This is a genomic window from Victivallis vadensis (assembly GCF_003096415.1).
In the GTDB taxonomy this organism is placed as follows: domain Bacteria; phylum Verrucomicrobiota; class Lentisphaeria; order Victivallales; family Victivallaceae; genus Victivallis; species Victivallis vadensis.
The window spans coordinates 57,672-115,342 of the sequence record NZ_QEKH01000017.1 but is presented as its reverse complement, the minus strand read 5'-3'; the positions used below and the strand labels follow the sequence as shown (position 1 = coordinate 115,342).

The 57,671-nt window shown below is 60.9% G+C and carries 42 protein-coding genes (2 of these 42 cut by a window edge); 25 read left to right on the top strand and 17 right to left on the bottom strand.

Features of this window, described 5'->3' with window-relative positions:
• From C8D82_RS11420 to C8D82_RS22145, 10 genes are all read left to right on the top strand, one after another.
• Window positions 1-867, top strand: partial view of a serine/threonine protein kinase gene (locus C8D82_RS11420; protein WP_116884412.1) — the 3' portion only. The gene continues 159 nt to the left of window position 1, outside the view; the window shows 867 of its 1,026 coding nt (coding positions 160-1,026); its start codon lies beyond the left edge, outside the window; its stop codon occupies window positions 865-867.
• Between the two features lie 7 nt (window positions 868-874).
• The gene (gene pyrF, locus C8D82_RS11415; protein WP_116884411.1) at window positions 875-1,687 is read left to right on the top strand and encodes an orotidine-5'-phosphate decarboxylase; all 813 of its coding nucleotides are present in this window, start codon (window positions 875-877) and stop codon (window positions 1,685-1,687) included.
• Window positions 1,688-1,718: 31 nt separating this feature from the next.
• The gene (gene der / locus C8D82_RS11410; protein ID WP_116884410.1) at window positions 1,719-3,260 is read left to right on the top strand and encodes a ribosome biogenesis GTPase Der; all 1,542 of its coding nucleotides are present in this window, start codon (window positions 1,719-1,721) and stop codon (window positions 3,258-3,260) included.
• A 7-nt stretch (window positions 3,261-3,267) separates the two neighbouring features.
• Window positions 3,268-3,753: a hypothetical protein gene (locus C8D82_RS11405; RefSeq protein ID WP_116884409.1), complete on the top strand. Its 486-nt coding sequence runs from the start codon at window positions 3,268-3,270 to the stop codon at window positions 3,751-3,753.
• Window positions 3,754-3,786: 33 nt separating this feature from the next.
• The gene (locus C8D82_RS11400) at window positions 3,787-7,524 is read left to right on the top strand and encodes an AsmA family protein (protein WP_116884408.1); all 3,738 of its coding nucleotides are present in this window, start codon (window positions 3,787-3,789) and stop codon (window positions 7,522-7,524) included.
• Between the two features lie 5 nt (window positions 7,525-7,529).
• Window positions 7,530-8,348: a TatD family hydrolase gene (locus C8D82_RS11395; RefSeq protein ID WP_116884407.1), complete on the top strand. Its 819-nt coding sequence runs from the start codon at window positions 7,530-7,532 to the stop codon at window positions 8,346-8,348.
• 2 nt (window positions 8,349-8,350) lie between these two features.
• Window positions 8,351-9,193 (top strand): NAD(+) diphosphatase, encoded by an 843-nt coding sequence (nudC, locus tag C8D82_RS11390; protein WP_116884406.1) that lies wholly within the window; start codon window positions 8,351-8,353, stop codon window positions 9,191-9,193.
• Window positions 9,190-9,735: a hypothetical protein gene (locus C8D82_RS11385; RefSeq protein ID WP_116884405.1), complete on the top strand. Its 546-nt coding sequence runs from the start codon at window positions 9,190-9,192 to the stop codon at window positions 9,733-9,735. Before nudC ends, C8D82_RS11385 begins: the two co-directional genes overlap by 4 nt.
• A 2-nt stretch (window positions 9,736-9,737) precedes the next feature.
• Window positions 9,738-10,403 carry a 16S rRNA (guanine(527)-N(7))-methyltransferase RsmG gene (rsmG, locus tag C8D82_RS11380; protein WP_165833032.1) on the top strand — a complete coding sequence of 222 codons (666 nt, stop codon included), beginning with the start codon at window positions 9,738-9,740 and terminating at the stop codon, window positions 10,401-10,403.
• 137 nt (window positions 10,404-10,540) lie between these two features.
• Entirely contained in the window at window positions 10,541-10,672 is a 132-nt protein-coding gene (locus C8D82_RS22145; protein ID WP_261798345.1) for a hypothetical protein, read from the top strand.
• A 475-nt stretch (window positions 10,673-11,147) separates the two neighbouring features.
• Here C8D82_RS22145 and C8D82_RS11375 read toward each other — a convergent pair whose 3' ends face one another.
• Together C8D82_RS11375 and C8D82_RS11370 are read right to left on the bottom strand one after the other, a co-directional pair.
• On the bottom strand, window positions 11,148-13,766 hold the full coding sequence (locus C8D82_RS11375; protein WP_116884403.1) for an FAD-dependent oxidoreductase: 2,619 nt from the start codon (window positions 13,764-13,766) through the stop codon (window positions 11,148-11,150).
• Between the two features lie 89 nt (window positions 13,767-13,855).
• A complete protein-coding gene (locus C8D82_RS11370; RefSeq protein ID WP_165833031.1) occupies window positions 13,856-14,689 on the bottom strand; it encodes an AraC family transcriptional regulator in 834 nt (277 codons plus the stop codon).
• A gap of 103 nt (window positions 14,690-14,792) precedes the next feature.
• Here C8D82_RS11370 and C8D82_RS11365 point away from each other — a divergent pair, with 103 nt between their 5' ends.
• Genes C8D82_RS11365 through C8D82_RS11350 form a run of 4 tightly spaced genes read left to right on the top strand, consistent with a single transcriptional unit; the run spans window position 14,793 to window position 20,740 of the window.
• On the top strand, window positions 14,793-16,931 hold the full coding sequence (locus C8D82_RS11365; RefSeq protein WP_165833030.1) for a pyruvate formate lyase family protein: 2,139 nt from the start codon (window positions 14,793-14,795) through the stop codon (window positions 16,929-16,931).
• A complete protein-coding gene (locus C8D82_RS11360) occupies window positions 16,925-17,830 on the top strand; it encodes a glycyl-radical enzyme activating protein (protein WP_116884400.1) in 906 nt (301 codons plus the stop codon). Before C8D82_RS11365 ends, C8D82_RS11360 begins: the two co-directional genes overlap by 7 nt.
• Window positions 17,831-17,864: 34 nt before the next feature.
• Entirely contained in the window at window positions 17,865-18,650 is a 786-nt protein-coding gene (locus C8D82_RS22140) for a prepilin-type N-terminal cleavage/methylation domain-containing protein (RefSeq protein WP_116884399.1), read from the top strand.
• 14 nt (window positions 18,651-18,664) lie between these two features.
• Window positions 18,665-20,740 carry a beta-galactosidase gene (locus C8D82_RS11350; protein WP_116884398.1) on the top strand — a complete coding sequence of 692 codons (2,076 nt, stop codon included), beginning with the start codon at window positions 18,665-18,667 and terminating at the stop codon, window positions 20,738-20,740.
• Between the two features lie 364 nt (window positions 20,741-21,104).
• On the opposite strand, the gene C8D82_RS11345 is transcribed toward C8D82_RS11350, so the two are convergent.
• The 8 genes from C8D82_RS11345 to C8D82_RS11315 form a co-directional block, all read right to left on the bottom strand.
• Entirely contained in the window at window positions 21,105-21,710 is a 606-nt protein-coding gene (locus tag C8D82_RS11345; RefSeq protein ID WP_116884397.1) for a hypothetical protein, read from the bottom strand.
• A 22-nt stretch (window positions 21,711-21,732) separates the two neighbouring features.
• Complete coding sequence (locus tag C8D82_RS20670; RefSeq protein WP_133245162.1) at window positions 21,733-22,218, bottom strand: hypothetical protein; 486 nt, start codon at window positions 22,216-22,218, stop codon at window positions 21,733-21,735.
• Window positions 22,219-23,098: 880 nt separating this feature from the next.
• Window positions 23,099-24,643 carry a xylulokinase gene (locus C8D82_RS11340; protein WP_116884396.1) on the bottom strand — a complete coding sequence of 515 codons (1,545 nt, stop codon included), beginning with the start codon at window positions 24,641-24,643 and terminating at the stop codon, window positions 23,099-23,101.
• Window positions 24,640-25,764, bottom strand: coding sequence for a TIM barrel protein (locus C8D82_RS11335; RefSeq protein ID WP_116884395.1), 1,125 nt, complete (start codon window positions 25,762-25,764; stop codon window positions 24,640-24,642). The genes C8D82_RS11340 and C8D82_RS11335 overlap by 4 nt, the downstream gene beginning before the upstream one ends.
• A gap of 866 nt (window positions 25,765-26,630) precedes the next feature.
• Entirely contained in the window at window positions 26,631-28,697 is a 2,067-nt protein-coding gene (locus tag C8D82_RS11330; protein WP_116884394.1) for a hypothetical protein, read from the bottom strand.
• A 204-nt stretch (window positions 28,698-28,901) separates the two neighbouring features.
• Window positions 28,902-33,662 carry a glycoside hydrolase family 2 protein gene (locus tag C8D82_RS11325; RefSeq protein WP_133245161.1) on the bottom strand — a complete coding sequence of 1,587 codons (4,761 nt, stop codon included), beginning with the start codon at window positions 33,660-33,662 and terminating at the stop codon, window positions 28,902-28,904.
• Between the two features lie 20 nt (window positions 33,663-33,682).
• Entirely contained in the window at window positions 33,683-34,396 is a 714-nt protein-coding gene (locus C8D82_RS22135; RefSeq protein ID WP_165833029.1) for a prepilin-type N-terminal cleavage/methylation domain-containing protein, read from the bottom strand.
• Window positions 34,397-34,411: 15 nt separating this feature from the next.
• Window positions 34,412-35,650, bottom strand: a complete 1,239-nt coding sequence (locus C8D82_RS11315) for a substrate-binding domain-containing protein (protein WP_116884392.1) — start codon at window positions 35,648-35,650, stop codon at window positions 34,412-34,414.
• Window positions 35,651-36,049: 399 nt separating this feature from the next.
• On the opposite strand from C8D82_RS11315, the gene C8D82_RS11310 reads away from it, so the two are divergent.
• From C8D82_RS11310 to C8D82_RS11280, 7 genes are all read left to right on the top strand, one after another.
• On the top strand, window positions 36,050-37,108 hold the full coding sequence (locus C8D82_RS11310; protein WP_165833028.1) for a GntR family transcriptional regulator: 1,059 nt from the start codon (window positions 36,050-36,052) through the stop codon (window positions 37,106-37,108).
• Window positions 37,109-37,202: 94 nt separating this feature from the next.
• A complete protein-coding gene (locus tag C8D82_RS11305) occupies window positions 37,203-38,462 on the top strand; it encodes a DUF1559 family PulG-like putative transporter (protein WP_116884390.1) in 1,260 nt (419 codons plus the stop codon).
• A gap of 18 nt (window positions 38,463-38,480) precedes the next feature.
• Complete coding sequence (locus C8D82_RS11300; protein ID WP_116884389.1) at window positions 38,481-41,405, top strand: heparinase II/III domain-containing protein; 2,925 nt, start codon at window positions 38,481-38,483, stop codon at window positions 41,403-41,405.
• A 2-nt stretch (window positions 41,406-41,407) separates the two neighbouring features.
• Entirely contained in the window at window positions 41,408-42,772 is a 1,365-nt protein-coding gene (locus tag C8D82_RS11295) for an MFS transporter (RefSeq protein ID WP_116884388.1), read from the top strand.
• A 12-nt stretch (window positions 42,773-42,784) separates the two neighbouring features.
• Window positions 42,785-43,738, top strand: a complete 954-nt coding sequence (locus C8D82_RS11290; protein ID WP_116884387.1) for a Gfo/Idh/MocA family oxidoreductase — start codon at window positions 42,785-42,787, stop codon at window positions 43,736-43,738.
• On the top strand, window positions 43,732-45,012 hold the full coding sequence (locus C8D82_RS11285; RefSeq protein WP_116884386.1) for a Gfo/Idh/MocA family protein: 1,281 nt from the start codon (window positions 43,732-43,734) through the stop codon (window positions 45,010-45,012). Before C8D82_RS11290 ends, C8D82_RS11285 begins: the two co-directional genes overlap by 7 nt.
• A gap of 122 nt (window positions 45,013-45,134) precedes the next feature.
• On the top strand, window positions 45,135-46,028 hold the full coding sequence (locus C8D82_RS11280) for a helix-turn-helix domain-containing protein (RefSeq protein ID WP_116884385.1): 894 nt from the start codon (window positions 45,135-45,137) through the stop codon (window positions 46,026-46,028).
• Window positions 46,029-46,034: 6 nt separating this feature from the next.
• Here C8D82_RS11280 and C8D82_RS11275 read toward each other — a convergent pair whose 3' ends face one another.
• Genes C8D82_RS11275 through C8D82_RS11265 form a run of 3 tightly spaced genes read right to left on the bottom strand, consistent with a single transcriptional unit; the run spans window position 46,035 to window position 49,714 of the window.
• The gene (locus tag C8D82_RS11275; protein WP_116884384.1) at window positions 46,035-47,873 is read right to left on the bottom strand and encodes a glycoside hydrolase family protein; all 1,839 of its coding nucleotides are present in this window, start codon (window positions 47,871-47,873) and stop codon (window positions 46,035-46,037) included.
• A gap of 21 nt (window positions 47,874-47,894) precedes the next feature.
• Window positions 47,895-48,650: a type II secretion system protein gene (locus C8D82_RS21210; protein ID WP_165833027.1), complete on the bottom strand. Its 756-nt coding sequence runs from the start codon at window positions 48,648-48,650 to the stop codon at window positions 47,895-47,897.
• Window positions 48,651-48,664: 14 nt separating this feature from the next.
• On the bottom strand, window positions 48,665-49,714 hold the full coding sequence (locus C8D82_RS11265) for a substrate-binding domain-containing protein (RefSeq protein WP_116884383.1): 1,050 nt from the start codon (window positions 49,712-49,714) through the stop codon (window positions 48,665-48,667).
• 179 nt (window positions 49,715-49,893) lie between these two features.
• Between C8D82_RS11265 and C8D82_RS11260 the strand changes: the two genes are divergently transcribed.
• Together C8D82_RS11260 and C8D82_RS11255 are read left to right on the top strand one after the other, a co-directional pair.
• A complete protein-coding gene (locus tag C8D82_RS11260) occupies window positions 49,894-50,460 on the top strand; it encodes an HD domain-containing protein (protein WP_116884382.1) in 567 nt (188 codons plus the stop codon).
• Between the two features lie 26 nt (window positions 50,461-50,486).
• On the top strand, window positions 50,487-50,756 hold the full coding sequence (locus tag C8D82_RS11255; protein ID WP_116884381.1) for a hypothetical protein: 270 nt from the start codon (window positions 50,487-50,489) through the stop codon (window positions 50,754-50,756).
• A 622-nt stretch (window positions 50,757-51,378) separates the two neighbouring features.
• On the opposite strand, the gene C8D82_RS11250 is transcribed toward C8D82_RS11255, so the two are convergent.
• The 4 genes from C8D82_RS11250 to C8D82_RS11235 all read right to left on the bottom strand — a co-directional run bounded on the left by C8D82_RS11250 (window position 51,379) and on the right by C8D82_RS11235 (window position 55,554).
• Window positions 51,379-52,740, bottom strand: coding sequence for an L-serine ammonia-lyase (locus tag C8D82_RS11250; RefSeq protein WP_116884380.1), 1,362 nt, complete (start codon window positions 52,738-52,740; stop codon window positions 51,379-51,381).
• On the bottom strand, window positions 52,737-53,330 hold the full coding sequence (locus C8D82_RS11245; protein WP_116884379.1) for a TetR/AcrR family transcriptional regulator: 594 nt from the start codon (window positions 53,328-53,330) through the stop codon (window positions 52,737-52,739). Before C8D82_RS11245 ends, C8D82_RS11250 begins: the two co-directional genes overlap by 4 nt.
• Window positions 53,331-53,424: 94 nt before the next feature.
• Entirely contained in the window at window positions 53,425-54,504 is a 1,080-nt protein-coding gene (locus C8D82_RS11240; protein ID WP_116884378.1) for a dihydrodipicolinate synthase family protein, read from the bottom strand.
• 9 nt (window positions 54,505-54,513) lie between these two features.
• On the bottom strand, window positions 54,514-55,554 hold the full coding sequence (locus C8D82_RS11235) for an NAD-dependent epimerase/dehydratase family protein (protein WP_207776122.1): 1,041 nt from the start codon (window positions 55,552-55,554) through the stop codon (window positions 54,514-54,516).
• Window positions 55,555-55,763: 209 nt separating this feature from the next.
• Between C8D82_RS11235 and C8D82_RS11230 the strand changes: the two genes are divergently transcribed.
• Together C8D82_RS11230 and C8D82_RS11225 are read left to right on the top strand one after the other, a co-directional pair.
• Window positions 55,764-56,798 (top strand): GntR family transcriptional regulator, encoded by a 1,035-nt coding sequence (locus C8D82_RS11230; protein WP_165833026.1) that lies wholly within the window; start codon window positions 55,764-55,766, stop codon window positions 56,796-56,798.
• Window positions 56,798-57,671, top strand: partial view of a sodium:solute symporter family transporter gene (locus tag C8D82_RS11225; RefSeq protein WP_116884376.1) — the 5' end (the start) only. It continues 911 nt past the right edge of the window; the window shows 874 of its 1,785 coding nt (coding positions 1-874); its start codon is at window positions 56,798-56,800; its stop codon lies beyond the right edge, outside the window. The genes C8D82_RS11230 and C8D82_RS11225 overlap by 1 nt, the downstream gene beginning before the upstream one ends.

Sequence of the window (57,671 nt, the reverse complement as noted above, 5' to 3'; positions counted from 1 at the left end):
CGGAACGTCGACGACTTTGTCGGCGAGGCCAAGCTGGTGGCGAACCTGATCCACGAGAACATCGTCCAGATCTATGATCTTGCGCAGTGCCCGGAGGGGTACTACTTCGTGCTGGAGTTCGTGGACGGCATTTCGCTTTATGACTTCATCGATTTTCATTTGAAGATCAGGCGGCAGCTGCCGCTGAATCTGGCGGTGTTCATCGCGGCGCGGGTGGCGCGCGGGCTGGCCTATGCGCACAGCCGCCGGGATGCCGCCGGCCGGCCGCTCGGCATCGTCCACTGCGATGTCTGTCCGCATAACGTGCTGATCAACACCGAGGGGGTGCCCAAGATCACCGATTTCGGAATCGCGCGGATCACCACGCAGGCGTTCGCCGGGCGGGTGTCGGGCAAGCTTGCTTTCATGGCGCCGGAGCAGGCGCGCCGGGAGGAGGTGGATTTCCGCAGCGATATCTATTCGCTTGGAATCGTGCTGTTTTTCATGATTTCCGGGAAAATGGCGCGCGACCTGTCGCCGTCGCTGACTGAGATCCTGCACAATGTGCGGCAGAACAAGCTCGATTGGACGCAGCTTCCCGCCGACCTGCCCGGAGAGCTGGTCGGAATGCTGAAGAAGATGCTCGCGGACGATCCCGCCGACCGCTATTCGGACACCTCGCTTCTGGCGAAGGACCTGGAGTATTTCATCTACAAGGACGGTTACGGCCCGACGATTGTGACGCTGGCCAATTACATGCGCGAGCTGCTGCCCGGCAGATTCGGGAGCGCCGCGCCGGAGGAGACCGCCCCGATTGACGATCTGGACCGTACGATGGTGCTGGACCGCACCATCGTTTTGAATGACCGAGAACTGAATCAAGGATAATGTCATCATGAGTTTCATGGAAAAGTTGAAGTCGGCCTCTCAGCACAACCGCAGTCTGGTCTGCGTGGGGCTGGACCCCGATCTCAAAAAACTGCCGGAGTGCCTGAAGGGCGCCGAACACCCGATTTTCGAATTCAACAAGGCGATCGTCGACGCGACCCGCGACTGGGTCTCGTGCTACAAGCCGCAGGCCGCCTACTACGCCGGGCAGGGGGCGGACGACGAGCTCAAGATGACGATCGACTACATCCACGAGCACGCGCCGATGGTGCCGGTGATTCTCGATGTGAAGCGCGGCGACATCGGCTCCACCGCCGAAATGTATGCGCGCGAAGCGTTCGAGCGTTATCAGGCCGACGCGGTGACGGTGAATCCGTACATGGGCTTCGACACGCTCAAGCCGTTCCTGGACCACGCGGACAAGGGCGTGATCATCCTGTGCCGCACCTCGAATCCGAATTCGGGCGACCTGCAGAACCTGATGTGCGACGGCAGAATGGTCTACGAGCACGTCGCGCTGCTGGCCCGCGACAAGTGGAACTACAACAACAACGTGGCGCTGGTGATCGGCGCGACCTACCCGGAGGAGCTCAAACACGTGCGCGGGCTTTGCCCGGAGATGCCTTTCCTGGTGCCGGGAGTCGGCGCGCAGGGCGGCGACGTGGAGAAGGTGGTCCGGTTCGGCTGCGACGCGAACGGCGGCGGACTGGCGATCAACTCCTCGCGCGGGATCATCTACGCCGACAGGAGCGAAAACTTCGGCGCGGCGGCCGGCGCGGCGGCGCGGCAGCTCCGCGACCTGATCAACTCCTTCCGCTGAGCGGAACCATTTTACAATCGGGAATCATTTTATGTCTGAACAGAACAACAGCGAAACGAAACCGGTGCACATTCCGACCGTCGCTATCGTAGGCCGTCCGAATGTCGGCAAATCCTCGCTTTTCAACGCGATCGTGGGCCGTCGGCTGTCGATCGTGCACGAAATGCCGGGGGTGACCCGCGACCGGGTGGTCGCGCCGCTGGTCCGGGGCAAGTGCCGTTTTCAATTGATCGATACCGGCGGCCTCGGGATGCTTTCCGGTGAAACGCGCAAAGTGGATATGTGGGACAGCCGCATCGCGTCGCAGGTCGATATCGCAATCGGCGGCGCGGATGTGCTGATCCTGGTCGCGAACGTGCAGGACGGGGTGGTGAACCTCGACGAGGAGGTCGCGGCCCGGCTGCGGGAGTCCGGCAAGCCGGTGCTCTTCGCCGCGAACAAATGCGACAACCCGACGCTGGAGCACGAGTCGGTGGAGTTCATGAAGCTCGGCTTCAGGAAGATTTTTCCGGTTTCCTGTTTGCATAAGCGCGGCGTCAACGCGCTGGTGGAGGCCGCGATCAAACTGCTGCCGCAGAATGTGTCGGAGGACGGCGAAAGCGAAGCTCCGGCGGTGAAGCCGCTGAATATCGCGGTCGTGGGCCGCCCGAATGTCGGCAAGTCCTCGCTGGTCAACGCGCTGCTCGGCGAAGAGCGCGTGATGGTCAGCGACGTCGCCGGGACCACCCGCGACGCGATCGACGTGGATTTCACGCTGCGCTATCAGGGGGGCGACCGCGCCGCCGTGCTGGTGGACACCGCCGGGTTGCGCAAGAAGGCCAAGGTCGATACCGTGGTCGAATTTTTCAGCGTGATGCGCGCGCAGGCCGCGATCGACCGGGCGGATTTGGTGCTTTTCGTGGTGGAGGCCAGCCCCGACGGGATGACCGCGCAGGACCGCCGTATTGCGAGCATGATTCAGAAAGCGGGCAAGGCGTGCGTGGTGGTCGCGAATAAATTCGACCTTTACAAGAGCGGGCACAAGGTGCGCGCATTGGAGGAGGAGCTGCGCTATTCGCTGCCCGGCATGAACTTCTCGCCGGTGGTGTTCATCAGCGCGAAGGACCGCTCCAACCTCGACGGGCTGCTGGACAGCATCGCGCAGGTGATGGACCAGCTCGAACTGAGCATCCCGACCGGCGTGCTGAACCGGGTGCTGGCGGATGCGTTTGAAAGCAGCACGCCGCCGGTGGTCGGGGCCGCCCCGCTGAAGCTCTATTACGCTTCGATGGTCGGCATGACGCCGCCGAAGGTGCTGCTCTTTGTGAACAATCCGAAATACTGCGCCGACAACTATCTGGCGTTTTTGAAGAATACCCTGCGGCAGGCGTTCGACCTGACCGGGGTGCCGCTTGAGCTGGAGCTGCGCGCCCGGCCGAAAAAAGTCGAGAGCATCCGGCGCGAACCGTCGCCGGCGGCGCGGCGCAGGATGAAAGCCGGGAAACCGGCTCCGAAACGGGATGCGGAAAAACCGAAGCGGCGGGTGAAGCCGAATTCCAAACGACGCAACAATTCATCCGGAAGGAAGGGGTAAGATTGTTATGGATAAGCAAAAAGAACTTGAAGTCAAGCGGTTTATGGCCGCGAAGATCGCCGAGGGCGTGAATCTCTCCGACGTGCAGAAACTGGTCAATCAGGAGTTCGGTCTCAAGCTGACCTACATGGATGTGCGCATTCTCGCCTCCGAGCTGGACAACATCGACTGGGATGCGAACGACCCGAAGGCGCAGGAGCTGGCGAAGGAGAAGGCCAGGGCCGAAGCCGAAAAGAAACGGCAGGAGGAGGAGGGCATCGAACCGGAGGTGGAAGCGACTCCCGGCGACGGCAGGACCGTGGTCGAGGTGAGCAAGCTGGTCCGGCCGGGAACCGCGCTCTCCGGCACGGTGAAGTTCGCGAGCGGTTCGACCGCCGACTGGTATGTGGATTCCTACGGCCGTCTCGGCATCGAGAATCTGCAGGGGGACAAGCCCACCGAGTCGGATATCATGGCTTTCCAGGACGAGCTTAAAAAGGCGTTGGGACAGTAACCCTGACCTGCGTTCACCGACCGGATTGCCCCCATGAAGAAGCCGTTGAAATTCACGCTGCTGGGGATGATTCCGGCGATTCTGTTGATTGTTTTCGCTGTTTTTTTCATCCGCGGCTCCTATTTTCTGACCCGGGTCGTGCTGCCGCTGGCGAGCAGCCGCACCGGGGTGGAGATTTCGGCGCAGCGCGCCGAATGGTCGTGGCTTGAATCGCGCGTGACGGTGGAAAAATTGCGGATCGGCTCCGAGGCCGATCCGATCTTTTCCGCGGGCAGGGGGACGTTCCGTTACCATTGGCGCGAGTTGTGGGACGGTGTGCTCAAGTTTTCCGATATCCGGGTATGGCGCGGGGATTTCACGCTGTACCGGCAGGAAGACGGCTCCTGGAGCTGTTTCCGCGATTCGGCGGCTCCGCTGAGCCGGGGGGAAACGGCCGCCGAAAGAAAAAGCGCGGGCGGCAAAGATGCGGCCCAAGGGGGGAAAACGCCGGAGTTTGACCTCTCCGGCATCCGGTTGGAGGATTCCCGGTTCACGCTGGTTTACGGCGCAAAGGACGCCGGAGGGGCGTTGGAGGTGGTGAACCTTTCCGGGAAGTCGAAGCAGTTTCGCAACGGCAGCAGCTTCGACGCGGAGCTGTCGGGTGGATTGCGGTTTTCGTCCAGCCGGGCCAATCACATCGACTCGGGGCGGATCGACCTGAAGCTGAATTCCCGGCTGAACGAGGCGCTGCTGCCGCGCTCGCTGGAGCTGAAGTGCGATCTGCGCGACCTGTACGGCTCCGTGAACGATTTCCCGCTGCAGGGCGGGGCGCTGTCGCTGGACCTCGACGCTTCCGGCGACGACGACGAGATCGACGTAACGAAGCTGACGCTGCGGCAGTCGCTGGACGGCAAACCGCGCAGCGTGGTCGACGTCTCCGGCCGGATCGGCTGGAAGCCGCTGTCGATCGACGCGGACTTCAACACCGGGCAGCTCTCCAGCGAGGTGACCGCGATTCTGACCGATCTCTTTTTCGGTTTCAATCCCGGGCAGGCGACGCTGGGGTATCAGGGGAAACTCTCTTATAACGGCCGGCGGCTGGCGGCGGACGGACAGGTGCGGCTGACCCGGAAGGGAGACGCGATTTTCGGGCTGGAGCGGATCGCGCTGCCGGATTTCCGGCTGGAAATCGACCATGATTGTTCGGTCGATCTGGAATCCAGTTCGCTGGATCTGGCGAAATTCCGGCTGGCCCTGATCACCGGAGACAGCGAGAGTCTGCTGCTGAAGCTGCGTGAGCCGGTCAAGTATTCGTGGCTGACCGCGGACCGGCAGCCGGGACGGAGCGCAAACTTCGATCTGGAATTCAGGAAATTCAATCTGGCGCTGCTGCGCTTCCTGTCGCCGCCGAAAGCCCGGTTCCGCCTGGACGGCGGCGAGATGACCGGCAAAATCCAGTTGGCATTCAAGCATAACCTTTCTGCGGTTTCGGTGCTGGGCAGCACCCGGCTTTCCCGGGCCAGATGGCGTCTGGACGCAGAGAAGCGGCGATTGGACGGAGTGACGCTGGGGATTGACGGAGAACTCCGGCGCGATTTCGCGTTTCTGGTCCGCGACCTGTCGCTGAGTCTGCAGGACAGGGGCGTCGAGCTGGGAACATTGACCTTCTCCGGGGACGGGGACGCGCTCGAGCGGAGCGGCAGAGTCAAGCTGCGGCTCGACCGGGGCAGGCCGGAACTGCTGAGCTGGCTGTTTCCGGAATGGGAACGGCTTCTGCCGGAGTGGAACAAACTGGGATTGTCCACGTTTTCCGTGGCCGTCAACGCCGAGGCCGGCGCGGACGGCGTCTGGACGGTGCGCGGCACGGAGGCGGCGCTGCGCCGGGGAACAGCGGAGTTTTCACGGCTGAACGTGGATTCGTTCCGGTATATGTCCGGGGAAAAGGAGCTGCGCGACACCGTGCGGTTCCGGCTGTCGGGCGGCACGGAGGCGATGAATCTGAAGCCGTTCCTGGTGTCTGCCGGTGTCGTGCCGGAACAGGGGAGGCTGGAGTGGAAATTTACCGGCTCTCTGTCACGTACCCTGGCTTCGCTGCTGGTCGACGGTGAATTGACAGCGGAAGCGATGGCGGTCGGGTACGGGCGGAAGAGCTACCGGGATTTTTCGCTGCAGAACAGTTTCTCGGTCTATATGAATGACTTCAACGCGCTGGACGTGAAGATGTTCAACTTCTATATGCGCCGCCTCGGGAAGCCGGCGTTGCGGCTGGAGTGTCCGGGGGTCTGGAATTTTTCCGAAGGAAGCTACCGCGGGGATTGGGCGATCCGCTATCTGAATGAGCAGTTTGTGCAGTTGCTGGACCCGGCGCTCGCGGCGGCGGTGCAGTTGACCGGTTCGATGCAGGTGATCGTCAGGGATCATTTCGAGACGGTGCGGCTGGCCGGAGCGGTGGAGTGTCCGCGCTGGCTGCTGCCGGAGCCGGGAGTGCCGCTTGAAGGGCGTCTGGGATTTGTGCTGAGTAAAAATCCGTCGGAATTGAGTTTGAGCCAGTTTCAGGCGGCGTTGCGGCGCGGCGGGCCGCTGGTTGATCTGTCGGGCGGTTTCCGGGTGGATCTGGTAAAGCCGGACGGCGGGGTGAATCTGCAGCTGCATTCCAGCCTGATCGATCTGGATAAGCTGATTGAGCTTTTCCAACCCATTGCCGCCGCCGCGCAGGCGAGGCACGAGGCGGAGAACAAAAAAAACGAGGCCGCAGCGACGGCGGAGGCAGAGAGTGTAAAGAAAGAAAAAACGGCGGTTCCGGTTGTGGAAAAGGCGCCGCCGCCGGTTCTGGATTTCGGCCCCCGCCCGGTGGATGTGGAGGTGTTGGCAGACGAAATCCGCCTGTCGTCCGGCGTCTCCGGCTCGCTGAACAGCCGGATTTTGTTTGATCGGAACCGGATGAATACGAACTACTTCCGAATCGTGCTCAACCAGGCGCAATATGATGCCGAGCTGGCGGCGGCCAGCGGCGCGGAGGGAGTCCGCTGCATGGCCCGGGTCCGCGGCTCGGAGCCGCTGGCGCTGCGGCCGGTGATCGGCCTGCTGCTGAAAGCCGACCAGACGGGGCTGGAAGGGCGGCTGGATGATCTGGATTTGCGCATGGAGTGGCTGGATGACGGTGCTCCCGACTATTTTTTCCGGACGCTTTCGGGGAATCTGAAGCTGCGGATCAACGATCTGGTGGTTCCGAATACGGTGACCAGCGGGCCGGTCGGGCAGCTGTTTCTGTTTCCGGTCGATCTGGTCTCGCAGCTCAGGCAGATGATGCCGGAGCAGCTGGGGCAGCTGAATACTTCTTTGCTGGCGCGGGAGGGGCTCGGAACCCGCCTGCGGACGGTCCGCTTCTCGAATGGAGACGTCCGGCTGAGGGCGGACGACGGCCGGGTCACCGTGGAGGAGTGCCGTTTTGACGGCGACTGGGTGAACCGGATGACGTTTTCCGGTTCGGTGGAGCTGACCGGGGAGCGGAAACTGGACCTGATTTCGCGGCTGTCGGTCAGTGGAGTGCAGATGGTGCTGCCGATCCACGGGACGGTGTCCGAACCGGCGGTGGAGCTGAACGCGACCGCTTCCAGCTCCGCGAAGGAGCTGCTGCGCAAGATCGGCGAGTTGAAGCTGATCGGGCTGGAGGTGGAGCCGGGAACCGAGGCCGGCGCGGAGCCGGTGATCGTGCTGAAGGATCTGCCCACCGGCGGAACGATCCGGGAGATCCATCAGATATTCAGTGAGTTTTTCAAGAAAAAGAAGTAAGAGAAATGAAGATTTTCGATTCCCATTTTCACTATTACGGCGAAACCACGCCGCAGGAATTTTACCACACCGTCCTTGCGGAGCTGGAGGTGCCGCCCCAGAGCGACGCGGGCCGGGTGGAGCGTATTTTCGTGAACGCGGTCGGCGGCGACTATCTGGAAAGCTGCCGGGCCCGCGAATTCGCGCAGGTGGTCAAAGAAGCTTTCTTTTCAGTCGGTGTGCATCCGCACCAGGCGGACGAATTTCTGGTCGAGCCACAGGAGTTCGGCGAGTTCCGGGGGCATGAAAAACTCGTCGCGATCGGAGAACTGGGGTTGGATTATTATTATGAGCAGTCCGACCGCGAGGTGCAAAAGCAGGTGTTCCGGAGGTTTCTCGACCTTGCGCTGGAGTGGGGATTGCCCGCGATCGTGCATATCCGCGACAAGGAGGAGGCCGATGCGGCCTACTCGGACGCGTATGAATTATTGGCGCCGTTCGCGCAGGCCGGAGGGAAGTTTGTGGTCCACTGCTTCGCCGGGAGCGTCGCGTGGGCGGAGAAGTTTCTGGCGCTCGGCGCTTATCTCGGCGTGACCGGCATCGTCACGTTCCGCCGCGCCGACAACGTGCGCGAGTGCCTGAAGGCGATTCCGGATGACCGGCTGCTGATCGAGACCGATTCCCCCTATCTCGCTCCGGTGCCGCACCGCGGTTCGGACAACCATCCCGGTTACCTGATTCTGGTCGCCGCCCGGATCGCCGCCGAGCGCGGCCGCCCGGTCGGGGAGATCGCCGAACTCACCACGCGCAACGCATTCGCGTTCTTCAACCGGAAAGAGTGCTGAATATGAGCATCGAATTTGTCCCTACCGTCAATATCACACTGGAGGAAGCCCCGGACGAGGGCGAAGTGCTGATCGCGCTCCGCGGCGACACGTTGCTTCTGGCCGGGGGCGAAAGCGGCGCGAAGCGGTTGCCGACCGGCGCAGACTGGCCTCTGCCCGAACCGCTGCGCAAGCGGCTGGTGGTCGGGCAACTCGATTCCCGGCGCTGTTCGCTGGTCAGCGTGCCGCCGGATTTCCAGTTGCCGGAGACACTTGAAGCAATGGAGCTGCGTCCGGCCCGGCTGCTGCTCGAAGCCGCCGACGAAACCGCCGTGTGCCGCGCCAAGGAGCTGGCGTTCTGGCGGCGCAGCCACCGGTTCTGCGGCGGTTGCGGCAAGCCGCTGGAGGATCACGAAACCGAATGCGCCCGGAGGTGTCCGGCGTGCGGGGCGGTGTTCTACCCGGTGATCTCCCCGGCGGTGATCGTCGCGGTCACCGACGGCTGCGGACGGCTGTTGCTGGCGCACAACGCCAAATTCCGCACGCGGATGTTCGCGCTGCTGGCCGGTTTCGTCGAAGCGGGCGAAACCATGGAGGGGGCGGTCCGTCGCGAAATCCGCGAGGAGGTCGGCATCGAGGTGAAGAACATCCGTTACTTCGGCAGCCAGAGCTGGCCGTACCCGAATTCGCTGATGGCCGGATTCACGGCGGAATACGCCGGAGGAGAACTGGCGCCCGACGGAGTGGAGATCACCGCCGCCGGATTCTACACACCCGACGAACTGCCGGAAATTCCGCCGCCCGGTTCGATCGCGCGCCGCCTGATCGATCACTGGAAATCTCAATATAAGGTAAAAGAACGATGAGTGAACTGCTGTTGTGCCGGATCGCCGGCGTCCTTTCCGCGCTGGTGCTGGCGGCTGCGGCCGTCTGGTGTCTCCGGCTGAATCCGGCCAACCTGTCGAAGTACGAGCCGTGGCCGCGCAACCGGTTGGCCGGGTTGCTGATCGGCTGGGCGGTGCTGGCGGTCTGCGTGCCTCACGCGGCGGTGGTGTCGCCGGGGTTCCTGCAGCCGCTGCTGTGGCCGCTGGCGGTGGTTGCGCCGGTGCTCTGTTACTTCTATGTGGACTACCTGACCGCACGGGCGGTCGGCGGGGCGATGATTTTCTGGAGCTACTATCTGGTCCACAAGGGGTTTGAGCTGCACACGCCGATGCTGGCGGTGCCGGCGGTGCTGGGCTGGGGCTTCGGCGTCGCCGGAATCTGGATCTCCGGCAAGCCGTGCGCGCTGCGCGACTGGATCCGCCTCTGTGCGAAGTCCGGCCTCTGGCGCGGCGTCAGTGCCGCGTATCTGCTGGTGCTGGCGGCGGTCACGCTGCTGGCGGTTGTCCTGACGAAAGGAGTATGAATATGGCTTTTAACTTAAAAGAGTTTGCAATCGGCTGCGGCCTGCACGACCCGGAGGGGTTCGTCGCGGGAGTGGACAAATTGTACGAACTGGTGATCGAAACCAACAAGACGATGAACCTGACCCGGATCGTCGAACCGGAGGAGTTCCGGATCAAACACGTCGCCGACTCTCTGGCGATCGCGCGGGAGTTTCCGGAATTCGCGAGCGAATACCTGAAAGTGGCCGATATCGGCTGCGGCGCGGGGTTCCCGTCGCTGGTGCTGGCGATGGCGTTTCCGAACCTGAAGGTCACGCCGATCGATTCGACCGGCAAGAAAGCGGCTTTCGTGGATCATACCGCGCAGGCGCTTGGGTTGCGCAACGTCAACGTGGTGAACGGGCGCAGCTGTGAATTGAACCGCCGGAGCCGGTTCAAGCACCAGTTCGACGTGGTGACGGCGCGGGCGGTGGCTCCGGCGCCGGTGATCTACGGGGATGCAGATAACTTCCCGAAGCGCAAAACGGGGCGCTTCATCCTGTACAAAACGCCGGAACAGGCCGCCGAGGACCTGCCCGCGCTGGAGATCATGTGCGCCAAGCTGCCGATCAAGTGGCATGTCACCGAAACCTTCTCCCTGCCTGAAAACGCCGGAAAGCGCCTTTTCCTCTATTCCGGTGAAGCGTGACTCTGGCAATCGGGGGATTTCGCTCCTTCGGAACGAGCAGGGCGCTTCGCCCCTGCACCCCGACCGGCAAGGTGCCGGTGCCGGGTACTAGATCCGGGAAAACCGTTCCGGTTTCCCCTCCGGGTGGGGAAGCCCTGATGGAGACAGGCATGGTTGTACAGGAGCGGCACACCGCTCCGGTCGGCGACCGCGTCGGCTTTTTTGCCGACGCCGGGCACTCCCTGCGCCTGCTGCCGCCGGAGGTCACGCGCGGAACCTCCAGATGCTGACCATCTGATGTGAAGTTACTCTGATGGAGGCTGAACTCTCCCTGTCTTTATAATGCAGGCAAGGTTCAGTAAGGCCCGTATTCAAAGATATGCTTGCCTGTGATATGACAATTGTACTGTTGCCTGACCTCGCTTTGCGTATATCGGCAGATAAACTCTTATCAGCCTCCATCAGGGTATCTTTCTATATATCTGGTCAGCATCTGGCCGTTCCGCGCGTGACCTCCGGCGGCAGCAGGCGCAGGGAGTGCCTGGAGCCGATAAAAAAATCGGCTCTGCGCCGACCGGAGCGGTGTGCCGCTCCTGTACAACCATGCCTGTCTCTACCGGAGCCTCCCCCTTCCGGAGGGAAAGGCGAAACGCCTTTCCCGGATCTAAGTATCCGGCGCCGGCACCTTGCCGGTCGGGGTGCAGGGGCGAAGCGCCCTGCTCGCTCCAAAGGAGCGAAATCCCAAGTACTCCGGAGGCGAAAGAGTCAGTCGGCTGCGAAAAGGGCGTAGCAGCTTTGCATGCCTTCGCGGTACTGGCGCAGGGTTTCGGCTGCGGTTCTGGAGCCGGGATCGCAGGCTTTCAGCGCCTTGGCCGTGTAAAGCTCTTTGAGCTGGGCGTTGCGGACGGTGGTATCGACGACGGAGCCGCGCACTCCGTCGAGCACGTCGGAGTGGGTGCGGAACGCATGGCCGCGGAATCCCTCCGATTGGAGCAGCCGTTCCAGCTCCGGGATCGCCTCCGGGCAGGGCCGGGCGGAGAAGTAGAGCGAGACGGCGCGGAAGTGGGAAAATTCCGCCGCCGGGGTCAGGGCTTTCAGCTTTTCGAGCACCGGCGCGGCGTCGCCCCCGGTGTGCCGGTAAGCCATGATCGCGACATCCTGCGGGCTTGCGCTGCGGCCGAACTGGCCCATGCCGCGATAAGCCCAGCCGGAATCCCAGGCGGTTTCGCGGATGGTTTGTTCGAGCAGTTCCGTTCCGGCGGGGTTGCCGAGGAAGGCGAGCAGTTCGGCGGTTTCGAGGTCCGGGGAGGCGGCGAATTTCGCGAGCAGTCTGGCTTCCGCCTCCTGCGGTGCGAGAAAGAGGTCGGCCAGCTCCTTGTGGGTGTCCTCATCCTCGAAGCCGCCGCAGGAGTCCACTTCGGTCAGGATGGTTTCCGGCAGGATTTTGACGGAGACCAGTTTGCGCTGCAATTCTCGGATCGCGATTTCGCGGAATCCCTTGCCTTCCAGTGCGGCGGTCGCGGCGGCAAGTCCGGCGGCGTACCCCTGATTCTGCACGTCCGGCTGCATCCGGATCAGCGGCATGCAGTCGCGGTGGGCGCTGACGCCCAGCCCGGTGGCCAGCACCCCCTCCCACGCTTTCGGCAGCAGCGCCCGGAAAGGGACGTTCGCGTAATAGGGCTGGTGTTCGGCCGGTTTCAGCAGGAACATCGGGTGGAGCACGAAACCGTGCGTGTCGAAGTTGCTGCGGGCGATCACCACCGTGTCGCCGTAGCGGCGGTGGGCGAAGAAATCCTGCGGCTGAAGTTCAAGCTCCCCGACGATGCGGCGGCGTTCGCGGGTGTCGAGAATCTGGGCGACGTCGAAGTGGTTCGCGAATTTGTCGTGGGCCATCGTGAAAGAGGCGGTCGCGTCGACCGTATCGCTGTCGCAGCTGAACAGGTAATCGGTGTTGAAGCAGGGCTTGTCGAGTTCATAGGGCGGCAGGCCCGCGCCCTGCACGGCGGGTTCCGCTTCGACCAGCGGACGGGTGGGGCCGCCGGCGGCGGCGACCAGGTCGGCATTGCCGCTGGCGTCCACCGCGGCTTTGGCTGCGGCCAGCGTGACGCCCCACGGCCCGGCGAGGATTGCGCCGCATACTTTCCGGCCCTGCACGGCGGCGCCGACGCAGAGGGTGTTGAAACGCACTTCGCTGCCGGAGCGGAAAAGCTCGCGGGTCAGCCACGCTCCCTTGCGCTCCATCGGGGAGTGGCCTTTGAGCGGTACGTAGCCGTCGGCCGGAGCCATCGCGCCGACGCCGAGATCCATCTCTTCGGTGAAGCCGCAGCAGTTGCCGAACCAGTAGCTGGCGATGCGTCCGGCGGTGCAGATGCCGCCGGGGATGCTCAGTTTTTCGACGCAGAGCGTTTTGGCGCCCGCGCGGGCGGCGGAGATCGCGGCGGGCGCGCCGCCGGTGCCGCCGCCGCAGACCAGCACGTCGTATTCGGCGTCGGGCGGCAGGGAGTTGAGTTCAAAGGGGATGGTTTCGCACTCTTTCCAGCGGAACAGCGTGTCGAAGGAAACCGCGTCGAACGGGTATTTTCGGCCTTTTTCCGCGAAATTCCAGCCCGTGCCGAATCCGTTGGCTTCGGCCGCCGCGGCGACTTCATCCGCATCGGCGGTGTCGGGATAGACCGGGAACTCCGGCGAAGCGGCGGGCAGTGCGCTGCGGAAGCCGAAATCGCATTCGTCGGCGATGCGCAGCGTCTCCGGCGCCCAGGCCAGCGTGCGCATTTCGAGGTCGATCCGGCTCAGTTCCGCGATGGAACCGTCGGCGAGATCGTACTCTTTTTCCAGATGCACGAGCGGCAGGGATTTGCCGCTGCAATCGCACCGGCCGACGGTTTCGGCGCGGTCGAAGTTTTCTGCGGCGGCTCCGCCGATCACGTTCAGCGTCACGGTGTGCCTGCCGCTCCGGGCCGGAGCCGGGGCGAACACGCTGTTGGCGGAGGCGTCGACGACCGCATGGGCGGCGACCGCGAAGAAGCCGCTGCGCCCGGCGAAGAGACAGCCCCGGACGCAGCCGGCCGCGTCGAACAGCGGCGCGACCGGGTTGTTCTGGTAGAGGTACTCCACGCCCGCCGAAATCAGCACGGAGTCGAGCAGCTGCTTGATGCCGGCCGGGTTGCGGTTCCAGACGGTGATGCCGAACCGGTTCAGGCGTTCGAGCTTTTCCGGCGCGAAGTCGAGCCGGGCGCAGAGTTCTTCGCCGAAGTAGGTGTAAGGCGTGACGCAGAAGACGCTGCGGTTCTTCCGGCGCAGCGCCGAAGCCAGATGGCAGGCGGCGGCGGTGCCGCCGATGACGAGCACGTCGGTTTTACGAATGACCGGGACTTGAATCTTCATATTGTTTCCTCAAATGGAGTGGTTTTTCCATAAAATATACCTCCGGAAAGCATGAATGGAAAGCCCGTTTAAAAATTTCTGCCGGGAAATCATACCGGCCCGTTCAGGCGGCAGTCGGCGCGGAACGCGGAGGGGGAGCGCCCGGTCAGGCGCGTGAAAAGGCGCGAGAAGTGAAAGGGATCGTTCCAGCCGGTACGCCGCGCGACCTCCGCCACGGGCAGTTCGGTGGTCAGCAGCAGCTTTTGCGCCTCCTGCAGCCGTTTCCGGCACTGGAACTCCTGCGCGGTCACGCCCAGCTCCTGCCGGAAGAGTCGGAAGAAGTGGGGCCGCGAAACCGCGCACAGCCCGGCGAGGCGGCCGATGTCGAGCGGTTCGGCGAAGTGGGCGTTCAGATAGCGGACCGCCGGGGTGCAGCGCGGTGCGCCGCCGGGCAACTGCACGTCGCTGCGGAACTCGGCCAGGCCGAGCAGCCGCCCCGCAATCGCGAACATCCGGCGCTGCCGTTCAAAACGTTCGCGCGGGGTGTCGCCGGTTTTGATCCGGTTGATTTCGCGGATTTCGCGGCTGACGGCAAGGCGGTCCGCATCGGGGAATACGGCGGGCAGCGTGTAGTAGTCGAAGAAGTTCGGCCCGTTCTCGAATTCGATGTCGAACGCGAACGCGATCAGGTGGAGCGGTTCCGGCCCCGGCACCTCCACGTAGCGCACCAGCCGGGCGTGCAGATAGTAGAGGTCCGCGCTTTCCGGGTCGACGCGGCAGCGGCGGGCGGGTTCGCGGATGTGCAGCACGCCCCGGCCGGAGAGGGTCAGCATCAATATCTGGTAGGGCTGGGTCATCCAGAGGGGCGGGTGTCCGACCGGATGGTCGAATTCGTAACAGCCGATCAGGTGCGGGATGATGTTCCATTGCAAATCGGAAACCATTGAAATTCTCCTTTTTGATACTATACGACATGAAATGCTATTTTCAACCATTCTCACGGACGATTCCTTGTGGTATAATAAAAACAACGAAAGGACCGTAATCATGGAAATGAATCTGTGGAATACGTTCGGCGCCGTCCGGCCGAAGCTGGAGCGGCAATATCTGGAGCCTGAGTTCGCTCCCGACACCGGCGAACCGCCGGAAGAACTGAAACGCATGGCGGAAGCATTGGTGCGGGAACACAGCGGCGAACCCCGCATCCGGCTCCGGGCCATGCTGCTGGAGCTGCTGCTGACCCGGGGACGGATCGGCGTCGATCCCGCCGACTGGTTCGCCGACCACTTAGATGCGGATGGCGTGATGGTGCCGATCCGGGAACACTGGCGCGATGAGGCGCGGCGGGCGATGCCGGAGGTCGCGGCCCGCTGTGCGGCGAACTCCGAGCGGGGGCTTTCGCTTTCCCAACTGGATTTGAGCCACACTTCACCCGACTGGCGCAATGTGCTGAAACTCGGTCCGGCGGGAATCCGCGACCGGGCGGAGAAGGCGCTGGAAACGGCGGAGGACGGCGAAGCGCGGGAATTTTTTGCGGCGGTCGCGCGGGTGTACGGTGCGATGTGCCGTTATATCGTGCGGCTCGCCGACGAGGCGGACCGGCGCGGCGCGGTCCGGGTGACCGGTGCGCTGCGGGTGATCGCGGAGCGCCCGCCGGAGACGCTGCAGCAGGCGCTCCAGCTCGCTTTGCTGTACCATCATACGCAGGAGCTGGAGGGCGAGCTGGTGCGTTCGATGGGATGCTTCGACCGGCTGTTTATCGGCTTCTACCGGCGCGACCTTGCCGCCGGGCGGCTGAACCGGGAGCAGGCGAAGGAGCTGCTGAAGTTCTACTGGACCAAGTTTTTCGCGCAGACGCAGGGGAAGCTGTGGGGCAAGAACTTCTGTTTCGGCGGGATGGACGGCGACGGCTCCGACGCGTGCAATGAGCTGACCGAACTCGGTTTCGAGGTCTACCGGGAATTGCGGACGGTCGATCCGAAGTTGTCGCTGCGGGTGCATGGGGGATTGCCGGAAAAAGTCCTGCTTCAGGCGGCGGAATGCGTCTGTCGGGGGCGGACCGCGGTGGTTTTCGCGAATGACGAAATCGCGAAAGAGATGTTCGTGCGGCGCGGCAAGCTGCCGGAGGAGATCGCCGACTTCATCCCGGTCGGCTGCTACGAACCCTGTGTGATGGGCAAAGAACTCTGCTGCAGCATGAGCACGCTGTTCAACCTGGCGAAGGCGGTCGAACTCCTGATGGAGAATCCGGCGCCGCCCCGGGATTTCGGCGAATTGCTGGAGCGCTATCTCGGATTGGTCCGCGAAAAGCTGGACGACGCGCTGGAGCTGACCCGCCGCTGGGAGTTGCGCTGGCCCGAAATCAATCCGTCGCCGCTCCTCTCCGGGACGATGGACTCCTGTTTTGAAAAGGGGCGCGACGTCTCCGCCGCCGGGACGAAGTACAGCTCTTCCGGCGTGATGTGCGCCGGGCTCGGCAGCGCCGCAGACTCGCTGACGGCGCTGCGTATTTTGCTGTTTGAAGAGCGCCGCTGCACGTGGGAGGAGCTGCGCGCGACACTGAAGGCCGACTGGGAGGGCCGCGAACCGCTGCGGCTCTACGTCTCCGGCCGCCTGCCGAAATGGGGGAACAACCTGCCTGAACCCGATGCGCTCGCCCGGAAAATCGCCGACGCGGTTGCGGAGCGGATCAACCGTGCGCCGAATGCGCGCGACGGCTTTTTCCAGACCGGGATGTGGTCGATCGACTGGGCGCAGCGGTATGGCAGGATGACCGGGGCGACGCCGGACGGCCGCCGGGCGGGCGAACCGCTCTCCAAGAATCTCGGCGCCGCGATTGCGAAGGACCGGCGCGGCGTGGCGGCGCTGCTGCACAGCGCGGCGAAGCTGGATCAGGCGGAGTTTCCGGATGGAGCGGTGCTGGATGTGATGCTCCACCCGTCGATGGTGAAGGGGAAGGAGGGGCCGAAGGTGGTCGCGGACCTTGTCCGTACCTATTTCGAGGCGGGCGGATTGTTCATCCAGTTCAATATTCTGGATGTGGACACCCTGCGCCGGGCGCGCCGGGAGCCGGAGAAATACAGCTCAGTGCAGATCCGCGTCTGCGGCTGGAACGTGCGCTTCATCGACCTCGATCCGGCGGCGCAGGAGCTGTTCATTCAGGAGGCGGAGAGTAAATCATGCTGAACATCGAGGCGCTGCTGGCCGACGTCAAGCCGCTGGCCGTCCATGACGGGCCGGGACTGCGCACCACCTTTTTCCTGAAAGGGTGCCCGCTGCGCTGCCGCTGGTGCCACAATCCGGAGTGCATTTCCCCCCGGCCGCAGTTGCTGTACCGGGAAAAATTCTGCGCGGACTGCAGAAACTGCGTGCCGGCCTGTCCGGCCGGAGCGCACCGCATCGGGGCGGGCGGACACCGCTTTGAGCGGGAACGCTGCATTGGCTGCGGCAGTTGCGAGACGGCCTGCCTCCACGGTGCGCTCCAGCTCTGCGGCAGGAGAATCACGGTGGAAAAGGCGCTGGAACTCGCGCTGGAGGACCGCGACTTTCAGCGGCGGAGCGGCGGCGGCGTGACCGTTTCGGGCGGCGAACCGCTGCTGCAGACCGGTTTCTGCCGGGCCTTCTTCATGGAGCTGGGCAAACTCGGCGTCCACCGGGCGCTGGACACCTCGGGCGAAGCGCCGTGGGAGACGCTGGAACTGCTGCTGGCCGAAACCGATCTGGTGCTTTACGATTTCAAGCAGGCCGACGACGCAAAGCACCGGGCGGGGACCGGGGTTTCCAACCGCCGGATTCTGGAGAACCTGCGGCGGTTGACCGCGACCGGGATTCCGGTTGAGATTCGCATCCCGCTGATTCCGGGGTATAATATGGAACAGGAGGATCTGGAGAAAGCCGGAAGGTTTCTGGCCGGAGTGCCGCAGCCGCCGCCGGTGCGGCTGCTGGCCTACCATCCGTTCGCACATGAAAAGTACCGGTTCGCCGGGAGGAGCGACACCCTGCCGGATGCCGATCCTCCGGAAGATGCGGAAATGGAAAGCGCCGCCGGAATCCTGCGTTCCTTCGGCTTGAAAGTTCTATGGTAGACGGGAAATGTGAAAAAAAAAGAAAGGGTTGATAATGAAAGCTGTTGAACGCAAAATATTTACGCTTGTTGAGCTGCTCGTGGTGATAGCGATTATCGCGATATTGGCTGCAATGCTGCTGCCGGCCCTGAATCAGGCCCGGGAAAAGGCGCGCGCTACCCGGTGCATCGGAAATCTCCGCCAGTGTGCACAGGCGGCAAGGGTCTATATGGATGATTTCGGCGGGATGTTCTATACCACCTATCCGCGCGGCGGGGATGCCTATAGTTGGATGTGGGGACTTTGGACGCTGACCGGATCGAGCTATCTGCCCGGGTACGCGGAGATTCCGGTTTCGACCGCGCCCGGGGTGGTCGGGGCTACTTCGAGGATTGCGGTCTGTCCCTCCGTCGAGATTGATCCGTCGAATTACAGAACCATTTTCAACGAGTGCGTCTACGGGATGTGGAACCTGCTCTATGAGGCCGCCACCAATACGGAACTGCCGGAGGCGATCGGGCCGTGTGCGCTGTCGCCGCAGGAAAATGCGGGCGTACTGGTTTCCCAGCGGTGCAAAACGCCGAGCGGCATGGTGTTGTTCGCGGATACCGCGAACAGCTCCAACGCGATGAAGCCGAGTCACCTCTTCTATCGGAACGGCCTTTCGTGGAGCGGCAGCGTTTCGGCGGGGGCCGGGCTGGTACTGCGTCACTCCAACCGGGCCAACGTCGCCTGGCTCGACGGACATGTCTCCAGTCAGGGCGGACTGGAGATGGCGCAATCCCCTTCGCATCTGCGCAGCGTTCTCACATCGGCGGGAACTCCGATCTCTTACTATTGACAAGGATTTTCACTATGAGACTGTTTTTGATTGTCTGGATTGCCGTTTGTGCTGGAGTGGTGCGGGGAGGCGACTTTCCCGGTGTTCCGTGGCTGGTGCGCGGGGCGTCGCTCCGGTTGCGCCACAGCGCCGAACCGCAGGCGCCCGGAGCCAGCGCCGACGCACGGGTGACGGTGCCGGAAGCCGGGCGGCTCGCGTTTCTGGCTGAATTGAAGCATGGGCAGAAAGCGTTCATCGGCGCGGCGGTGCTTCCGAAGCAGGGATATTTCGACTTCACCGGGCATACGGTGCTCGCCTGCGAAGTGGAGAACCATTCCGCCTGGCCGGTGGACGTGCTGCTGCGGATTCACTCCGGTCCCGAACCGGAGAAGCCGACCGGACGGCCTGAAATCGGCGTCTATCTGATGCCGGGGGAGAAACGGACGCTTCGGATTCCGCTTTACGCATTCCGCAAGGAGTGCCAAGTGAAGCTCGCGCCCGATGAAATCATGCACGGTAAGCCCTTCGGCATGCCGGGGCAGACCGGGATTGACGCGGAGCATGTGAATGCGCTGATTTTCTGGTCGATGACTCCGTATCTGCGGCAGGATGGGGAAAAGAGCGTATTCGCGGTGTCCGGTTTCCGCTTTTCCGATGAGCTTGCTCCCGATGCGGCTCCGCTCGGCGACCCGGAGAAATATTTCCCGTTCGTCGACCGTTATGGTCAATACCATCACGCCGACTGGCCGGGCAAGATTCACAGTGACGAGGAATTAAGGGCGTGCGCCCGTGCCGAGGCGGCCTCATGGAAGCCGCGTCCCCCCGACTGGAACCAATACGGCGGTTACCGGCCGGGGCCGACGCTGGAAGCGACCGGATTTTTCCGCACCGAAAAGTATGGCGGAAAGTGGTACCTGGTCGATCCGGAGGGAAAGCTTTTCTTTTCCCTCGGCGTGAACGCGATCGCGTGGTGGTCGCCGGAGTTCTCCGACGGCAGGGAGCACTATTTCGACCGGCAGGGGGAATATGTGCCGAGCGTGGACCGGAAAGTCCTCCGCTTCCAGAAGGAGGGGAACATCATCCAGTGGGGAACGGCGTTTCCGTGGGAGGTTCTGACCCGGCGTCTCGACTCGTGGGGAATCAACACACTCGGCGCCTGGACGGAGGACCCGCAGTTGAAACGGCGGCAGCGTCCCTACACTGTGATCCTGATGCACGAGGAGAAGGAGGGGCGGTTCGGATTCAACGGCCGGGACGGTTTCGATTCCCGTTTCGGGGAAAAATTGCGCGAAGTCCTGTCGGAGCGGTACGGCTGGACGTTGAACGATCCGATGTGCATCGGCTACTTCGTGACCAATGAGATGTACTACGGCGGCCCGGCGGGATGGGCGGAGATGATGATCAAAAGTCCCGCCGGTCAGCCGGGCAAACAGGAATTCCGAAGGTTTCTGGAGCGGCGTTACCGCACAGTCGCGGCGCTCAACCGCGCGTGGGGGAAGTCTTATTCCGGCTTCGACGCGTTTCTCAATGACGATCAGCCGCCGGAGACCGCCGCCGGAAAGCGGGACCTTGAGGAGTTCAGCCGGATTCTGATCCGCAAGTTCTTCGCGGTGAGCCGCGACGTGCTCAAAGCGGTCGCTCCGAACCATCTTTTTCTCGGCAGCCGGTTCCAGATGAGCGCGGGAGCGGCCTACGATTTCCTGGCCGAACTTTTTCCGGAATACTGCGACGTCGCCAGTTACAACTGCTACTGGCTGGGGCTGGACCACTTCGCGCCGCAGATCCCGGATATGCCGGTGATGATCACGGAATTCAGTGTCGGCGGCGCATTCACCCGGGGGCTTTTCTATTCGGGCCTTTCGGTCAGCGGTTTTACGCCGGAGGAACGGAAAGAGGCGTTGAAGCGCTACTATGAAAGCGCGCTGCGCAATCCGCGTATCGTCGGTATGCATTATTTCTGTCTGCTCGACCAGCCGCTCTGCGGCCGCCCCGGCGACGGCGAAAACATGAATCTCGGCATACTCGACTCGACCTCCCGCCCGATTCCCGAGGTGACGGAAGCCATCCGCGAGATCGCGGAAAAAGCGGTTCCCTACCGGATGAACCGGTAGCGTCGAGCTGAAAAAGCTCCGGCTTTCGGGAGAGAAAGCCGGGGTAGGGAGGTATGTCCTCCGCGATGGGAAGCCGCCTCGAATTGCCGGAATACAACGCACCATCCGGCAGCGGAACCGAAGCCGGGTTGCGCTGGATGCCGCTGTGCCGGGAAGGGGATAAAGTCCGACGGCAGTTCCGGCGTCGGCAACACGATCGCGAGCCGGCGTTCATTGCCTTCCCGGTAAGGGGCTACCGCCAGTTTGACGCAGGCGCCGGGAAAATTGTCCGGCCAGCTAGAGACCGCCACCGTGGTGCTTTTCCGGATATGCCGTTTCTTCCGGGCGCCGTTGTTGTCGAAAGAGGCGTATAAGATATCTTTTCCTATTCTCCGGTAATTTTACGGAAAAGCCAATGGGAAAACCGTTCCGTCGGCCGTTCAACGAGCGATTCGAAAACCAGTGCGGCAAGCCACACCACCGGAACCGAGAGAACCACTGTCGCCGTCAATGCCCAACCATAGGATATTCCGATGGCGCATAACTTCAAAAACATCCAGGCGGACAAGGACATCAATATCGTAAAATGAACCAGGATCAATGCAAAAGACAGAACTCCCGCTCGCACCAGCCAACGCTTTTCCAGCCATGATTGTATGCTTCGCGATTCGGAACAACCGAGCAGCAGCAGAAACGCCCCGATACCATAAGCGGAAAAAACAGTTATTCCGGACGGCAGCCATACTTCCGGAAAATTGCCGACCACCATTCCGGCTGACAGCAATAACCAGCCGCGCGATTCCGCCGCCGGTCGGCCCGAATGAATCACGACCAGATCAGCCGCAACGATGCCGCCGAGGAACGCCGTATACATCGGGACTGCGAAACTTAACAGAAACAGTCCGCCGTACAGCCAGAAGCGCCGCTGAAACGAACCGAAAAAGAGCAGAATACCATAGGAAAGATAGGAACCGAAAATGATCACATTCATACACCAAAGGACACTGCAATAATCACAATTCCCATTCCACAGAGCATAGAAAATGCCATTGGCAAACGCTCCTGTCAGAGAGAGCGGCACGACATAAAATGCCCGATCCCAATTGTTGTCCAGCAAAGCCCCAACCTCCTGGCTGAAAAAAACCACTGGTCAAGTAGACAACACTGGCAATCAGGGCACAGGCCAGTACCGGCGGCATCAATCGAAAATAACGCATTACAGCTTGCCGGCGGATTCCATCTGCGCTACCGGTCTGAAAAAAATGCAAAGCCGGAATAAAACCGATGAGTGCGAAGAAAATATACAATGGAAAAGAACCGTTGGTCAAAATTGAATAGGGAAAATACCGGAAGTAATAGGCTGCCTTATCCGCATCCGCGACTCCACTCTCCCAACCGATATAACCAAACGAAGCAAATGCCAGCAGATAATGGAACAGACAAACCCAAATCCCGCATAAACCTTTCAAACCATCGATATATATGATGCGTTTCGCCATTTTTTCTCCAAACAATATCAATTACCTTTAAACTTCCCGGCTGCGGCCTCCTGATCAAGCCGCTTCAACAAACCAAGTAATAAATAACATTTGTTTTTGAAAATTCAGCAGCCTGTTGTCACAAGCAACCCGAAATTCCAAATATCACACATCGCTGTGAATTCGCAGTACGATATCTGCAAAACTTCACCCGAAAGCACAACTTCCCAAGCCCCTTTCACTGTAACGTATTCATCTCAGAACGTGTTCACACTATTGAACCAATTATCATTGCAAACGACAATATCCGACTTGTTGCAATACTAAAAAAATCTGAGTTGTGAATTCGGCGAGTGCTTCATGCTTTGCAACCGGGTTCTGCAATTACAGTACCGCATTTGTCAATCAGAGGTTGGTCATGTTCATATTTCCACCTTGGTACTGTAAATATTCCGAAATCTTTTCATAGCATTATTCAGTAAATTCCATCTGTTAAATATAGCATCAGATCAATGAGTTTTCAATAGTTTTAAATTGTGTTATCAATAATAAAAGTTCCAACATACAGCCGGTTTACTTCTGTATGTTTCAATGTTCTTGCTGCGAAAGAATATTCTGTCCTTTAAGGAGAAAAATTTGATTATAATAGTTTTGGGTTATTTTTCAGAACTTGTATTTGGCGCGGAAAAGCAATAGGCGATTTCCTGTTTTTTGAAACTATTATGGTATGCTGCTGAATGGCTCCGGATACGAATTTACCGATTGACATGCGTATCCGGTCGAGGGGGGGGAAGTGTCGGCAAATCGGGTTGAAGGAAAGAGGAAACGAATCCGGCAGAGAAGCTGAAACGGATAAGAACCCCGGCTTTCAGGAGAGAAAGCCGGGGCAGAGGGAGTGTCCTCAGCGGCGGGAAGCCGCCTCGAATTGCCGGAATACAGGGAGTCTTCCGGCGTAGATGCGCGCATTGGCCGGAATGGGGGCGACGGTTTCGGTTGCCGCGCAGAACTTTCGGTACAATTCCGGGAACGGAATGCCGCCGACCGCGTTGGCGGCGCGCAGCGCCGCGCCGAGCGCCGCCGAATTCGCGACCCGGATCGATTCGATCGGAGCTTCAAACACGTCGGCCAGAATCTGCCGGAACGCCGGACTTTTCGACGCTCCCCCGGTGACCCGGATGCGTTTGAAATTTGCCTGCTGCCACCGGGAATGCAGGCGCATCGACAGCGCTTGCGACTCCAGCACCGCACGGATGCGTTCGGCAGGCGTCGCATCATTGGGATTGAAGTTGTATTTCACGCCCGGCGTCAGCACCAGCGGCGTGTTCTCCGGTTCGAAATAGGGCAGCATCAGCTTGCCGTGGTTGCCGGGCAGGGTGGTTTCGCAGGCGGTCCGGTCGAAGAAGTTCCAGTCCGCGCCGCACTCCTCCTTGACCTGTTCGCGCGCCAGCGAGCCGTTCGCAAAGCAGATCAGGCTCATGAAGCCGCCCGCCGGATTGCCGAACACGTGGCCGCAGCCCGCCGGATCGGTTTTGAAATCGGCCATCGCCGCGAAAAAGGTGTCGCTGGTGCCGAGGCTGATCACCGCCACGCCCGGCTCGGTCGCGCCGGTGCCGACCAGGCTGTTCGGGTTGTCGCCCGAAAAGACCGCGACCGGTGTTCCGGCCCGGAACCCGTATTTTTCAAAATAGGGCGACAGTCCGCCCGCGACCGTATCCGACGGCGCCGCCGCCGGGAGTTTGCCGGTCAGGCCGGGAGCGGTGAACTCCGCGATTTCGGCATCCCACTGCAGCGACTTCAGATTCAGCAGGTTCATGCCCGCGCCGTCGCCGTAGTCGATCGGTGACGGTTTCCCGGCCAGCACCGACGCGAGGAAGCTGCTGACCAGATGGACCGACGCGGTCGCGGCGTAGGCGGCGGGCTGCTCCTTCGCGAATTTGCGGAGCTGCGGGCCGGTGAAGCGTTCGATCGCCGGGCTGCCGGTATCGAGCCGGAGCCGTTCGCCGAACCTCGCATCCAGCTCTTCGCATTCGGCGTGGGTGCTGCGGTCCATCCAGATCGGCGCGAGCGGGCGGCTCAGTGCGGGGGCGAGCTGACCGGCCAGCGGCCGCGCCGGATCGAGCGCCGCAAGAAGGCGGGGAAATTCCGCATTCAGACAGACCGAGCCGTGCTGCTGGCCGGAGCCGGAGATTCCGGCGACCCGGTCGAGCGGCGCGCCGGCGTCGCGCAGTTTTTCCAGCACCCGGTCGAGCGCGTCGAGCCACATCAACGGATCGGCCTGCCGCACCGTCGGGTCGGGATGGGGGCAAAAGCCGTTCGGCGCGCCGTACTGCGGCAGTTCCGCACCGAAGTTCACCGCGCAGGATTCGACGATCCGCCCGGATTCCACGTCGATCAGTTCCGCCTTGATGCTCTGGGTGCCCGCGTCGATGCCGAGGTAGAGGCTCATCTGCGGTTCCCCGTGATGCCGTCGAGTCCGCACATCTGCATCGTCGCGGCGAGGTCGACGGCACTCTGGCTCTGCTGCGGCTCCGGCTGCCGGATACGGCCGGCCAGCGCCAGCGCGATTTCAGTCGCGACCGCGCAGTTGCGGATGAACACCTTGCGGCAGCCGATCTGGTCGCCGATATCGGCTTCGGCGCGCAGCATGTGGCAGTCGTACTCCAATACGCCCTTCCAGCCGATCTGGTTCAGCGCCCAGAACATCTGCACGGTCTCCTTCAGCCCTTCGGGGCCGATCAGCGGCGGGAAGTCGTTGTCGAACTGCGCCTTGATCTGGCTGCCGAAGTGCAGGAACTTGAGCTTGTTCAGGCTGCACAGGTAGCCGACGGTCATCACCGCATTCATCAACGCCATGCTCTCATGCTGCAGCAGCTCGGGATTCACGCCCCAGAATTCGGGATGGCGGAGCTTGCCGAGGATGAAACCGGCCGCATGTCCGCTGGTGGGCAGGAACATCTGGCCGCGAGGCTCGTTCGGCTTGGGTTCGACGGTCGCGCCGACGTAGTTGGTGAAGCCCTGCTCGTGAATGTAATCCCACACGTGGTTCAGGCCGTCGGCGAGCCAGTCGTAGACTTCGTCCCACTTCACAGTCAGCGGCACCTCGAAGCCGTCACGGGCGACCCAGTAGATGTAGTGCTTCGCGTTGAAGAAGTTGCCGATGCGCAGCGTGCGTTCCACCTTCAGCCGGGCGAGGCGGCGCAGTTCCGGATCGGGATTGCACAGCCCGCCGTTGCGGAAGAGCTTATTGCCGTGCAGGCTGCACACCGCGGAGTTCACAGAGACGCCCGCCGCATCGAGGATCGCCTTGATTTCGCGCAGCGTCCGGCTGGTTTCGCTGGAGGGATCGAGGTCGTCCTCCGGGTTGTCCGGGTCCCACGGCACAAGGTCGTCGTCGTGGAAGCCGGTGGCTTCGAGATAGCCTTCTTTGGCTCCCCACGCGATCAGCCGGGCGACTTCGACCGAACTGATCCGGTCGAGCACCGCCCCGCCGAACGGGTCCGACATCGGGTTGCCGACGCACCAGAAGGGCATCGAACGCAGCGTCACACAGGATTTGTTGTATTCCATTTTCACTTTCTCCGGGTTGGGTTCCTGATTGTGCTTCCAATCTCAATATAAGGCGATTCCGGCTGGAAACCTTGAATTTATCACCAAAAATCAGCACAATCTCACCAAAATAAACCTATCCGCCTTCGGCATTGGGATTTCGCTCCTCCCGGAGCGAGCAGGGCGCTTCGCCCCTGCACCCCGACCGGCAAGGTGCCGGTGCCGAATACTTCAGATCCGGGAAAGGCGGCACGCCTTTCCCTCCGGGTGGGGAGGCTCTGGCAGAGACAGGCAAGGTTATACCCGAGCGGCACACCGCTCCGGTCGGCGACCGCGTCGGCTTTTTTGCCGACGCCGGGCACTCCCTGCGCCTGCTGCCGCCGGAGGTCACGTGCGGAACGGCTATATGCTGATCAGGTAATAGACAGATACCCTGATGGAGGCTGATAAGAATTTATCTGCCGATATACGTAAAGCGAGGTCAGGCAACAATACAATTGCCATATCACAGGCAAGCATGTCTTTGAATACAAGCCTTACTGAACCTTGCCTGTATGAAAAGGCAGAAGAGAGTTCAGCCTCCATGAGTGTAACTTCACATCAGATGGTCAGCATCTGGAGGTTCCGCACGTGACCTCCGGCGGCAGCAGGCGCAGGGAGTGCCTGGAGCCGATAAAAAAATCGGCTCTGTGCCGACCGAAGCGGTGTGCCGCTCCTGTACAACCATGCCTGTCTCCATCAGGGCTCCCCCCACCCGGAGGGAAAGGCGTGCCGCCTTTCCCGGCTCTCAAGTATTCGGCACCGGCACCTTGCCGGTCGGGGTGCAGGGGCGAAGCGCCCTGCTCGCTCCGGGAGGAGCGAAATCCCGATGCCGAAGGCGGATAGGTTTATTTTGACCCGGGGAATGTCCGGCAGGCGGCGTAGGGGGCTTCCTGCGGGAGGCCGCGCGAGCCGATCTGCCACGGCTGGTCCGGGTAGTTGTGCATTTTCATGCTGTCGCCCCACGGGAAGAACGGCAGGTCGGGTGCGACTTCCCCGGTGGTGAAAGGGAGGCGCGTCACGTCAAAGCGGGTCGATTCGATCACCGGGCGCTCGACGGTGCGGCCGTCCACCGCGCAGGTCTGCACGCCGAAAGGCGACGGGGAGTAACAGATTTCAAACTGCACGCCGGGGCGGTGGAAACGCACAAAGCGGCGGTTGCTGATCGTGTAGTCCAGAATCCGCGCTTCGGAGTGGAAGGCGTGGAACGCTTCGAGGCTCTCCCAGTGCGATTTCGCGTCGATCGTGAAGACGAAACCGTTCTGCATGAGTTTCAGCTCCTCGCGGGAGAACTCGCGCGGTTCGCCCTCGTAGTTGACCAGCTCCAGACATTCGTAGCGTTTCCCGGAGTGGAAGCGCACCGCCGCGCGGCGCGGTTCGGAAGTCGGGATCAGCGGCCAGACGTGTACGAACACCTCCCCCGCCTCCACCGAAACCGGCACGACTTTGGCGGATTCCCCCGCCGCGCCCTCCCGGACCGGTTCCGCGCCGAGCACCGACCGGCGGATGCGTCCGTAGTGCGCCGGGAAGATCACGTCGAGTTTCAGCACCGGGGCGGTCAGCGGCGCGCCGGAGAGGGCGGGGATGTTCAGCAGAATGGCGGTGTTGCGCTTCTGCAATACGTAGCTCCAGCCCTGATGGAAGCTGTTCTCCTCGCTGTGCGAGTTCCCGTCTACCGAATGTCCGATCCGGTCGAGGTCGACCGGGGAGGTGAAGAAGCGGTAGAAGATGCTCGCCGAATCCCGGTAGGTGCGCACGTCGGGGCGCAGCTTGTAGGTGGCGTACAACTGGGCGGTCTGTTCGCCGCCGCACAGGGGGGTATCGACGGTGCCGAGCGAAAACTCCTGCTCCATATAGTTTTCGGTGTGGTATTCGCCCGCCATGCCGTCGTAGCGCATCATCGACTCGGAGCGTCCCCGCGTCCGGGCCGGATACGCGCACTCCCGCAGCAGCGGCACGAGTTCCTCCGGCACGTGGTAGTCGGCGCTGGTGAATTCGCAGAATTCGGCGATGTTCTGCATGTAGTTGCCGCCGAAGTGAACCACCTGCAGCGGATCGGGTTCCGCTCCGAACAGGTCCGCCGGAATGTCGTAGCCGGAAAGCTCCGCGCCGAAGAGTATCCACAACTGCACCTGAAGCGAATGGGGATGCCCCGCCCAGTCCACCGCGTAGGAGCGGCAGTTCGGCCCGGCGGAACGCCTGGTGCCGGGGTGGAAGTGGAGCAGGATTTCAGCCCAGATGCGCGCCTCGCAGTCGCGGGCCAGCGCGCGGACCTCCTCCGAATGCGAAAGTTCGCCGATTTTGGCGAGGCTGCACAGCGTCGAGGCCGAATAGGTCGAGGAGTTGAATTCGCTCGCCCACGCCGAACGCGACAGCAGCCGGCGGAATTCGTTGAGGTTCCAGAGACCGTGGCGCTGCGCGGCTTCGTCGCCGAGAAATTCACCGCCGAGCAGCAGCCCCTTGGTCGCCATCATCGGCATATTGTCGTTGCAGCCGTGGAACTTGAGGTCGGGCTGCGCGGCTCCGGCGTAGGTGCGGAAGACCAGCCGGGTGTGAAATTCGAGGATTTCGCGCGCCTCCGGGGTGGCCAGCGGCGCGAACTCGCGCAGCAGTGTCGCACAGCTGGTGGACAGGAAGATGTTGAAATCCCGCCCGTCGGACATCTTCGGCACCTCGTTGGACCAGGCGCGCGGGGCGCTGAAATAGCGTCCGATCATCCGGTTGGCCAGCGCGATATCGGCTTCGTCGCCGCAGTAGAGGGCCGGGGCGATCCAGAACACCTCGCGCCACGGCGGATTGAACTGCGGAATCTTCCCGGAACCGTCCGGGTTGACGACCTCGCCGATCCGTCCCCGGGACAGCTTCTGGAACAACGCGCGCCGCCGCGCGACCTCATCGGAATGGTACAGTTTCATATCATCGACTTTCCTGCAGAGATTTTCTCACTTCAAAGGATATGTCTGGGATTACCAGATGACAGCATAATAAAACTTTTTGTTTTATTGGTTATCTTACTATATCAATATATCATCAGAAAATACAAATAATCAATCTCGAAATTCAATTAAGTTGATAAATTATAATAAGTTGCCGTCCCGGTTCCCCAATAGGCCTGTTATTTACCATTGATGCAACAGATACGGATCATCACAGTGGCGATAGAGTCCCGGATACAATCCGCCGTCGGAATACCGGTCTACAATTACGATCGGGCCGCGCACCTGTGCTTTCCAACCCCGTGCTCCATTACGGTTCCAGACATGGAGCGCCAGCACATTCTTTCCGGCTTTCAATACTCCATCCGGAATCGGATAGCGGCGCCGGATGCTCCACGCCTGTTCCACTGGCGTATTTTCTGGAGTGGTCCAGCCCAGCTTGACGCCATTCAGCCAGATTTCATCGAAGTCGTCGAAGCTTCCGGCGGCGAGCTCCAGTTGCCGTTCCCTTGCCTGTTCCGGCGTCAGCGTCAACTGCAGCCGTAGTTGTGCATCGGGGAGCATTGTATTGTTTTTCGACAAACGAAAATCGCTCCAGCTGGAATCATCGAAGGCATCCAGTTGCCAACCGTCGTCCCGTTCCGTGGTGGAACGCAGCTTTGCGGTATCCTCCACTGGCCACTCTACCGGAGGGTGTTCCAAGCGTGCCGACAATAATCGTTCCGGTGCGGCGAGTCGTATACCGGCATTGGTCGCTAACTGGGAGAGCGCCCGGTATTGCCGCTTCTGCGTCAAAGCGAGATACGGCTCCTTTTGTACGTTGATCCGGCGTGGATCGAAGCCGACTAGGATCATTCGGCCCTGACCCAGCTGCCGCTCTGCAACCGGCTTGCCATTAAATAGGGTCAACTCCAGTTCCTGCCGGGCATGGAAATTTCCAGCGTTCAACCCCGGTACCTCAGCCGGATAGCAGGCGATGCGTACCCGGCTGAAACTGATGCCGAATTCCCGGTATACCCGATCCGGCTGCGGCAGAAGCAGCGCAATGCCGCCCAACTCGACATACCGATGCAGCGTTGAAACATCTTCCGGCTTCAGATCAGTCACGAAGACCGGACCGGATTCCGGTAGGCCGTTGTGCGAAACTTCCGCTCCCAACCGGACCAACAGCCCGGCGTCGCCGAGAACAGAGGGGGCGGATAATTCAGGTGCTTTTTCTTGCTTCCACTCCGTCAACAGCTTGATCAGCAGCGCCTCTGCTGCCGGATCATCTGTTGCATTGGCTGCAAATTCAAGCTGTGAAAACAGCACCGGCCTGCCCTCCCATACCGTCTTCAGCAATGGGGTCATCGCCAAGTCGAAGCCGCCATGAATCAGTGGCGTGAAATTACCGGCAGTCGGCGTTTCAATTACACTCTCCGCTACCATACCGGTGGTACCGGAGGTATTGTTGTACCCCTTGCGCAATGGTGCAAAGGAGTCCCCCGTCCTGTTGGGACGGCCTCCCCGCCAGTCCCGCAACAATTCCGGAGCAACCTTTACCGCACTGTCTGGCCAGAACCGCCGGGCGCGGATCGGATAGGTTCGGAATCCCAGTTCTTCCAATCGCGTGGATGGCTGCGCCATTACCAACATCGGTGTTCCGGCCGGAACCGCTCGCAGCGCTTTCGCTGAAAGTGCGCCCGGCGCAATCATGACAAGCCCTGCCTGTCGCAGTCCATCACTGGAGCAAACCCGCCGTTCCGCGAAGTCTGCCGCCTGTCCGGCGGTATTGTCGGGATCGAACAGTACGATTCCTTTCCGGTCGAACTCCGGACGTGCCACTACCGAAAATGTGAAACGGTCGCGGCCCAGCTCTTGCCCGGAACCGTCGCGAAAAATCACTTCTATCTCGCCACGTCCTGGGCGTTCAAGCGTTCCTGTTGTCTTTGCCGGAATCGTGAAGGAAAATTTTTCGCGCCGGATCGCACTGTGCGGAAAGGTCCACACTCCCGCCGGAGTTTCCAGTATCTGCCCGTCCAGCCGGACTGTTCCCTCCGCTCGTACTGACAGCGGTATAAAGCCGTCATAGACCATCCCGAAAGATTTTTCCACCCGTTCTCCGGGACGGTAGATATGAATTTTATTCATCGGATTATCCCCGCCGCCTGCGATAAAACCGAGGAATGGACGGTTGTTCTCCCGTAATGCCCGGCCGAAAGCGGTCAAGCCCTCTGGTTCACCGGTTGTCGAAATGGCCGTCGGTTTCATCGCCTCATTCGGGAAATTCGAAATCATCAGGTGCCGGTCCGTTTTGGCACCGTGTGTCTTCAGGTTGACTGTCGGATCGGCGATCATTCTGCCGTGACCGCGTTTCAACACCTCCGGTTCAATATAGTTGCTTGCCGGTCCGAAAGGTTCGATGCCCATATTCAACCCGGCCAGTCGCCACGAACGGTAGAGCCGGGTGTTGAAGTCGGCCCAATATCGCTGTACCGCTTGTTGACGGTTCACAAAGGCATTCGCAAAGTGCCCTCTCCCGTAGTTGCGTAATGCGGGATTCCAGCACTTGCGGATCAGTGCCCGGTACTCCGGCGTCTCCCACTCATAGGCTGCTTCACCGAAATGGGCGGCGGCGTATTCCGTGACCCACGGTTCGCCATCACCATCTGGAATTGCATGATTCACAAAGCTCATTGGATAGGGGTTGCCATGTTCCCAACTGCCGATCGGCTTGATGCCGTTTCTGATCCACGGTACAATCCACTCCTCCCATTCTTGTACCGGAGTCCAATTGAAGTAGTCGAACACTCCCCAACCGTCTCCTGCCCCGGAGTCATAATGACTCAGAAAAGGACGAGAGGGATCGAGGCGCCGCACTGCCTCCACAAAACGAATGGAGGCAAGCAACCGATTTACGGTGAAAGCATCGGAAACCACCTTTTCGCGTTCCAGCTTCCGAACCGCCTGTTCTGAATCAACCGGCTCCACTCCCCAACGGTCAGGCTGGTTTGCATAGGAAAGGTTGCCGCCGAGATTGGCGGAGGTGCCGAATCCAGAATATGCGATCACCGACGGATGGTTGAAAAAACGTTCCACCACCCGTTCCTCCATGTAACGCAACAGTTGTGAATCCACCTCCACCACGCTCCTGCTGAAAAACTGTCCGCCCGAAACCAGCTGGTAGGGCAGGTAAGCGATCACGAACATGCCCAGCTCGTCCGCAACCTGCGCTGCTGTCGTACCGTGGAATGACTCTTCCAGCTGCCCCATGTCGGAGAGCCGCAGCAACGTATTGAATCCCACCGCCTTGCAGTATTCCATACTGCGTCGCAGATAGTCCGGATCATGCAATGGATCGTAAATCATGGTCAGCTTGGGGCGGAGCCGCAGTTCCTGTCCGTTCAGGAAAAGTTTCTTGCCTTCCCGCCACACCTGACGGAAACCGAACCGGACCGGCAATATCTCATCGACCATTTCTCCCGCCGCATTACGCGCGGTCAGTATGAAATCCAGCAGCGCCGGAGTGTCCGGCGTCCAACTGACCGGTTCCGGCCACGACAGTTCCAGTTCCAGCCGGTCTCCGGCACGGCGCGGCGCAAGACTATTCTTGCCCAGCAGCATCTTCCCCTGCCGGTCTAGGATTTTCGCGTCGAAGCGCCACTCCTCCGGGATTCCGGCCGCCGGAAAACTCACACAGAGCGCTTTCCGCCGCCAATCCGGCGTCAACCGCACCCGTTCCAGCCGGGCTTGCGGAGGCTTCACTACCAGCGACACATCGTAGAGCGTTGCATCGTGATACTGTTTGATCGCTTCGTAGGGACGCACTGTTCCGGAAGCATACAAATAGGCGGTTTCATTCGCGTCGCCACGCGGCAGAGCCAGTAGCAGCAACGCATTGTTTCCCGGCGTCAGCAGGCCGGACGGAATCTCCACTTCACCGCCCCAGCCGTCGGAGAGATCGGCAATTTTCCGGCCGTTCCAGAAAATTCGCAATGCCAACCGGTGCAGCGCCTCGAATTTCAGGTGGAAACTGCTGCCTGCGGGAGCATGCGGCAACTCCACGGTACGGTAGAGCCAGCGCGGACCGTCCGCATCAAGCCGGTAACCGGCCTGGTTGCCGTAAAGCACCGAAGCCGGACGGTGCGCCCGTACTCGCGACGGCACTTTCAAATACGCCCATTCTTCTGTGGCTCCGGCGGGACGGTATGCCCACAGGCCATTCAGCAGCAGTTCACGCCGAAGCGTGCCGGACCGGATTTCTGCCCCATTCCAGCTCCAGTCCGGCGTCAGGGTCACACCCTCCGCGCTGACCGCCCGCGACGGCGATGGAAACGTCTCCGGCAATGCGACCGCATCCAACACTGACGCAATGCTGCACTCCGTCGGAGTCAATCGTGCCTCGGCCCACTCCGCCTCAATGCCCGGCCCTGTCACATTGAGCCGGATGCCGATCAACGCGGTGTCGGCCGGAGCCGTGAAATCCCCGCTTGTTTCCATCCAACTCGGAGCAGGGAGTTTTGTCGCGCCGATCCACTTCTCCGACCGATAAGCCAGTGTCGCCATATTCCGATAGGAGAGCCATTTCCCTGCTGCGTCCAGAAAGAATACCCCGACCGTCACTTCGAACTCCGCAGTGGAGTCCAGCACTTTCACCCGTGACTTCACCTGAAGCCGCCACCGGCTTCCCGGCAATCCCGACACTCTCTGAACCAGCCAGCTCTGCCCCCTCCCGGCACCGGGAGTGAATGCAATCTTCACCGCGTTTCCCGATATTCCGCCGTCACGACTTCGGCTCAGCCGCAGCCGACCGCGCAACGGCTCCGATTCATGCAGCGTCCAGTCAGCGGGTATCCCGTTTTTCCCGGTTACACTGAAATCCGGGTTCTTCAACAGGTTTTCTCCCGCCGCTCCCGCCGCAACGGCCATCAACCAGAGTATGCCGCACCACGTTTTCCAATTCATCTTTCCAGTCCTTCCCCGCTTTACGGATAGTACGCAAAAAATAACCGGCCGGAATCGGTGCCGCCACCCGACCATCCTGTAATCTCCCCGTACCGTACGAGCGCGACATGACCATCCACAAACAGCACAGTCCGCGCATTGTCATGCACATACAGCTTGTCGTCCTGCACTGTGCCACAACCATGGTTGTAATACATATTGCAGCTTGCGGCGGAACCGTACAGCTCCATCATATGGCTGGTCCGGCTCGGATTGGTCACCTTGGTCCGCTTGGCGTAAGTTGGTGTCACCGTGTCGGAAGGGTACCGTTTGAAATACCCGAGATAGATATTTGAGGCATAGCAGCCGACCTTGTACCAGCCGTTGGAATCCGGTCCCTCCGGTTTTCCCCGGGACGGATAGGAAGGACACAATGCCACCTTGAACGGCATATCTGAACCGTCCGGTCGTTTCGCAGCATGTTCCCATCCCGCCCACGGAATTTTTTCATTGCTGAAATACGGCCACAGATAAGTTGTCCAGAACTGATATTGGTCGATCGTGGCAATGAAGTTGTCCTGATAATCGTTGGTGTAGTTCTGTTGGTAAAGACCGATGCTTTTCATATTGTTCACACAGCTGATTGTTCGCGCCTTATCCCGCGCCTTATTCAATGCAGGCAGCAATATCGCCGCCAGTATCGCGATTATGGCGATCACTACGAGCAGTTCAATTAATGTGAATTTTTGTTTCATGGTTCCTCCTTGTGGTTATGAAATCTGTTCGGAACGGCGGTCGATGAAGCGGGCGTAGGTCATGATGCCGCGGGTGCGGCGCAGCACGGCATCGGGAGCGCGGCGGAACTCCTCGCAGCATTCAAACAGCGCCCGCGCCTGCGCCGGTGCGTCGAAGTCGAATGTGGAGAGGTTGAGAGAGCGGAACTCCGGCCGGTTGTCGAAGCCGATGATTTCAAAACGGGCCGGATCGATGTTCCGGTCTTTGAGCCGGTACAGGAAACTGCTTGCGGAGTAGTCGTTGGCGCAGAAGCAGGCGATCCGGCCTTGGGGCGGAATCGATTCGAGAAAGCGCTCGGTGCATGCTTCATCGATGTCCGGCACCTGTTGCGACCTGTCCGCGTCCTGCAGCCATAAGTAGGAGGAACGGATGTGTTCAAACGGAATCCGGCGGTTTTCGCAGAAGTCACAGCAAAGCTTCATTCTCGGCTCCGCCCACCAGTCGGCGGCGGCATTCGACAGGTAAAAAATCCGGTCGAAACCGGAGAAGTGCTCGTCCAGCACCCGGAACAGCGTGTCGTGGCTGTTCACGAGCAGGTAATCGATTCCCGGCAGCAGCTGCGAAGCGTGGGTGGTCAGTTCAATGCAGTCCTGAAACAGCAGCACTACCTTGATCCGGCGGGCCTGAAGGGCCTGCAGGTGCCGCCGCCAGCAGAATTTGCGGTCGTCCCCGCCGGGCCGGAAGGCGGCGAAGCGGATGCCGCGCTGTTCGAGGGAGGCGGCGAGGGTTTCGGGATCGCGCCACGCCTGCCAGTCGTTTTCGCGCAGGTTGTATGCGACGGTCCGCACTCCGTCGGCGGCGAAGTACCGCTCCGTTTCGTCGAGCAGCTGCCAGCGGAAGTCGGTGGTGCGCGCGGTGGATTCCTCGTTGTTGGCGAACAGGAACGCGATGTTCTGCATCGGTTCGCGGTACTCCTCCGGTTTCGGGAGGCTGCGCCGGATGATCCGGCTGCCGCTCTTTTTGGAGGTTTCGATATAGCCGCCGCGGCGGAGCTTTTCCAGCGCCTTGGTCACGGTGCAGCGGCTGACGCCGAATTCCCCGGCCAGCTCCTTTTCATAGGGCAGGAACTCCCGCTCCGGCGGCAGTTCGGAAATATAGTCGAGCAGGGCGCGCTTGAGCAGCTCGTATTTCGGCACGCTCCGGCTTTCGCCGTCCGCCGCAAAAGAGCTGAGGCGGCGCGGAACGTTTTTCAATGGCAGGTTCCGTTCGATCATAACGCAGTCATATTCCCGTCTGAAACATCTGAAATTTTTCTTCTGTCTTTATTATGGATGATTCCGGCGCAATATCCAAGAGAATATGACCGTTTTTTACGATAAAAAATCAGACATGATACAGTCATGATATTATGTTCGCAATATGACTGATCTTTTCTTGAGGTTCCATGGGCTGGAGTGCATGGCCGGATGTAGCGTTTCAGGCATTGAACACGGAATCCCGGCTGCCGCCGCCTTGCAGGACGAAAACGCACAAGGTTGCAGGCGGTAAAAATCATCAGATGGCAGGAAAAACGAAAAAAATCATTCGATTTCTACTTCGCGCTCTTGACAAAATTCATTTTTTCTGTCATAATATATATCGATATAGATTTTTTGTGTATGGAGACAGATTGTATGTCGGATGTCATATATTCCAAAAAGATGTTCCTGGAAGAGTCATTGCGCCAGCAGATCAAGTCCGGCAACTATCAGCCGCACGACCGTTTTCCTTCGGTGGCGAAATTGAAGGAGCAATATGGACTCAGTCAGGTTACCGTAGTGCAGGCGCTCGACCGTTTGGAGGCGGAAGGGCTGCTTTACCGCAGGAAACGCAGCGGTACATTTATTTCGCCGGTGAGCAAGGTGCGGCAGGTTCTGGTTGTTTCGGGGGTGTCCCGCCTGAAAAGTGATGAACTGAACCGCTTCCTGTGCCATCTGGACAATTCGCAGATGGAGAGCCGTTCGAACCTGATCATACTTTGCTGCACGATTGAAGAGTTTGAAAAAAATTCTCCATTTCTGAAAGTCGTTTATAAGGACCTTTTTGCCGTTATCTTTTTCCGGTGCCCGGAAATGCTGCTGCGGCACCGGGAGGAGCTTCGGGAGAGCAAGGTGGCGGCGCTGTTCTACGGCTCCAGCGCCGGGAGCAAACAGTTGTCCGGCTGCAGTTTCTACTGTTATGATGAACGGACTCTGGTTTTCCGGGCGCTTGACGCATTGTATGAGCGCGGTTATCGGGATATTTCCTGTTTCTCGTTGGATACGGACGTATTTGAAGAACGCCGCCGTCATTATGTCGACTGGATGCTGGAAAAAGGGCTGCCCGTCTGCAAGGAAAAGGTTCACATTCTTCCGGCCGGCGGCAACGGGTTCGCCTATATGCGGGAAAAGCTCCGGCAGGGGATGAATCTCGGCAGAGCGGTATTCTGTACCAGCAACAGCAATCTTGGAACCGGCTGCCTGCAGGCCCTGCTTCAGGCCGGAGTGCGGATTCCGGAAGAGGTCGCCATTCTCGGAGTCGGCAATATTCCGGGGCTTCGCGAGTTCCATCCGAGACCGGCCGCGATAGAGATAGACTTTCAGGGGGATGCCGCCCGCCTGGTTGAGTTTTTCGATAACGAGTCCGCCGGGGATGCTTCTCCGGGACGGATCGGGCAGAGCGAATTTATTCTGGATTGCAATCAGACGGTTTGACCGGCAGGGCCTGCGGAATGTGGATCCGCATTCCACCCGTTCCTCACGGCATGCCGTAAACCTGAATCAATAGAAACAGTAAAGGAGCCATGTAATGAGACAAAGCCATTTAAAATCGGCGAAGGATTCACTAAAGCGCCGCATTACGACAGAAAGATTTACATTGATTAAATTTCTGGTGGAATTTTCTTCCCGCTGCCGCCCGACCGCATCTCCGCACCGTTCCGCATACCGCCGCTTAAGCACGGCAGGCAAGAAATTTACACTGATCGAGTTGCTCGCTATTAAAACCTGTCAAATATGCAATCAGTCCCCGTATGCCGCTCTGCGTAAAAGAGAGGGGTTCGGGGGAGAGAAAGCGGCGACTTGCGCCGCGTCTCTCCCCGTACCAAGCCTTCCCAACTTTTCACATATTCCCGGCAAGCTCTTACGCCTTCGCCAATGCTCTGCAAGCGGCAAGCCGGAGCAAAAACGTGAAGTTGTTTTTCCGCAGAAAAGCGGGAAGACAACTTCACGTTATTGCGGATCTTCTTCCTCTGCCGAGCGACCGCTGCTCCGTCTGTCGACCGTCCCGTACCCGGCACCGGCACCTTGCCGGACGCAGGGGGCGCGGGGGGCGGCGGACACGCCCCCCGCATACCGCCGTTTAAGGCCGACAACCGCAAGATTTACGCTTATCGAATTGCTCGTGGTGATCGCTATTATTGCGATTCTCGCCGCGTTGCTGCTGCCGGTTCTTAACAAGGCGAGAGAGGCGGGAAAGCGGGCGACGTGCACATCGCAGCTCAAACAGATCGGAACCGCATTCCAATTGTATGCCGGTGACTGCAATGACCACTTTCCGTTCATTTCCGATAAGTCGGGGGGAGGCTGCATGGATTATGCTTATCAACTCAACTCCTATCTCTCCGGAGCAAACGCCGCCACAAGCAAATTCAATCCCTACCGGATGACTGAAGCGGAAAGCAAATTTTTCGGGGGAAGCAAATTGTTTTATTGTCCGTCACGCCCCAATCACAGTTTGAATCTCCCTGGTTGCCGCTATGTGGATTACGCTTCCAATCTGCCGTTGAGTAAATCCCACCCTAAAATTACGGGCATCCGCAATATTTCCAGAATCATGTTCGCCATCGATTCCATTTACAATCCGGATCCGTTGAATTTCAATTACAATACCGGGCTGTCCTATCTCAACGATGCTTTTGCGCAGGCGACAAAGGTTCATCGCCGCCATTCGGGACAGGCCAACTGCCTGTACGGAGACGGACACGTCGGTCTGATCAGTTGGCAGCAGATATCCAATGCCGATGTTTTCAAAGCGCTTTTCGACGGAGCCCCAATCAATTTGAACTGAATGACGGAGTAAGACGGTATGTTTTCACGCTTCTGTTTTTTCATTCCCGCAGTTTTCGGGGTGCTGTTCCTGCTGCCGTTGCGCGCTGCTGAAATCCGGCCGGAAGCGGTCGGTTCTCCCGGCTGGATCGAACGCTATTGCGACCGCTCCGGCGGCTGCCTGACGCTGCTCAACGTCCAGCCGACCAAACCGGACGGCACCGTTCCCGGAATGAAGTGCCCGAAATGCCGTGCCGCCGGGGAACTCCGCTGGCGGCCGGAAACGCCGGAGGAGTTGCAGTGCCGCAAATGCGGTGTCGCGGTTACGGAGGAAAGTTTCCCTTCGTCCCGGAGTCTCGCGCATAACGGGCTGAAATTCGAATATTACACTGCCGATGACGGCACCCGCTGGTTCCTGAAGCCGCAACTCCGTTATGTGAAAAGCCTGTATGCGTTTTATACCGCCCAGACGCTGGCACGGGAGGCCCGGGCGAAAAAAGATCCCGGAACCGGAAAAAGGGCGCTTGCCATCTTATGCGCGTACAGCGATTATTACCGCAACTTCATTTACAACCGGGTTGACGGCGTGATTTACCGTCCCGGTTATCCGCGGCAGTGCAATTGGGGGCGGATCACCCATTTCGGCGATTACCTCTTTCCGAAGAAGTTCTGCCGGACTTTCCGCGACCTGATTGCCGCCGGGACACCGATTTCCGAGGCGGAACGCGCTTCGGTCCGCGCATTGCTGGAATCGGTGATCGGAGAGGTGACGCTGCCGTTCATCCGCCAGGTCAACGGGCTCGGCAATCCGATGGGGGCGGCCTATGCCGACTGCATTTCTGCGGGCCGGCTTTTCCGGGAAGGCCGTTTCCCGGATTTCTGCCGGACGGATGCCGATGGCAACGTGCCGGTCCTCTCCGGCGCCGGGCTGGTCCATGAAGTCATTGAAGGCGAACACGGTTATTACAATCTTCTGGCCAACTATTTTTATCCGGACGGCTTGATGCGGGAACGCACCGTCGCTTATCAGAACATGCTCATACGCGGCCTCCGGGATACCGCCAGGGCGGCCAAAGGCTACTCCGACATCCGGAAGGACGCGGTGGAAAAATACGGTTATACGCCGTTTCGCGCCCTCGACCTGCAACCGGCCGAAGGTCCCGCCTCTCTGCCGTTTCGCGCATATGCCGATGTGTGCTTTCCGGATGGCCGCAGTATTCCGGTCGGAGATGACTATGGAGCGATTGTGCAGGAAAAGCCCGCTGCCGCCAGTTCGGTTTATCCGGGATGGGGGATCGGCGCGCTGCGGCTCGGCCGGGCGCCGGAAGCCTCGGTCGCCGTGTTGAACTGGGGCAGCGGCCTGGATGGTCATTCCCACAACGATATGCTCAGTTTGCTGTTCTGGAGCAACGGCCAGCTGATGCTTTCCGCGCCGGAATATCCCGCCCACCGTCACGGCGCGATTCGCGAGGAGTGGTGGCGCGGCGGCGCGGCGGCTCACAATACCGTTCTGATCGACGGCGAGAACCACACGCGCCATCGCGGCAATCCGCTGCTGTGGGCGGACACCCCGACGGCCGGAATCATGAGGGCGGAGAGTCGCGGGGCGTATCCCGGCAGCGGCCGGCGGCTGACCCGCACCGTATTCCTGGTCAGCCGCGGGAGCGGAAATTCTCCGTACCTTCTGGACGTTTTCGAAGTTCAGGGCGGTCGCAGCCATGACTATTTCCTGCAGGCGCAGGGTGAAAAATATCAGCCGCGGGAAATGCTTGAGGTCCGTACGCCGCTTCTTGAAGACACCGGAATGCCGCATCTGGCCGCCTGCCTCGGAAACAGCCGGAATGCCGGTTATCGCTATATCGCATCCCCGCAGACGGCGCCGTTGACGCGGAATGGCGAACTGGTCTGGAAATTTCCGGCGCAGGACGGCACGGCCCGCTTTCTGCGTGCGCTCCTGCTGCCGGACGGCAGGGAGACGCTGTACTGCGGGAAAGCTCCCGGCGTCAGAAACGCGAAGGAGACGGACCAGGACCGTACCGTCGATAAAATCCTCCGCCGCCGCGAGGGTGCGGAGAATCTGCAGAGCCGGTTCGTCACGTTGTTTGAAAGCTCCGCTGTCCCATCCGGAGATTGGCTTGCGGCCGAGCGGTTGCCGGTGCGCGGCAATCCGACCGCCGTTGCGGTCAAGGTGATGCGGCCGGACGGAACCGATCTGATCCTGACGGCCACGGCTCCCGGCCGGTTTGAAACCGAGCTTGACGGTACGCCGGTCCGTTTCGACGGGAGTGCGGCGGTCTGGTCGCAATCATCGGGAAAGCGGACCGGGGAACTGGTCGCGGTCGGAGGAGAGCGGTTTGAATTCGGCACGGCAGGCGTTTCCGCCGGGGGCGTCATTACCGGGCGTTTGAAGAGCAATCCGGGGGGGCTTGGCGACGATCCGGCTGTTGAGAGCAACGCCGTCATCGACGTTGACGCCGATCTGCCGGATGAATGTCGCGGCCGGCAGATTTTCATTTCGCAGGCCAACGGTTTTGAATCCACCTGGAAAATTGAAGCGCTGGCGCCGCTGCCCGGCGGCGGAACCCGTCTGACACTCGACCGTCCGGCCCGTCAGGCGATCCTGCGGATGCCTCGTTTCGCTTCGGACGGAAGGAGTTTCACCGCGTCCGGCACGGCCAATCTGCTGCCGGGCGATAATTGCCGGATCGGAAATGCGTGGCGGCGCATCGTGGCGGTGGAGCAGGCCGCGGCCGGCTCTGTTTTTCATCCCTGGCCCTCCGCGGATGTCTACCGCCGGACGCCGAATTCCGGGAAGCTGGTTCTGGACCGCCCGCTTGCTCCAGCGGAGCGCCGGACGGCCGGGAAAGTTCCCGTTTCGGAGATCGGCGCCGGCGACACGTTTCGGCTGCCCGGAGTCATTCACCGGACAATAACCGTGACCCAGCAAAACGAAAAGAAACACTGAACATGAAATCCTTTCTGTCGCACTTGAAACTCTTTTTTCAGGATGGCACTCCCGCTCCCGGTCAGGTCGATGACCGGGGACGCATCACCGACCGTGCCATTCAGAACCGGAACCGTCTGAAATTCGGCATCGGCAACATCATGTACCAAAGCGAGGAATGCGGCCTCGGGCCGATTCATACCGCGATCATCAAAGCCCTCGGAGGCGGCGCGGTTCAGCTCGGTTACATGGGGGCCGCCGGCAGCGTCGGCTCGCTGGTGCAGTGGCTCGGCGCCTGGCTGCTGGCCAGAACCGGCTCCAGCCGCAGGGCCATGACGTTTGCACTGCTGGGCGGAGCCGCCGCCGGATTTGCGCTGACGGCGTTGCTGTTGATGGCGCTTGAACCGGGCTGGCGTCCCTGGTGCCTGACCGGTTACGTCATTTTCGGCCTGCTGCTGGCCGGCGCCAGCGGTATTCAGGTCAATATCGAAACCAGCTGGATCGGCGATCTGACGCCGCCGTCGATGATGGGATGGTTTACCAGCATCAAATGGCTGATCTCGGCGCTCGGCGGACTCGCATTTTTGCTGCTGTTCGGAGCGGCGGCCCAATGGGGGGCCCGGCATCCGCAGTATGAACTGCATGTCTATGCCGCTTTGCTGCTGCTCGTCGGCTGCTCCCATATTGTTGCAGTTTTGCTGATCCGCACGATTTCCGACCGGCGGCCGCAGCCGGCGAATCTGTTGTTTGCCGGGAAGGGAAATGCCCGGCTGCACTATGCCGCCCTGCCGTTCTGGGGATATATCGCCTTTTTCGTGCTGTGGTCAGGCGGCCGCAGTTCGCTTATCGGATTCACGACCGCGTATTTGCTGTCGCTGAACTATTCGATGACCGGCATTTCAATGCTGCTGGCGATTCAGTTCGTCATCAGCGGCCTTATGCTGCTCGTGCTCGGCAGGGTGACCGACCGCTTCGGTTCGAGGCGGCCTCTGATCGCGGTTTCCGGGGTGATTGCCTGCTGCATGTTTCTGTGGGTGGCTTCCGCCTGGTTCGGCCTGGCGCCGATTATTCTCTACATGATCGTCAATGGCGCCGCCGGTCATGCGCATTCGATGCTGGCGATCAACTACGGACAGGAGATTTTTCCATCCCGCGGCCGGGCCGGCTATTTCGGGATGAGCCGGGTGGTGATCGGGGTAGCCGTAATGCTCTGCACGGTCAGCGCGGGGTATTTCCTGCACGCGGTCAGCGCCGCCGGCTGGACATGGCAACTGTGGGGGGCGGAGCTGAATGCCTATCATCTGCTGTTCACGCTCTGTTCGCTGTTCACGTTATGCAGTGTTGTTCCATTGCTGCTCGTCGGCAGGCAAACGATACCGGAAGAGTAGGGAAAAGGGGTCATGGAATTATTGAAACTCGGCGTGATCGGCCTCGATATCTCTCATGTGGAGACTTTTGCGAGAATCTTCAACTGTCCGGGCGATCCGCTTCACATGCCGGGAGTCGGCAGAATCGTCAAGGCGTTTCCGGGCGGGAGCGAAAGTTTCAGCGACAGCTGGACAAGGGTTGACAGATTTACCCGGATCATGCGGCAGTGCGGAACGGAAATCGTTGAACGAATCGCAGATATGGCGGATATGGATGCGTTTTTGCTCACCAGCAGTGACGGCAGCCGGCATCTGCAGCAGTTCCGGGAGCTGGCGCCGTTCGGGAAACCGGTATTCATCGGCAAGCCGCTGGCGTGCTCCTTTGAGGATGCGCGGAAAATCATCCGTCTCGCGGAAGAATACGCGGTTCCCGTGATGACCTGTTCAAGCATTCGTTATGCGGCAGGGGTTTGCGGGCTTTGTGCCGGTTCTTCGGAGATATCGGCCGCCGAAGCGTTCGGCCCCATGCCGCTGCCGGAGGATTACCGCGATTACTTCTGGTACGGCATCCACTCTGCGGAATTGCTTTACAGCTATCTCGGCAGAGGCTGCATAAGCGTTCAAAGCATTCATTCCGGGGATTTCGACATTCTGATCGGCTGTTGGCAGGACGGCAGGCAGGGGATAGTTTGCGGCAACCGGACAGGAGCGGCGGATTTCGGCATCCGGCTGACCACGGCTCAAGGACATCTGACCGGCCTTCAGGACCGGCGGGTTTCCCATATCGGCGAACTGAGCAGGAGATTGCCGGAGTTTTTACGGAACGGCATTTCCGCAATTGATTCGCGGGAAAGTCTGGAAATCACGGCATTCCTGGAAGCGGCAAGCAGAAGCCTGCATGATGGAGGAAGAACGGTTTATCTGAGCGAATTTATGGAGAAATGTGAAAACACGGCTGGCAGGAAGGAAAAGACGGGAAAATGTTGAATACTGCAATTATCGGGATTTCCGGCTGGGGGCGAATCCATTATGAGGATCTGTTGCGGCGGCGGGAACGCGGGGATATCAGGATCTGCGCGGCAACTGTGATCAATCAGGCGGAGGAGGCGGAAAAATGCGCTTTCTTACAGAGTATCGGCTGTCGGATTTTCGATTCCCATCAGGCGATGCTTTCTGAATTCGGCGGTAAGCTTGATCTTTGTTTCATTCCGACCGGAATTGATCTGCATGCGCCGATGGCGATTGAGGCGATGCGGGCAGGGGCGAATGCGTTTATCGAAAAACCGGCGGCGGCGGTCATCGAGGACATCGCCGCCATGCAGGCGGTGGAACGGGAAACCGGGAAACACGTATGGGTCGGTTTTCAAATAGCCTGCCAGCCGGAGGTCCGGCGAATGAGAGCGCTCTGCCATTCGCCGGAATTCGGTGCGATCCGGCGGATTCGCGGCATCGGGCTGGCTCCGCGGACGGATTCCTATTACCGGCGGAACCTGTGGGCGGGAAAGCTCAGAAAGAATGGTGCGTGGATTCTGGACAGCCCTTACAACAATGCCCTTGCCCATTATCTTCACCTCGCGCTGCTGTTTGCGGCGGCTCCCGGGGAAATACCGGAATTCAGGAGCGTCAAAGCGCAGCTTTTCCGGGTGAATCCCAATCTGGAATGCGCGGACAACGGTTGCATTCTGGCTGTTTCCGGACAGGGAATCCCCGTCAGTTTCCATGCTTCGCATACGCCGGAAAAACTCAACGACCTCCGAATTGTGATCGACGGGGAGCATGGTTCCGTCGAATGGACTTTCCCCGGGACCACTTACCGTATCGGTGAAGAATGCGTGACTTTGACCAACACCGGCGGTACGGAGCTCCGCGATCTGATGCTGGATGCCCTGTTTGCCCGTTGCACCGGAAGAATGCAAGGGGACTGTTGCGATCTGGAATGTGCCGCTGTCCATACCCGTGTGGTGAACGCCGCGCACGACTCTTCGCCGGTGATGGAAGTTCCGGCCGGATATGTGGAAGAATACCGGGATGAGGAGTTGCGCTGGGGGCTGAAAGGTTTCGACGGGGAGTGTTCCGCCGCGTGGAGGGAAGGCCGGCTTTTGAGCCGCCGCGTCTACCCGTGGCTGCCGGAACCGGCGGAAGTTTTTCTGGAGGGGTATCGCCGGTTCGGCGGGAGCCTGCTCCGGCAGGCCCCGGTAACGGGTTCATTGTCCGCAGGAAGAGAAGGGAATGCCGGCAGGATTGCCGCTCCTTGCGCCTGAGTTCAGGGCGGGATCTGAAAGAACCGGGCATTTCCGGCTTCCGGTGATTTTACTTTTCCCGAGTCGGGAGCTATATTCCATAAAGGAAAACGGCAGGCGGGAATTGTACCGGCGGCGGATGGATGGAACTGGTGTTTCAGGCGAAATCGGAATTTTATTTCAGCGACCCGGATTGTCCGGTCGCGGTGAAGCGGGTGGCGGCGTCGAATGCGGCGCAGCACCTGCACGACCTGACCACGGAGCCGCACCGGCACGACTTCGCGGAGCTGGTGATCATCACCGCCGGCAACGGCGTGCAGGTGGTGGACGGCGGCGAGTACGCGGTGAGCCTCGGGGATGTGTTCCTGATTCAGGGCAACGGGGCGCACTACTTTCTGGAACGCAACCGGGTGAGCATGATCAATGTCCTGTACGATCCGGCGAGGCTGCCGCTGCCGTTCGGCTGGCTGCGGCGGCTGCCGGGGTACAATGTGATCTTCGAATTGGAGCCTTCGGTGCGCAGCGCGGAAACTTTCAAGCACCACCTGAAGCTGAGCGCGGCGGAGCTGGCCGAAGCGGTGGAGATCGTCGGCAAGCTGGAGCGGGAGCTGGAGCAGGACACTCCCGGAGCGGAGCTGGCGGCGTTCCAGCGGCTGCTGGAGCTGATCGTATTCATTTCGCGCTGCTACGACGCGCCGCCGGCGGAGAACCTCGCCGCGGTGATGCGGGTCGGCAGGATCATCAGCCTGCTTGAGTCGGAGTTCATGCGCGAATGGCGCCTGGAGGAGCTGGCGAAGCTGGCGGCGACCTCGCCGAACAACCTGTTGCGGCTTTTCAGGACGGTGACGGGCACGAGCCCGGTGGACTACCTGATCCGGGTGCGGCTGCGCCGGGCTGCGGAGGCGCTGAAAAACACGCCGGGCGCGGTAGCCGAAATCGCGGCCGACTGCGGCTTCGCGGATTCCAACTACTTCGCCCGGAAGTTCCGGGCCGCCTACGGCGTCTCCCCGCGGGAGTTCCGCAAGCGCCCGCTGTGACGGTTGTTACAAGGCGAGGAACTGCACCTCGGCCTGCGGTGTGATCTCCCGGCCCCGGTAATGGATGGGGGAGGACGCATCGGGTCTGACGGTCCAGACCGCCAGCACTTTGCCGCCCTCGGCACGCTCGAAAAGCAGCGCCTGAACGCCGTCGGGGAGGTCCGGCAGCCGTTCGAGGAATTTCGGTGCGCGTCCGAGGGCTTCGGTCATCGCCTTGTAGGCGTGGTAGGCGGGCTTGGGCTGGTAGTTCCAGCGGACGATTCCGAAATTGTTCTCCCGCTCCGCGCTGCTCAGGCCGTCGTTGTGGAAGTCGTAGAAGTAGAGCCGGTCCACCCCTGCGGCGAGGTAGGAGAGGTAGAGCGTCTGCAGCAGCCGGGCCTGTTCGGCTTCGGTGAAGCCGCCGGCGAATTGCAGCGTGCAGCCGAGAACCGCCCCCTTGCGGTCCTTGAAGGTGTAGAGCGCCATGCCGTCGCCGGCCGGGTTCCCGTTGCCGTCGAGCGCCTCCACCAGCGAAGTGCAGCTGTCGCCCTTTTTCAGGTTTTCGGCGGTCAGGAACCGGGTCACGTAGACGTTTTTCAGCTCCGCGATTCCGGCCTCTTTGCCGGCGGGAAGCGTGCGGACGCGGGTGGTCTGCTTAGGCAGTCCCGGTTTGGTCCACCACGCCTGATAGCCGATGCGGAACGCCGGGTGCAGTTCGGCGGCGGCCCCACGGGTGGTCCAGTTGCCCTGCTTGTTCTTTTCGCGCACATTGTACAGCGGCACATCCCCGAAGGCGAGCAGGATGCCCCCCTTTTTCACATAGTCGAGCATCGGCTGCTTGTAGGCGCCTTCGATCGTCACGTGTTCGGAGCCGATCACCACCGGGAGTTCGGCGGGGGTGAGCCTGGCGAGCCGTTCCGGCGTGACCGGCACGATTTCGGCCCCCGGCAGCCATGCGCGAGCCGTGTCGAAATCCCGGTCCGGGAACTCCTGTGAAACCGGCGCGCCGATCCGCAGTTTGCCGTTGACGGTCGGAGAAACGCCGATCCGCCCGGCGGCGTATTCGATCGCCTTGACGATCACATCCGGCTGCTGGACCAGCAGGTTGCTGCGGTGGGTGGCTCCGCCGCATTCGGTGATCCAGACCGGTTTCGCGCTGTCGCCGTTGTCGGCGAGAATCCGCTTGAATTCCGCCATCCGCTTCGCCTGAAACGCACTGCGGTCCGGTCCCCAGCCGTAGGGGTGCACCGCGATCGCGTCGAAATACCCCTTGGCTCCGGCGGCGTACATGTCGCGCAGGTAGCCGGTGTTCCAGCCGCAGAGGCCGCCGACCATCACCTGATTTTCCGGGTCGGCTTTTTTCAGCTCCTCATAGGCGATCTTCAGCAGCGGGACGTATTCAGCGGCGTTGGGATTGGGTTTCCAGAAGCCGCCGTCCTGCTCGTTCCAGACCTCCCAGATCTTAAGTTTTCCCTTGTAGTGTTCGGCGCAGGCGCGGACGAATTTGCGCCACTCCTCCGGGTGCTTGTAGAGCGGTTTCGCGTCGGAGCGGAAGCGTTCGATCTCCCAGTCGTAACCTTCGAGGATCGGCAGGAATTCGATGCCGGCCGCGTCAAGTTTCTCCAGAAGCTCATCGTAACGCCTGAAATCGTAAACGCCTTTCTTCCGGGCGATGTTGGAGAATTTCACATCGTGGCGCAGCGAGGTGATGCCCGCCTTGCGCATCATATCGAGCTGTCTGTCGATATTCTTCCACTCCATTTCGGAGTGGGGGTGGGCGGCGATGCCCCACGGAGAATCGGCGGCCCCGCACCAGAGGGCGGCGGCGGCAATGCCGACGGTCAACAGGTGTTTGAAGTGAGTCATGGATGATCCTTGTCGATTGGGTTAGAGACTGATTTCACCGAGGGAACCGGAGACCATTTTCCTGACTTTCATCGCTCCCTGGCGCAGCTGGGTTTTGCCGAGGGAGCCGGAGTGCCCGTCAAGATAGGTCACATTGCAGCGGTCGTTGTGGGAGAGCCAGATGCCGCCATAGTCCGGCGAATCCAGCGCGTCGCAGCGCCATTTGGAGGCGTTGTGCGGCACGGAGGTCCAGCTGTCGACCCGTTTCCGGGCGGTGTCGGCGTACACGTGCAGCGCCGAGGGCTGCTTGGCGCGGGTCAGTTTGTAGTAGACGTCGTTGCTCGCATTCCACACCTGAAAATCGCCGTAATTGGCTTTTTCGGTTTTATAGGTGTTGTCCCAGCCGCCGTAGTACAGGCCGTTGGTGCCCCACTCGTCGAGCTTGCCGGTGCCGTAATCAGCCGATTTGGTGCAGGCGAGCATCCGTACCTTCGCCAGCGGCAGGTACGGCGCGAGATTCGGGTCGGGTTCATGCACGAAATTGGCTTCGTTTCCTTTCAGCCACGCTCCCAGCAGGATTTCCGACCACATCCGCCCCTTGCGGATCACGACCACGTTGTCCTTGAAATCACCGGCATAGGTCAGCATCGATTGCATCACCTGACGCTGATTGTTCAGGCATTCGGCGGTTTTGGCCCGTTCGCGCGCCTTGTTCAGCGCCGGAAGCAGCATCGACGCGAGAATCGCGATGATCGCGATAACAACCAGCAGCTCAATCAGGGTAAATTGTCTTTTCATTCTGTCATTCCTTTCTATTTCCCGGTGACTTTTTCCATCAGGGATTCGCCTTCAAAAATCTCGATTTTATCGGATTGATACACCAATCTGCCGCTCTTTTTTCCTCCCGGACTGTATTGCAGCACCAGGTCGCGGATCAGTTGCTCCACTTCGGGGTTCAGGATGGTGGCGAGCGCCGGGGTCATCAGCCTTGCGTCCTGCGTTCCGCCGAAGGAAAAGACCGAAATATCTTTGCCGATCCGGATTCCCGCCTCGAAGCAGGCGCGGTACATGCCCACCGCGATCGGAACCGTCGCGCAGAAAAAAGCGTCGGGCAGCGGATGATGTTCCAGCAGTTCCCGGCAGAGTTCAAGCGCGTAGAACTGCCGTTCGGAATAATCGGGCACGCTGCGGGTATGGGCGCGTCCTTCAAGGCCGTGGATATCCAGAAAGTTCTGCCAGTGCTGCCGGCGCAGCGACAGGTCCCGGGAGGGGGCGGCACTCAGAATCTGGATATAATCGATGCTCCGGTGGCCGCGGTCGAGCAGCGTCTGCATCATCACATTCACCGAAGAAATCTGCGCCCCCTCCAGCGAACGGATTCCGTAAGCGGTGTAGTCCTGAAACAGCGTGACGATTTTGTCGCTGCATTTGCTCATGCGTTCGAGCAGCCGCGGCGGCGGAGTTTCCGGCAGTTGGATGAAAATCAGGTCGAAACTGCCGTTCAGGGCGTCGTCGATGGTGGTGTCGGTGCTGGTGGTGCAGGCGAACACCTTGAGCTGTCCGCCGAGTTCCAGCACTACCTTGCGGATCGTCAGGTGCCATTCGCTGATGTGCCAGAAGGGGGTGATCAGCGCGACGCGCGGACGGCTCCCCAGCTCCGCCTTCACCAGCGTCCTGCGGCCGGAAGCGTCGCTGGCGAGGATGCCCTGCGTTTTGAGCTGGTTGACCGCCTGCCGGGCGGTCAGGTAACTGACGCCCATGTCTTCCGCCAGCTGGCGGAGATTCGGCAGTTGGCTGTCCGCGTACTCCCCCTGCCGGATGCGGGTCACGAGGATGTCGCAGATTTCCTGATATTTCGCCACGGTTCGGTTCCCCTGAAAAATAATTTGATTTATACTTTGTTGGATATATACTGTGTTTGATATATATTATGATCCAAAACGGAATAAAAGTCAAGAGGCATCGACGAAAAAATGTGAAAATAATTGTGGAAGCGTTCCGGGAATGCTATAGTAAAGGTCTGACATCGGAGAATGACATCATGGAACCACTGGAAAATTATCTGCGCTTCATCAGGGAAGCCGAGTTGTTGAAGTCCACCTTGCGGACCGCCTGGACGGCGGCGGGCCGGCAGGAAAGCACGGCGGAGCATTCGTGGCGGCTGGCGCTGTTCGCGGGAGTGCTGGCTCCCTCCTTTCCGGCGCTCGACCTGCGCCGGGTGTTGATGATGTGCCTGATCCACGATCTCGGAGAACTGTACACCGGGGATGTTTCGGCCGCGCTCGAACCGGATGCGGCGGAGAAGTATGAGGAAGAACATCAGGCGGCCCGCCGCATTTTTTCGCTGTTGCCGGAATCTCAGGCGGCTGAACTGCTGCAGCTCTGGCGGGAATACGGCGCGGGCGAAACTCCCGAGGCCCGGTTCGTGAAGGCGCTGGACAAGGCGGAGACGATCATCCAGCACAATCAGGGCAGCAATCCGCCGGAGTTCGATTACGAATTCAATCTCGGTTACGGGAAGAAGTATTTCAGGGACGATCCCCTGTTGGCGCAGCTGCGTGAAGCCATCGACGCCGATACAAGGGCGCGTCTTGCCGCGGAAGCATGATTTATGAAAGTGACAGGTAAAGGAATATGGATATTTTTGAAGCGATTATGATGATCTGTTTCGGCGCGAGCTGGCCGGCATCGATCCACAAAACGGTCAAAGTGAAAAATCCGGCGGGCAAGAGCATGATTTTCCTGTGGCTGGTCGAAATCGGCTACATCTCCGGCATCATCTACAAACTGCATCGTCCCGACTGGGTGATCGCTCTCTATTGTCTGAATGCGCTGATGGTTGCCACCGACCTCTTTCTGGTGAACAAATACCGCCGGATGCGCGAGCGCGGCGAATTGAAATAATTGCATCAAAGGGGGGCCTTACAGCAATACCCGGAAAGGCCGTGCGGCAGCCTTGGAGTGCGGAACCCGAAGGGCTTGCTCCCGCTCCGCGGGAGTAAGATTCATCTCCGCTTTCCAGTCGCGCGTGAGTTTTATGGTTGGCTTGTCATTGCATCAAGAACAGGCAAGGTGCCCGGAGGGTAACAACTTTTGAGCGCAAGAACAGGCAGGGTGCCCGGAGGGTAGCGAGCACCGCACCTCCGGCCTGCGGATGGCTCCGGGGGACGTCGCGCACGTCCCCCGGACCCCCTCGCCGGTGGCGGTGGCCGGTCTGGTTGCGGAGCACTTCCGTTCGCGGGCGCGGCTTCGCCGCTTACTTGTCCGCCTGCGGCGGCCAACCCTTCATCGCCCGCGTTGCGGGCTGCGCCAGGGGGGCTTCGCTCACTACGTTCGGCTTCGTCACTACCGTTCCTCGTTACTTGCCAGTGGCAAGTAATTCCCTCACATTCGTTCGCGGCGCTTACCGCGCTTACCTGTGCAGGAAAAACGGTTATGGAGACTGACTTTCGCGTCGCATGTGCCAGCTGCTGCGCGACCCCGAAGGGCGTGGAACGCGTACCCGGCAGCGGCACCTTGCCGCTGGTCAGCAGCAGAGCGTACAGGCTGCCAGTCCTCCCCGGGAGGTCTCCTTGAAATCCGGGTTCATGCTTCGTCCGGTCTGGTACATCGCCGCCAGCGCCTCGTCGAAGCCCACCTTCTGCTTGGCGGGGTCGCCCGCTGAAGCGAGCAGCCATGCGTTCCATGCGGTAACCGCTCCGACCGCGTTGCGCTCGATGCAGGGAATCTGCACGTAGCCGTCCACCGGATCACAGCTCAGGCCGAGGTGATGTTCGAGTGCGATTTCGGCGGCGCATTCGATCCGGTCGAAATCCTCTCCGTTCACCGTCGCCAGCAATGCGGCCGCCATTGCGGAGGCGACGCCGATCTCCCCCTGGCAGCCGACTTCGGCTCCCGAAATGCTCGCATTGTGGCGGGCGACGAAGGCGACCAGCGCGGCGACCAGCAAGCCGTCGCACAGCGTTTCTTCCCCGATCCGACGGCTGCGGCGCAGGTATTCGATCACCCCCGGCAGCAATCCGGCGGAGCCGGAGGTCGGGGCGGTTACGACCAGATGTCCCGCCGCGTTCTCCTCGGCAGCGGCGAGGCTGAAAGCGTCCAGCTGCAGCAACGATTGCTCGTCGGGGCGGCTGCGGCGGCGGGCCGCTTCGAGGACGGTGCGGGCGCGGCGCTCCAGCCGGATCGGGCCGGGAAGCAGGCCGGTGGTTTCGAGGCCGCACCGGACGGCGTCGCCCATGCGGTTGAGGATGCCGCGCAGCTCCCGCCGGATCTCCACTTCCGTTTTGCCGGTCAGGGCGGATTCATTGGCGGTCAGAAGTTCGACCGGTGTGAGACGGTATTTCTCCATCAGCCGCCGGAAGGAGTGGAAATCCCGGTAGCGGTACGGCACGTCCGGCGCCGGCGGCTGTTCCTCTCCCGCGCGGCGGATGAAGCCGCCGCCGATGGAGTAGTAAACTTCATGGAACAGCTCGGCGCCGTCTTGGTTCAGCAGCCGGAAACGCAGTGTGTTGCTGAACGGAAATTCCGACCGGTCCGGGATGAACCGGATGGAAGCCGCCGAAAAGCGGATGTCGCCGCATTCCGCCGGCACGTAATACTCCTGACCGGGATCGCGCAGCAGTGCCGCGAGCCGGTCGATGTCGCAGTTTTCCGGCCGTTCGCCGAGCAGTCCGGCGGCGACGGCGCGGTCGGTGCCGTGCCCGCGCCCCGTCAGCGCGAGCGAGCCGAAAAGTTCCGCCTCGATCCGCCCGGAAGCCTCCGCCGGAAGCCTGCCGGGGAGGCGCTTTAGAAAGTCATTCGCCGCGCGCATCGGGCCGATGGTGTGCGAACTGGAGGGGCCGGGGCCGACCTTGTAGATGTCGAATACGCTGGTGCTGATGCAGTTCATGGCTGGAATACGTTTCCGAGCTGTTCGCAGAGCCGTCCGCCGTCGCCATCGGAGAAAAGTTCGCCGCCGAGGGTGTGGATCAGCGTTTTGCGGTTGGAGAAGTAGAAGTACGAAACCGCCAGCAGCGTAAAGAGATAGGTGTGGAAATCAACCGGCCGGATCTGCCCGGCGGCGACGGCGGCGTCGAAAAGCCGCCGGATTTCGGCGTTGTCCCCGCTGCGGGCGCGGTCGAGCGGCGAAAGGTCGCTGACTCCTTCGAGGTTGGCCCACGAGAGCAGCCGCCAGAAGCGGGGATTGCGCCGGTGGGCGGCGAAGAAACCGCCGAGCAGAAGTTCGGTCATGCGCTGCGGGGAGTCGGCGATCTCCTTGAGCATCTTGCGTGAAAAAAGCTCGACTTCGCTGAAGCAGGCCAGCAGCGCGGCCTCGAAAAGCCCCTGCTTGGAACCGAAATAAGCGTAGATCCGCTGCTTGTTGACTGCGGCGGCTTCGGCGATTTCGTCGACGGTGGCGCCGGAGAAGCCCTTTTCCGCAAAGACGCGGACGGCGCTCTCCAGAATCTGCTGCCGGGTTTTGACGGCTCGCTGCTGCATGATGTCGTATCCTGTTGTAAATTTGCGAATGGCCCGGTTGTTCAACCGCCTCTTCCCCCGATGCGGTCCGGGAGCGGGGCGCAAGTTCAATATATCAGTCGGCCAGCCACTTTTCAAGGTTGGCGGCGACGAAGTCGTCGTCGTGCAGCGCCGGGTAGGAGTCGTGCACCCGGCTGATCTCCTGTGCCTGCCCCGGTGAGAGCGTTTCCGCCGGGTTCAGGCAGAGAATGCCGGGCAGAAGCCCCTGCCGGCGCAGCACTTCGTGAATGCCGGGAATGCAGCCCGCGAAACCGTGGGCCGGGTCGAAAAACGCGGCGTTGCAGTCGGTGACGGCGGCGTTGCGGCTCAGCAGTTCGGCCGGAACCGAACCGCAGCCGGAGCCGGTCAGTTGATGGATTTCCCGCAGCAGCTCCACGGCGCGGCGCGTCCAGCAGCACCAGTGGCCGAGCAGCCCGCCTTTGATCCGCATGCGCTTTTCGCCGGATGCGGTCCGGATGCGGTATTCGGTCAGCAGATCGACGATGATGTTGTCGTCGTTGCCGGTGTAGAGGGTGATGTCGCGCCCCGATTCGGCGACCGCCCGCACCACGTCGAAGGTCTGGTAGCGGTTGAACGGAGCCATCTTGATCGCAAGCACATTGTCGATTTCGGCGAACTCCCGCCAGAATTCGTAGGGCAGTGTGCGGCCGCCGACGCCGGGCTGAAGGTAGAAGCCGATGACCGGCAATACCTTGGCGACGGCGCGGCAGTGTTCGAGCATCTCATCGACGGTGCCGTCGGCGAAGGCGCTCAGGCTGACCAGCCCGGCGTCGTAGCCGCAGCCGATCGCGAAATTCGCTTCGCAAAGCGCCTGTTCGGTGCGGCCGCAGATGCCGGCGACCTTCAGGATTCTGCGTCCGGTGCGCGCGCACCACTCGTCGATGAACCCGGCGGTTTCACGGAGCACCGGCTCGAAGAGGCCGATCTCCGGCTTGCGGATTTCAAACTGGGTGGAGTGGACGCCGACCGCAATGCCGCCGGCTCCGGCGTCGATGTAGTAGCGGCACAGCGCGCGCTGGTGGCGCGGCGAGAAGCGGCGTTCGGAGTCGAGCGCGAGCGGCTGGGCCGGGATCACGGTGCCGCGCCGCACTTCGGCGAGCACGGCGGAATCGATGTCGCGGATCTGTTTCGTCATGGGAATACCTCAGAATTTGCCGTTGTTGACTTCAAAATGGGTCGGTTTGCCGAGCGAGGAACCGCCGTTTTTGAACCACTCCGCCTGCCACCGGATCATCCGGGCCAGCGGCACCGACGGGTAGCCGAAAAGGTCGGCCATCTTCGCGGCGTTGTTCAGATAGCAGCTCCCGGAGCCGAACCCGTCGTGCGCGTAGCGGACCTCCCGGCCCATGAGTTTGCCGAGCTGCTCCGCGATGGAACGCAGCGAGGCGGTTTCGGGGCCGGTCACGTTCAGCACGGCGGCGGGGGAGGCGGCGAGTTCGAGGCTGCGCAGCGCGGCGTCGTTCGCGTCGCCCTGCCAGATCACGTTGAAATGGCCGACGCTGTCGGTGACCGGCTCATTGTTCCAGACCTGTCGCGCGATGTCGTGCAGCACGCCGTAGCGCAGGTCTATCGCGTAGTTCAGCCGGAACAGCAACACTTTGGTGCCGAACGCCTTCGCGCCGTGCTGGAAGATCCGCTCCCGGCCGAGGCAGGATTGCGAATACTCTCCGACCGGGGCGGGGAGTACCGCCTCGGTGCAGCCGCCGGTTTCAGGACCGACCAGCGGGTAGACGCAGCCGGTGGAAAACGCGACGATCCGGGAGGCTTTGAAGTGCTCGACCACATTGCCCGGCACGAGGGTGTTCATCGCCCAGGTCAGCTCCTCGGAGCCGTCGGTGCCGAACTTGCGCCCCGCCATGAAAACCACGTTCGCAACCCGCGGCAGCTTGCGGACTTGTTCGCGGTCGAGCAGGTCGCATGGGATGGTTTCGATGCCCCACGCTTCGAGTTTTTCGCGGTCGGCGGGCTTGCTGAAGCGGGAGACGCCGACCACCTTCTTCTTCACGCCCGCGAGTTCGATCGCCCGCGCCGCGCGCCGTCCCATCGTCAGGCCCATCTTCCCGGCGATGCCGAGAATCATCAGGTCGCCGTCGAGGCGTTTCATCATTTCGATCAGGGCGGGGGAGGGGGTGGAAAGCAGTTCTTCAAGTTCCTGTTCCGACCGGATCGCATCCGAATACCGCATTGCCGTTTCTCCTTGCCGTTTCTTGTGAAACCGTTATTTAAAACCAACCGTTTGTTTTCTTTTATCAAGATAACAGCTTGAAGGATAAAATCAAGGGAGAGTTTGAAAAAGATTTGAAAAATATTTTGTTTGGGTATTGACAAAGTGTTTTTTTCTGGTATAATATTATTCAGAAATAAGAAACACTTTGAATCAATTGGATGGCTGCCATGAAAACTTCCCCCTCTTTATATCAGGAGATGACCGACTATCTGGAGACGATGATCGCGGGCGGCGTATTCAGGCCGGGCGAACGGCTGATGCCGCTGCGCGAGCTGGGGAACCGCTTCGGAGTGTCGCCGAGCACGGTGCGGCGCGGCATCGAATACCTGTGCGAAAAGGGGCTGCTGGAGATGCGCCACGGCTCCGGCACCTACGTGGTGGAAAAGCGGAGCGTGCCGGAGAACGGCGAGCGTTCGGTCGCAGTCTTCATCATCAGCGACGACCTGCGTGACAGCTACTGCGCCCACGCGCTGCGGGGCGTGCAGCTGGAGGCGGCGCGGCGCAAGTGGCCGCTGCGGCTCTTTTTCTCCACTTACGAGGAGGCCGGGACGCCGGATTTCATCGAGCGCCACCGGTCGGCGTGGCAGTGTAACGCGGTGATCATGCTCGGCTGCTACGACGGTTTGCTCAGGCAGGTGCCGCGTTGCTGCCCCGGCGTCGGAATGGAGATGTGCAACTCCTACGGCGGGGCGTTTTCGGTGCTGTCGCTTGATCCGTTCAACGCGGCGGAGACGGCGGCTGACTACTTCCGCGAGCACGGGATGCGCCATGTGAAGATTCTGTCGCACGAACTGCCGGTCTTCCGGATGCGCGCGGATGTGTTCCGGGAGCGGTGGGCGGAATTCGGCACTTCCGAAGTGGTCGAATTCAACTCCACCGACGTGGACTGCTACGAACGCGAACCGCTCCGGGACGACTCCTGCGGCTACTACGTGACCAGCGGCACGATCTTTCATGTGCTGGCGTGGGCGTTCCACCGGGAGACCGGCGGCGAACTCGGCTTCGAGCGCCGCATCCTGAGCGTGGACGGCAAATCCCTGATCCTGCCCGGCTACGAACCGGTGGACACCATCGCGCTGGACTGGCAGGACGCGGGGGCGCTGGTGATGGAGGAGGCGGTCCGCCGGATCGAACAGCCCGGGACCCCGGCGCGGCGGATCTTCCTGAACGGGACGCTGAAAACGGCGGAAAGGACGCGGTGATGGACACTCTGGAATACGTGGTGATCGGCGTCTACTTCGCGGTGCTGATCTCGATCGGGCTGGTGTTCCGCACCTTCAACGCCAACGTCGGCGACTACTTCAAGGGCGGTGCGCGAGGCACCTGGTGGCTGGTCGGCGTCAGCAGTTTCGTGGCGGGCATCAGCGCCTATACCTTCACCGGCGCCGCCGGGGCGGTCTACGAGGCGGGCTGGAGCATTCTGGTGATCTACGTCGGCAACGCGCTCGGCTATCTGGTGAATTATCTCTATTTCGCGGCCCGGTTCCGGCAGCTGCGCCGCACGGCGGGGCCGGAGGTGCTGCGCGACCGCTTCGGACGGATGACCGAACAGTTCTACGCATGGATCAGCTTTCCTTCCGGCATCATCGGCAGCGCGATGCTGCTCTATTCGCTGGCGATCTTCATCTCGTCGGTGTTCCGGCTCAACATGCAGTTGCTGATCGTGACCGTCGGGGCGGTGATGATCTTCTACTCGGTGATCGGCGGACGCTGGGCGATCATGGCGACCGACTTCGTGCAGTGCCTGATCATGATGGGGCTGACGCTGCTGGTCGGCGGGCTGTGCCTGATCAAAACCGGGGGATTCTCCGGACTGTTTGAACTGATTGAGCAGCAGGGACTGAACTCGGATTACTCGATCATCAACTCCCCGGAGCGGTTCAACGGCGCGTACACCTGGTTCTGGGCGGGGGCGATGCTGCTCAACTGCACGCTGACCGCGAACAACCTCGGCGCGGCCGGGCGCTACTTTTCGGTGAAGGACGGCAAAGAGGCGAAAAAGGCCGCGCTGCTGTCGATGGTCCTGATGCTGGCCGGGTGCATCATCTGGTTCCTGCCGCCGATAGTCGGGCGGC

Excerpts from the sequence above, each read along its gene's own strand:
- pyrF (WP_116884411.1), top strand. The coding sequence starts at position 875 with ATGAGTTTCATGGAAAAGTTGAAGTCGGCCTCTCAGCACAACCGCAGT.
- der (WP_116884410.1), top strand. The coding sequence starts at position 1,719 with ATGTCTGAACAGAACAACAGCGAAACGAAACCGGTGCACATTCCGACC.
- C8D82_RS11405 (WP_116884409.1), top strand. The coding sequence starts at position 3,268 with ATGGATAAGCAAAAAGAACTTGAAGTCAAGCGGTTTATGGCCGCGAAG.
- C8D82_RS11400 (WP_116884408.1), top strand. The coding sequence starts at position 3,787 with ATGAAGAAGCCGTTGAAATTCACGCTGCTGGGGATGATTCCGGCGATT.
- C8D82_RS11395 (WP_116884407.1), top strand. The coding sequence starts at position 7,530 with ATGAAGATTTTCGATTCCCATTTTCACTATTACGGCGAAACCACGCCG.
- nudC (WP_116884406.1), top strand. The coding sequence starts at position 8,351 with ATGAGCATCGAATTTGTCCCTACCGTCAATATCACACTGGAGGAAGCC.
- C8D82_RS11385 (WP_116884405.1), top strand. The coding sequence starts at position 9,190 with ATGAGTGAACTGCTGTTGTGCCGGATCGCCGGCGTCCTTTCCGCGCTG.
- rsmG (WP_165833032.1), top strand. The coding sequence starts at position 9,738 with ATGGCTTTTAACTTAAAAGAGTTTGCAATCGGCTGCGGCCTGCACGAC.
- C8D82_RS22145 (WP_261798345.1), top strand. The coding sequence starts at position 10,541 with ATGGAGACAGGCATGGTTGTACAGGAGCGGCACACCGCTCCGGTCGGC.
- C8D82_RS11375 (WP_116884403.1), bottom strand. The coding sequence starts at position 13,766 with ATGAAGATTCAAGTCCCGGTCATTCGTAAAACCGACGTGCTCGTCATC.
- C8D82_RS11370 (WP_165833031.1), bottom strand. The coding sequence starts at position 14,689 with ATGGTTTCCGATTTGCAATGGAACATCATCCCGCACCTGATCGGCTGT.
- C8D82_RS11365 (WP_165833030.1), top strand. The coding sequence starts at position 14,793 with ATGGAAATGAATCTGTGGAATACGTTCGGCGCCGTCCGGCCGAAGCTG.
- C8D82_RS11360 (WP_116884400.1), top strand. The coding sequence starts at position 16,925 with ATGCTGAACATCGAGGCGCTGCTGGCCGACGTCAAGCCGCTGGCCGTC.
- C8D82_RS22140 (WP_116884399.1), top strand. The coding sequence starts at position 17,865 with ATGAAAGCTGTTGAACGCAAAATATTTACGCTTGTTGAGCTGCTCGTG.
- C8D82_RS11350 (WP_116884398.1), top strand. The coding sequence starts at position 18,665 with ATGAGACTGTTTTTGATTGTCTGGATTGCCGTTTGTGCTGGAGTGGTG.
- C8D82_RS11345 (WP_116884397.1), bottom strand. The coding sequence starts at position 21,710 with ATGAATGTGATCATTTTCGGTTCCTATCTTTCCTATGGTATTCTGCTC.
- C8D82_RS20670 (WP_133245162.1), bottom strand. The coding sequence starts at position 22,218 with ATGGCGAAACGCATCATATATATCGATGGTTTGAAAGGTTTATGCGGG.
- C8D82_RS11340 (WP_116884396.1), bottom strand. The coding sequence starts at position 24,643 with ATGAGCCTCTACCTCGGCATCGACGCGGGCACCCAGAGCATCAAGGCG.
- C8D82_RS11335 (WP_116884395.1), bottom strand. The coding sequence starts at position 25,764 with ATGGAATACAACAAATCCTGTGTGACGCTGCGTTCGATGCCCTTCTGG.
- C8D82_RS11330 (WP_116884394.1), bottom strand. The coding sequence starts at position 28,697 with ATGAAACTGTACCATTCCGATGAGGTCGCGCGGCGGCGCGCGTTGTTC.
- C8D82_RS11325 (WP_133245161.1), bottom strand. The coding sequence starts at position 33,662 with ATGAATTGGAAAACGTGGTGCGGCATACTCTGGTTGATGGCCGTTGCG.
- C8D82_RS22135 (WP_165833029.1), bottom strand. The coding sequence starts at position 34,396 with ATGAAACAAAAATTCACATTAATTGAACTGCTCGTAGTGATCGCCATA.
- C8D82_RS11315 (WP_116884392.1), bottom strand. The coding sequence starts at position 35,650 with ATGATCGAACGGAACCTGCCATTGAAAAACGTTCCGCGCCGCCTCAGC.
- C8D82_RS11310 (WP_165833028.1), top strand. The coding sequence starts at position 36,050 with ATGTCGGATGTCATATATTCCAAAAAGATGTTCCTGGAAGAGTCATTG.
- C8D82_RS11305 (WP_116884390.1), top strand. The coding sequence starts at position 37,203 with ATGAGACAAAGCCATTTAAAATCGGCGAAGGATTCACTAAAGCGCCGC.
- C8D82_RS11300 (WP_116884389.1), top strand. The coding sequence starts at position 38,481 with ATGTTTTCACGCTTCTGTTTTTTCATTCCCGCAGTTTTCGGGGTGCTG.
- C8D82_RS11295 (WP_116884388.1), top strand. The coding sequence starts at position 41,408 with ATGAAATCCTTTCTGTCGCACTTGAAACTCTTTTTTCAGGATGGCACT.
- C8D82_RS11290 (WP_116884387.1), top strand. The coding sequence starts at position 42,785 with ATGGAATTATTGAAACTCGGCGTGATCGGCCTCGATATCTCTCATGTG.
- C8D82_RS11285 (WP_116884386.1), top strand. The coding sequence starts at position 43,732 with ATGTTGAATACTGCAATTATCGGGATTTCCGGCTGGGGGCGAATCCAT.
- C8D82_RS11280 (WP_116884385.1), top strand. The coding sequence starts at position 45,135 with ATGGAACTGGTGTTTCAGGCGAAATCGGAATTTTATTTCAGCGACCCG.
- C8D82_RS11275 (WP_116884384.1), bottom strand. The coding sequence starts at position 47,873 with ATGACTCACTTCAAACACCTGTTGACCGTCGGCATTGCCGCCGCCGCC.
- C8D82_RS21210 (WP_165833027.1), bottom strand. The coding sequence starts at position 48,650 with ATGAAAAGACAATTTACCCTGATTGAGCTGCTGGTTGTTATCGCGATC.
- C8D82_RS11260 (WP_116884382.1), top strand. The coding sequence starts at position 49,894 with ATGGAACCACTGGAAAATTATCTGCGCTTCATCAGGGAAGCCGAGTTG.
- C8D82_RS11255 (WP_116884381.1), top strand. The coding sequence starts at position 50,487 with ATGGATATTTTTGAAGCGATTATGATGATCTGTTTCGGCGCGAGCTGG.
- C8D82_RS11250 (WP_116884380.1), bottom strand. The coding sequence starts at position 52,740 with ATGAACTGCATCAGCACCAGCGTATTCGACATCTACAAGGTCGGCCCC.
- C8D82_RS11245 (WP_116884379.1), bottom strand. The coding sequence starts at position 53,330 with ATGCAGCAGCGAGCCGTCAAAACCCGGCAGCAGATTCTGGAGAGCGCC.
- C8D82_RS11240 (WP_116884378.1), bottom strand. The coding sequence starts at position 54,504 with ATGACGAAACAGATCCGCGACATCGATTCCGCCGTGCTCGCCGAAGTG.
- C8D82_RS11235 (WP_207776122.1), bottom strand. The coding sequence starts at position 55,554 with ATGCGGTATTCGGATGCGATCCGGTCGGAACAGGAACTTGAAGAACTG.
- C8D82_RS11230 (WP_165833026.1), top strand. The coding sequence starts at position 55,764 with ATGAAAACTTCCCCCTCTTTATATCAGGAGATGACCGACTATCTGGAG.